General features: G+C 62.1%; 54 protein-coding genes (2 of these 54 cut by a window edge). 21 read left to right on the top strand and 33 right to left on the bottom strand.

Annotated elements, in window-relative coordinates:
• Nucleotides 1-957 carry the 5' portion of a UDP-N-acetylmuramate:L-alanyl-gamma-D-glutamyl-meso-diaminopimelate ligase gene (mpl, locus tag HAQ05_RS17810; protein ID WP_190422958.1) on the bottom strand. Its footprint begins 393 nt before the window's first position, so 957 of the gene's 1350 nt are visible here — the first part of the coding sequence; its start codon is at nucleotides 955-957; its stop codon lies off the left edge, out of view.
• Between the two features lie 61 nt (nucleotides 958-1018).
• The gene (locus HAQ05_RS17805) at nucleotides 1019-2908 is read right to left on the bottom strand and encodes a sigma-54-dependent Fis family transcriptional regulator (RefSeq protein WP_190422979.1); all 1890 of its coding nucleotides are present in this window, start codon (nucleotides 2906-2908) and stop codon (nucleotides 1019-1021) included.
• Nucleotides 2909-3179: 271 nt separating this feature from the next.
• Between HAQ05_RS17805 and exaC the strand changes: the two genes are divergently transcribed.
• From exaC to ppa, 4 genes are all read left to right on the top strand, one after another.
• On the top strand, nucleotides 3180-4700 hold the full coding sequence (exaC, locus tag HAQ05_RS17800) for an acetaldehyde dehydrogenase ExaC (RefSeq protein ID WP_190422956.1): 1521 nt from the start codon (nucleotides 3180-3182) through the stop codon (nucleotides 4698-4700).
• Between the two features lie 176 nt (nucleotides 4701-4876).
• Nucleotides 4877-5524, top strand: coding sequence for a DedA family protein (locus tag HAQ05_RS17795; RefSeq protein ID WP_190422955.1), 648 nt, complete (start codon nucleotides 4877-4879; stop codon nucleotides 5522-5524).
• The gene (locus tag HAQ05_RS17790) at nucleotides 5524-6336 is read left to right on the top strand and encodes a M90 family metallopeptidase (RefSeq protein WP_190422954.1); all 813 of its coding nucleotides are present in this window, start codon (nucleotides 5524-5526) and stop codon (nucleotides 6334-6336) included. Before HAQ05_RS17795 ends, HAQ05_RS17790 begins: the two co-directional genes overlap by 1 nt.
• A 113-nt stretch (nucleotides 6337-6449) precedes the next feature.
• Complete coding sequence (ppa, locus tag HAQ05_RS17785; RefSeq protein WP_190422953.1) at nucleotides 6450-6977, top strand: inorganic diphosphatase; 528 nt, start codon at nucleotides 6450-6452, stop codon at nucleotides 6975-6977.
• A gap of 452 nt (nucleotides 6978-7429) precedes the next feature.
• Here ppa and HAQ05_RS17780 read toward each other — a convergent pair whose 3' ends face one another.
• The 10 genes from HAQ05_RS17780 to gtdA form a co-directional block, all read right to left on the bottom strand.
• Nucleotides 7430-8383, bottom strand: a complete 954-nt coding sequence (locus HAQ05_RS17780) for a VOC family protein (RefSeq protein ID WP_190422952.1) — start codon at nucleotides 8381-8383, stop codon at nucleotides 7430-7432.
• A complete protein-coding gene (locus tag HAQ05_RS17775) occupies nucleotides 8383-9681 on the bottom strand; it encodes an MFS transporter (RefSeq protein WP_190422951.1) in 1299 nt (432 codons plus the stop codon). The genes HAQ05_RS17780 and HAQ05_RS17775 overlap by 1 nt, the downstream gene beginning before the upstream one ends.
• Nucleotides 9682-9727: 46 nt before the next feature.
• Nucleotides 9728-10486, bottom strand: coding sequence for an SDR family NAD(P)-dependent oxidoreductase (locus HAQ05_RS17770; RefSeq protein ID WP_190422950.1), 759 nt, complete (start codon nucleotides 10484-10486; stop codon nucleotides 9728-9730).
• Between the two features lie 62 nt (nucleotides 10487-10548).
• Entirely contained in the window at nucleotides 10549-11529 is a 981-nt protein-coding gene (locus HAQ05_RS17765) for a VOC family protein (RefSeq protein WP_190422949.1), read from the bottom strand.
• Nucleotides 11530-11587: 58 nt separating this feature from the next.
• The gene (locus HAQ05_RS17760) at nucleotides 11588-12823 is read right to left on the bottom strand and encodes an OprD family outer membrane porin (protein ID WP_190422947.1); all 1236 of its coding nucleotides are present in this window, start codon (nucleotides 12821-12823) and stop codon (nucleotides 11588-11590) included.
• Nucleotides 12824-12952: 129 nt separating this feature from the next.
• On the bottom strand, nucleotides 12953-14707 hold the full coding sequence (locus tag HAQ05_RS17755; protein ID WP_190422945.1) for an FAD-dependent oxidoreductase: 1755 nt from the start codon (nucleotides 14705-14707) through the stop codon (nucleotides 12953-12955).
• Between the two features lie 23 nt (nucleotides 14708-14730).
• On the bottom strand, nucleotides 14731-15936 hold the full coding sequence (locus HAQ05_RS17750; RefSeq protein WP_190422943.1) for a 3-hydroxybenzoate 6-monooxygenase: 1206 nt from the start codon (nucleotides 15934-15936) through the stop codon (nucleotides 14731-14733).
• A gap of 28 nt (nucleotides 15937-15964) precedes the next feature.
• Nucleotides 15965-16606, bottom strand: coding sequence for a maleylacetoacetate isomerase (maiA, locus tag HAQ05_RS17745; RefSeq protein WP_190422941.1), 642 nt, complete (start codon nucleotides 16604-16606; stop codon nucleotides 15965-15967).
• Between the two features lie 51 nt (nucleotides 16607-16657).
• Nucleotides 16658-17365 carry a fumarylacetoacetate hydrolase family protein gene (locus tag HAQ05_RS17740; RefSeq protein ID WP_190422939.1) on the bottom strand — a complete coding sequence of 236 codons (708 nt, stop codon included), beginning with the start codon at nucleotides 17363-17365 and terminating at the stop codon, nucleotides 16658-16660.
• 25 nt (nucleotides 17366-17390) lie between these two features.
• The gene (gtdA, locus tag HAQ05_RS17735) at nucleotides 17391-18440 is read right to left on the bottom strand and encodes a gentisate 1,2-dioxygenase (RefSeq protein WP_190422937.1); all 1050 of its coding nucleotides are present in this window, start codon (nucleotides 18438-18440) and stop codon (nucleotides 17391-17393) included.
• 184 nt (nucleotides 18441-18624) lie between these two features.
• Between gtdA and HAQ05_RS17730 the strand changes: the two genes are divergently transcribed.
• Nucleotides 18625-19560: a LysR substrate-binding domain-containing protein gene (locus HAQ05_RS17730; RefSeq protein ID WP_190422935.1), complete on the top strand. Its 936-nt coding sequence runs from the start codon at nucleotides 18625-18627 to the stop codon at nucleotides 19558-19560.
• 242 nt (nucleotides 19561-19802) lie between these two features.
• Here the strand turns inward: HAQ05_RS17730 and HAQ05_RS17725 are convergent, their stop codons facing one another.
• The 5 genes from HAQ05_RS17725 to HAQ05_RS17705 all read right to left on the bottom strand — a co-directional run bounded on the left by HAQ05_RS17725 (nucleotide 19803) and on the right by HAQ05_RS17705 (nucleotide 25275).
• Complete coding sequence (locus HAQ05_RS17725) at nucleotides 19803-20840, bottom strand: tartrate dehydrogenase (RefSeq protein WP_190422933.1); 1038 nt, start codon at nucleotides 20838-20840, stop codon at nucleotides 19803-19805.
• The gene (locus HAQ05_RS17720; protein WP_190422931.1) at nucleotides 20837-21262 is read right to left on the bottom strand and encodes a RidA family protein; all 426 of its coding nucleotides are present in this window, start codon (nucleotides 21260-21262) and stop codon (nucleotides 20837-20839) included. Before HAQ05_RS17720 ends, HAQ05_RS17725 begins: the two co-directional genes overlap by 4 nt.
• A gap of 9 nt (nucleotides 21263-21271) precedes the next feature.
• Nucleotides 21272-22486 carry a M20 aminoacylase family protein gene (locus HAQ05_RS17715; protein WP_420825779.1) on the bottom strand — a complete coding sequence of 405 codons (1215 nt, stop codon included), beginning with the start codon at nucleotides 22484-22486 and terminating at the stop codon, nucleotides 21272-21274.
• 28 nt (nucleotides 22487-22514) lie between these two features.
• On the bottom strand, nucleotides 22515-23927 hold the full coding sequence (locus HAQ05_RS17710) for a YfcC family protein (RefSeq protein WP_190422929.1): 1413 nt from the start codon (nucleotides 23925-23927) through the stop codon (nucleotides 22515-22517).
• A gap of 214 nt (nucleotides 23928-24141) precedes the next feature.
• Nucleotides 24142-25275 carry a DSD1 family PLP-dependent enzyme gene (locus HAQ05_RS17705; protein ID WP_190422974.1) on the bottom strand — a complete coding sequence of 378 codons (1134 nt, stop codon included), beginning with the start codon at nucleotides 25273-25275 and terminating at the stop codon, nucleotides 24142-24144.
• Nucleotides 25276-25373: 98 nt separating this feature from the next.
• Between HAQ05_RS17705 and HAQ05_RS17700 the strand changes: the two genes are divergently transcribed.
• Nucleotides 25374-26306 carry a LysR substrate-binding domain-containing protein gene (locus tag HAQ05_RS17700; protein WP_190422927.1) on the top strand — a complete coding sequence of 311 codons (933 nt, stop codon included), beginning with the start codon at nucleotides 25374-25376 and terminating at the stop codon, nucleotides 26304-26306.
• A gap of 392 nt (nucleotides 26307-26698) precedes the next feature.
• Here the strand turns inward: HAQ05_RS17700 and HAQ05_RS17695 are convergent, their stop codons facing one another.
• The 3 genes from HAQ05_RS17695 to HAQ05_RS17685 form a co-directional block, all read right to left on the bottom strand.
• Nucleotides 26699-28051, bottom strand: a complete 1353-nt coding sequence (locus HAQ05_RS17695) for an MFS transporter (RefSeq protein ID WP_190422925.1) — start codon at nucleotides 28049-28051, stop codon at nucleotides 26699-26701.
• Between the two features lie 144 nt (nucleotides 28052-28195).
• The gene (locus HAQ05_RS17690; RefSeq protein ID WP_190422922.1) at nucleotides 28196-29356 is read right to left on the bottom strand and encodes an L-talarate/galactarate dehydratase; all 1161 of its coding nucleotides are present in this window, start codon (nucleotides 29354-29356) and stop codon (nucleotides 28196-28198) included.
• Nucleotides 29357-29732: 376 nt separating this feature from the next.
• On the bottom strand, nucleotides 29733-31061 hold the full coding sequence (locus tag HAQ05_RS17685; RefSeq protein ID WP_190422920.1) for a hypothetical protein: 1329 nt from the start codon (nucleotides 31059-31061) through the stop codon (nucleotides 29733-29735).
• 340 nt (nucleotides 31062-31401) lie between these two features.
• Between HAQ05_RS17685 and HAQ05_RS17680 the strand changes: the two genes are divergently transcribed.
• From HAQ05_RS17680 to dxs, 3 genes are all read left to right on the top strand, one after another.
• On the top strand, nucleotides 31402-31644 hold the full coding sequence (locus HAQ05_RS17680; protein ID WP_190422918.1) for an exodeoxyribonuclease VII small subunit: 243 nt from the start codon (nucleotides 31402-31404) through the stop codon (nucleotides 31642-31644).
• Nucleotides 31641-32528, top strand: coding sequence for a (2E,6E)-farnesyl diphosphate synthase (gene ispA / locus HAQ05_RS17675; protein WP_190422916.1), 888 nt, complete (start codon nucleotides 31641-31643; stop codon nucleotides 32526-32528). Before HAQ05_RS17680 ends, ispA begins: the two co-directional genes overlap by 4 nt.
• Before the next feature lie 115 nt (nucleotides 32529-32643).
• Entirely contained in the window at nucleotides 32644-34530 is a 1887-nt protein-coding gene (dxs, locus tag HAQ05_RS17670; protein ID WP_190422914.1) for a 1-deoxy-D-xylulose-5-phosphate synthase, read from the top strand.
• A 69-nt stretch (nucleotides 34531-34599) separates the two neighbouring features.
• Here dxs and ribA read toward each other — a convergent pair whose 3' ends face one another.
• The 9 genes from ribA to nrdR all read right to left on the bottom strand — a co-directional run bounded on the left by ribA (nucleotide 34600) and on the right by nrdR (nucleotide 41226).
• On the bottom strand, nucleotides 34600-35193 hold the full coding sequence (gene ribA, locus HAQ05_RS17665) for a GTP cyclohydrolase II (RefSeq protein WP_190422912.1): 594 nt from the start codon (nucleotides 35191-35193) through the stop codon (nucleotides 34600-34602).
• A gap of 102 nt (nucleotides 35194-35295) precedes the next feature.
• Nucleotides 35296-35799 (bottom strand): phosphatidylglycerophosphatase A, encoded by a 504-nt coding sequence (locus HAQ05_RS17660; protein WP_190422910.1) that lies wholly within the window; start codon nucleotides 35797-35799, stop codon nucleotides 35296-35298.
• The gene (thiL, locus tag HAQ05_RS17655; RefSeq protein WP_190422908.1) at nucleotides 35796-36770 is read right to left on the bottom strand and encodes a thiamine-phosphate kinase; all 975 of its coding nucleotides are present in this window, start codon (nucleotides 36768-36770) and stop codon (nucleotides 35796-35798) included. The genes HAQ05_RS17660 and thiL overlap by 4 nt, the downstream gene beginning before the upstream one ends.
• A gap of 10 nt (nucleotides 36771-36780) precedes the next feature.
• Nucleotides 36781-37278 (bottom strand): transcription antitermination factor NusB, encoded by a 498-nt coding sequence (nusB, locus tag HAQ05_RS17650; protein ID WP_190422906.1) that lies wholly within the window; start codon nucleotides 37276-37278, stop codon nucleotides 36781-36783.
• Nucleotides 37275-37751, bottom strand: a complete 477-nt coding sequence (ribH, locus tag HAQ05_RS17645; RefSeq protein WP_190422903.1) for a 6,7-dimethyl-8-ribityllumazine synthase — start codon at nucleotides 37749-37751, stop codon at nucleotides 37275-37277. Before ribH ends, nusB begins: the two co-directional genes overlap by 4 nt.
• Nucleotides 37752-37830: 79 nt before the next feature.
• Nucleotides 37831-38922 (bottom strand): bifunctional 3,4-dihydroxy-2-butanone-4-phosphate synthase/GTP cyclohydrolase II, encoded by a 1092-nt coding sequence (gene ribBA, locus HAQ05_RS17640; RefSeq protein ID WP_190422901.1) that lies wholly within the window; start codon nucleotides 38920-38922, stop codon nucleotides 37831-37833.
• 16 nt (nucleotides 38923-38938) lie between these two features.
• Complete coding sequence (locus HAQ05_RS17635) at nucleotides 38939-39604, bottom strand: riboflavin synthase (protein WP_190422899.1); 666 nt, start codon at nucleotides 39602-39604, stop codon at nucleotides 38939-38941.
• Nucleotides 39605-39628: 24 nt separating this feature from the next.
• On the bottom strand, nucleotides 39629-40765 hold the full coding sequence (gene ribD / locus HAQ05_RS17630; RefSeq protein ID WP_190422897.1) for a bifunctional diaminohydroxyphosphoribosylaminopyrimidine deaminase/5-amino-6-(5-phosphoribosylamino)uracil reductase RibD: 1137 nt from the start codon (nucleotides 40763-40765) through the stop codon (nucleotides 39629-39631).
• Entirely contained in the window at nucleotides 40762-41226 is a 465-nt protein-coding gene (gene nrdR, locus HAQ05_RS17625) for a transcriptional regulator NrdR (RefSeq protein WP_190422894.1), read from the bottom strand. Before nrdR ends, ribD begins: the two co-directional genes overlap by 4 nt.
• Nucleotides 41227-41338: 112 nt before the next feature.
• Here nrdR and HAQ05_RS17620 point away from each other — a divergent pair, with 112 nt between their 5' ends.
• The 3 genes from HAQ05_RS17620 to HAQ05_RS17610 all read left to right on the top strand — a co-directional run bounded on the left by HAQ05_RS17620 (nucleotide 41339) and on the right by HAQ05_RS17610 (nucleotide 43701).
• Nucleotides 41339-41803 carry a hypothetical protein gene (locus HAQ05_RS17620; protein ID WP_190422893.1) on the top strand — a complete coding sequence of 155 codons (465 nt, stop codon included), beginning with the start codon at nucleotides 41339-41341 and terminating at the stop codon, nucleotides 41801-41803.
• 124 nt (nucleotides 41804-41927) lie between these two features.
• Nucleotides 41928-42800, top strand: coding sequence for a thioredoxin (trxA, locus tag HAQ05_RS17615; protein WP_190422892.1), 873 nt, complete (start codon nucleotides 41928-41930; stop codon nucleotides 42798-42800).
• A gap of 76 nt (nucleotides 42801-42876) precedes the next feature.
• Nucleotides 42877-43701, top strand: a complete 825-nt coding sequence (locus tag HAQ05_RS17610; protein WP_190422891.1) for an aldo/keto reductase — start codon at nucleotides 42877-42879, stop codon at nucleotides 43699-43701.
• A gap of 285 nt (nucleotides 43702-43986) precedes the next feature.
• Here the strand turns inward: HAQ05_RS17610 and HAQ05_RS17605 are convergent, their stop codons facing one another.
• The gene (locus HAQ05_RS17605) at nucleotides 43987-44328 is read right to left on the bottom strand and encodes a hypothetical protein (protein WP_190422890.1); all 342 of its coding nucleotides are present in this window, start codon (nucleotides 44326-44328) and stop codon (nucleotides 43987-43989) included.
• Between the two features lie 276 nt (nucleotides 44329-44604).
• On the opposite strand from HAQ05_RS17605, the gene HAQ05_RS17600 reads away from it, so the two are divergent.
• Nucleotides 44605-45285: an OmpW/AlkL family protein gene (locus HAQ05_RS17600; protein ID WP_190422889.1), complete on the top strand. Its 681-nt coding sequence runs from the start codon at nucleotides 44605-44607 to the stop codon at nucleotides 45283-45285.
• Between the two features lie 176 nt (nucleotides 45286-45461).
• Here HAQ05_RS17600 and HAQ05_RS17595 read toward each other — a convergent pair whose 3' ends face one another.
• Nucleotides 45462-46391 (bottom strand): NAD-dependent epimerase/dehydratase family protein, encoded by a 930-nt coding sequence (locus tag HAQ05_RS17595; protein WP_190422888.1) that lies wholly within the window; start codon nucleotides 46389-46391, stop codon nucleotides 45462-45464.
• Nucleotides 46384-47274: a sugar nucleotide-binding protein gene (locus HAQ05_RS17590; RefSeq protein ID WP_190422887.1), complete on the bottom strand. Its 891-nt coding sequence runs from the start codon at nucleotides 47272-47274 to the stop codon at nucleotides 46384-46386. Before HAQ05_RS17590 ends, HAQ05_RS17595 begins: the two co-directional genes overlap by 8 nt.
• A gap of 192 nt (nucleotides 47275-47466) precedes the next feature.
• Between HAQ05_RS17590 and HAQ05_RS17585 the strand changes: the two genes are divergently transcribed.
• Complete coding sequence (locus HAQ05_RS17585; RefSeq protein WP_190422885.1) at nucleotides 47467-48117, top strand: ribonuclease T2 family protein; 651 nt, start codon at nucleotides 47467-47469, stop codon at nucleotides 48115-48117.
• Between the two features lie 8 nt (nucleotides 48118-48125).
• Here HAQ05_RS17585 and HAQ05_RS17580 read toward each other — a convergent pair whose 3' ends face one another.
• Nucleotides 48126-49139 carry a zinc-dependent alcohol dehydrogenase family protein gene (locus HAQ05_RS17580; RefSeq protein ID WP_190422883.1) on the bottom strand — a complete coding sequence of 338 codons (1014 nt, stop codon included), beginning with the start codon at nucleotides 49137-49139 and terminating at the stop codon, nucleotides 48126-48128.
• 251 nt (nucleotides 49140-49390) lie between these two features.
• On the opposite strand from HAQ05_RS17580, the gene HAQ05_RS17575 reads away from it, so the two are divergent.
• The 7 genes from HAQ05_RS17575 to HAQ05_RS17545 all read left to right on the top strand — a co-directional run.
• Nucleotides 49391-50140, top strand: a complete 750-nt coding sequence (locus tag HAQ05_RS17575) for a GntR family transcriptional regulator (protein ID WP_190422881.1) — start codon at nucleotides 49391-49393, stop codon at nucleotides 50138-50140.
• Nucleotides 50137-51873 (top strand): fumarate reductase/succinate dehydrogenase flavoprotein subunit, encoded by a 1737-nt coding sequence (locus HAQ05_RS17570; protein ID WP_190422879.1) that lies wholly within the window; start codon nucleotides 50137-50139, stop codon nucleotides 51871-51873. Before HAQ05_RS17575 ends, HAQ05_RS17570 begins: the two co-directional genes overlap by 4 nt.
• Nucleotides 51874-51884: 11 nt before the next feature.
• On the top strand, nucleotides 51885-52130 hold the full coding sequence (locus HAQ05_RS17565; protein ID WP_190422877.1) for a 4Fe-4S dicluster domain-containing protein: 246 nt from the start codon (nucleotides 51885-51887) through the stop codon (nucleotides 52128-52130).
• A gap of 134 nt (nucleotides 52131-52264) precedes the next feature.
• Complete coding sequence (locus HAQ05_RS17560; protein ID WP_190422875.1) at nucleotides 52265-53668, top strand: ABC transporter substrate-binding protein; 1404 nt, start codon at nucleotides 52265-52267, stop codon at nucleotides 53666-53668.
• A gap of 3 nt (nucleotides 53669-53671) precedes the next feature.
• Nucleotides 53672-54457: an ABC transporter permease gene (locus HAQ05_RS17555; RefSeq protein WP_190422873.1), complete on the top strand. Its 786-nt coding sequence runs from the start codon at nucleotides 53672-53674 to the stop codon at nucleotides 54455-54457.
• Nucleotides 54454-55284 (top strand): ABC transporter ATP-binding protein, encoded by an 831-nt coding sequence (locus tag HAQ05_RS17550; protein ID WP_190422871.1) that lies wholly within the window; start codon nucleotides 54454-54456, stop codon nucleotides 55282-55284. The genes HAQ05_RS17555 and HAQ05_RS17550 overlap by 4 nt, the downstream gene beginning before the upstream one ends.
• Nucleotides 55281-55963: the 5' portion of a HEAT repeat domain-containing protein gene (locus HAQ05_RS17545; protein WP_190422869.1), read on the top strand. The gene runs 274 nt beyond the window's last position; 683 of the gene's 957 nt are visible here — the first part of the coding sequence; it begins with the start codon at nucleotides 55281-55283; its stop codon lies beyond the right edge, outside the window. Before HAQ05_RS17550 ends, HAQ05_RS17545 begins: the two co-directional genes overlap by 4 nt.

Genomic DNA, 55963 nt, shown 5'->3' with positions numbered 1-55963 from the left:
GGCGATTTTTTCCATGCGCCGCTTCACGCTCTTGAAGGCGTTCAGCGCTTCGATCGCCACAGCGGGTAGCACGCCCACATGGCGTGCCGCGGCTAAGGTGGCCAAGGCATTGGCGACATTATGCTGGCCGGCCAGCGCCCACGCCACGGTGCCCTGCGGCGCGCCGCCTAACAGCACCTCGAAACGCGAACCGTCGGCCTGTAACAACCGCGCCTGCCATTGGCCCCCCTCTCCGGTGGTTTGCACCGGCGTCCAGCAGCCCATCTCCAGCACCCGCGCCAGCGCAGGTTCGGTAGTAGGGTGCACGATCAGCCCTTCGCTGGGCACGGTGCGCACCAAATGGTGAAACTGCCGCTCGATGGCCGCAAGGTCGGGGAAGATGTCCGCATGGTCGAACTCAAGGTTGTTCAGGATCACTGTGCGCGGGCGGTAATGGACGAACTTCGACCGCTTGTCGAAAAACGCGCTGTCGTATTCGTCGGCCTCGACCACGAAAAACGGCGTGCCCCCCAAGCGCGCCGACACGGCGAAATTCTGCGGCACACCGCCAATCAGAAAGCCCGGCGCCATGCCGGCGTGTTCCAACACCCACGCCAACATGCTGCTGGTGGTGGTTTTGCCGTGGGTGCCAGCCACTGCCAGCACCCAGCGCCCTTGCAGCACGTGGTCGGCCAGCCACTGCGGGCCAGAAACATAAGGCAAGCCGCTGTTCAGCACATATTCCACTGCCGGGTTGCCACGCGAGAGCGCATTGCCGATAACCACGAGGTCGGGTGCCGGGGCTAGGTGCTCCGGCGCATAGCCCTGCATCAGCTCGATCCCCTGGGCCTGCAACTGGGTGCTCATTGGCGGGTAAACGTTAGCGTCGGAGCCGGTGACGCGATGCCCCTGCGCCTTGGCCAACACGGCCAGCGACCCCATGAAGGTGCCGCAGATACCAAGAATGTGAATATGCATGTTCGACCTCGGAAAACCTTGCCGCAGGGTAGCCCAAGCGGCAAGAAATCTCACGCGGGGTTTACCGCGCCAGGCCGTGGCGATGCAGTTTTCGGTACAAGGTATTGCGGCTGATACCCAGGCGCTGCGCCACCCGGGTCATATGCCAACGTTCTTGGTCCAGCACCTTGACCAGCGCCGTGCGCTCGGCATCCGCCAACGGCGCTGGGGCGCATACCTGTGCCTGCTGCTCGCGCACGTGCGCCGGCACATCCTGCAGGCGAATAACCCCACCCTCGCACAGCGCCGCGAGGGTGCGCAGCACCGTCTTGAGCTGGCGCACATTACCGGGCCAGGCATAGGCCAGCAGCGCTTCGCGCGCCGGGCCGGCTAGGCGCAGGCCTGTGCCGGGGGCCAACTGGCCGAGCAGGTGCTCGATCAATTCGGCTTTATCGCTACGCTCGCGCAGTGGCGGCAGCTCGATGGCCAGGCCATTGAGGCGATAGTAGAGGTCTTCGCGAAACTCGCCATTGGCCACCCGCTCGCCCAAGTCCTGGTGGGTCGCGCTGATAATGCGCACATCCAGCGGCTGCGGCGTGCCGCCGATGGGCACCACTTGGCGGTCTTCCAGCACCCGCAACAGCCGTGTTTGCAGGGCCAGCGGCATGTCGCCGATTTCATCGAGCAGCAGGGTGCCCCCGTCGGCCTCCAGCAGCTTGCCCCGCATGCCGTGTTTATGCGCACCGGTAAAGCTACCGGGCCGGTAGCCGAACAACTCACTTTCAATCAGGTTTTCCGGGATCGCCGCGCAATTGAGCGCCACGAACGGCTCGGCCACGCGCCGGCTGGCCCCGTGCAAGGCGCGGGCGAAGGCCTCTTTGCCCGAACCGGTTTCACCCTGGATCAGCAACGGCACATCGTGTTCGTACACTTTAAGGGCCCGGCGCAACTGCTCGGCCACCCGCCCATCAGCCAGGCACCAAGCGCCGGCAGCCGGCGCCACCTGCGAGCTTGGGCGCGCCAAAGGGATGCGCTGGGCCAGCGGCGGCGCCCCTCGCACGCAGCCATACAGGGTACGCACACCGTGTTGGTATAACGGCCAACGCGCCGTGGGCTGTTGGCAGGCCCTGGCGAATAGCTCGCCCAGGCGGCAATCGAACAGTGCCTCCACGCTGTGCCCGAGCACTGCACTACGCGGCAAGCGCAACAGGTTCAGCCCACTGGGGTTGGCCGCCAGCACCCGGCCCGCTTCGTCGAAGGCCAGCAGCCCCTCGCTGAACGACCCGGGCGGCTCTGCCTGGAGGTGAAAGCGCAACAGCCAGTGCTGCTCAAAGTGGCGCAAGAAATAGGCATTTTCGATGGTCTTCGCCGCCAGGTTCACCAGGGTCATGGTGTGGAACTGGTGTTGCCGCGATACCTGCTCGCGGGCAGAGGACACATCGAGCACCGCCAACAGCTCGCCGGCCGGGTCGAACACCGGGCTCGCCGAGCACGTGAGGCCGGTGTGCCGGCCACGAAAATGCTCAGCCTGGTGAATGCTCACGGCTTGGCGCTCGACCAAGCAGGTGCCGATACCGTTGGTGCCTTCACTCGCTTCGCTCCAGTCTGCGCCCAACCATAGCCCTGCCTGTTCGAACACCCGCCGCTCACTGGCGGCGGTGATGCAATTGAGGATCACACCGCGGGTGTCAGTGAGCAGCACCGCATGGCCAGCACCGCAAAGCTGCTGGTGCAACTGGTTCATTTCGCCGTCGGCCACCTGCAGCACGTGGCGCAGGCGCTCGCGCGCCTCTAGCACACGGCCGTGCTCAAGTACGCTTGGAGCAAGCGCCTGGGTCGGGTCCAAGCGGTAATCGAGCAGGCAACGCCGCCATGAGCGGGCGATGGAGGGGTCGCTGGCCGGGTCCGGCGCCTGGCCGTGGGCCACGGTGAGAACGTGCCGCGCGTGGCGGCTCAGGTGGTCGCTGTGCATAGGCTTATGGCTTCGCTCGAGCGGATAGAAGGCAGCATGGCCCAGCCACGCCGTGATGCCAGTGTGCATGGCACCCATGAGCTAAAGCCATGCTTCGAAAGTAGTACATTTTGTAACCCAACGCTGGTGCGTTTATGCCACAACCACCCGCCGGAATTACCCTGGCACACCCGGCTGCCGCGCCTAGCGGCGCTGGCCCAACCTTTGCTCTAGACTAATAACACCACAGCGCGTGTTCTCGTTAATAAGAAAAAGCCAGGAGACATCTACCATGCGTTACGCACATCCAGGTACAGAAGGTGCCAAGGTTTCCTTCAAAAGCCGTTACGGAAACTACATCAACGGCGAATTCGTAGCCCCAGCCGAGGGGCTGTATTTCACCACCACCTCGCCGATTAACGGCAAGCCTATCGCCGAATTCCCTCGCTCCACTGGCAAAGACATCGACGCCGCACTGGATGCCGCCCATGCTGCCGCCGAAGCCTGGGGTGGCACCTCGGCCCAGGCGCGCTCGCTGGTGCTGCTGAAAATCGCCGACCGCATCGAGCAACACCTTGAAACCTTAGCCATCACCGAAACCTGGGACAACGGCAAGGCCATCCGCGAAACCCTGAATGCCGACATCCCCTTGGCCGCCGACCACTTCCGCTACTTTGCCGGGGCCTTGCGCGCCCAGGAAGGCACGGCCTCGGAAATCGACGGCAACACCGTGGCCTACCACATTCATGAACCGCTCGGCGTGGTGGGGCAGATCATCCCGTGGAACTTCCCGATCCTGATGGCCGCCTGGAAATTGGCCCCAGCGCTGGCAGCGGGCAACTGCGTGGTGCTCAAGCCCGCCGAGCAAACCCCGCTGGGCATCACCGTACTGTTGGAGCTGATCGGTGATCTGCTGCCGCCGGGGGTGCTCAACGTGGTGCAAGGCTTCGGCAAAGAGGCCGGCGAAGCACTGGCCACCAGCAAGCGCATCGCCAAGATCGCCTTTACCGGCTCGACCCCGGTCGGCTCGCACATCCTTAAATGCGCGGCGGAAAATATCATCCCCAGCACGGTTGAACTGGGCGGCAAGTCGCCAAACATCTTCTTCGAAGACATCATGCAGGCCGAGCCCAGCTTCATTGAAAAAGCCGCCGAAGGGGTGGTGCTGGCCTTCTTCAACCAGGGCGAGGTATGCACCTGCCCATCGCGGGTGCTGGTGCAAGAGTCGATCTACCCGGCCTTCATGAAGGAAGTGATGAAGAAGGTCGAGCAGATCAAGCGCGGCGACCCCTTGGACACCGACACCATGGTCGGCGCCCAAGCCTCGCAGCAGCAGTTCGACAAGATCCTGTCGTACCTGGAAATCGCCAAGCAAGAAGGCGCCGAACTGCTCGCAGGCGGGCAGGTGCAGAAGCTTGAAGGCGACCTTTCGACCGGCTATTACATCCAGCCGACGTTGCTGAAGGGCAACAACAAAATGCGCGTGTTCCAAGAAGAGATCTTCGGCCCGGTGGTAAGCGTCACCACCTTCAAGGATGAAGCCGAAGCGCTGGCCATTGCCAACGACACCGAGTTTGGCCTGGGTGCCGGTTTATGGACCCGCGACATCAACCGCGCTTACCGCATGGGCCGCGCCATCAAGGCTGGCCGCGTGTGGACCAACTGCTACCACCTGTACCCGGCCCACGCCGCCTTCGGCGGCTACAAGAAGTCCGGCATCGGCCGTGAAACCCATAAAATGATGCTCGATCACTACCAGCAAACCAAAAACCTGCTGGTCAGTTACGACATCAACCCGATGGGTTTCTTTTAAAGGCCAGGCAGGGCCAGTTACAAGCCGCAAGGCCTCCTGGCGGCTTGTAACTTATCGGTGGCCACGCTGCCGTTACCCCTCTTACTTGCCCCAAGCCTGCGACATGGGCGCCACCTGGCCCTATAATGCGCGCTCTGCGCCCGCGCTGTAGCGGGCGCGGCACACAGGTGACGCACATGGATTTCAACCCCCTGGACCTTATCCTGCATCTCGACGTTTACCTCGATATGCTGGTCAACCAGTATGGCGCCTGGATCTACGCCATCCTGTTCGCCGTTATTTTTTGCGAAACGGGCCTGGTGGTGACCCCATTTTTGCCAGGCGATTCGCTGTTGTTCATCGGCGGCGCCGTGGCCGCCAGTGGCGGCATGGACCCAGTGCTACTGGCTGCGCTATTGACAGCCGCCGCGGTGTTGGGCGACAGCACCAACTACGTAATCGGTCGCACTGTAGGCGAGAAGCTGTTCAGCAACCCGCGTTCGAAGGTCTTTCGCCGTGATTACCTGGACCAAACCCAAGCCTTCTACGCCCGCCATGGCGGCAAAACGGTCACCCTGGCGCGGTTTCTGCCGATCGTGCGCACCTTTGCACCGTTCGTGGCCGGCATCGGCAAAATGCCCTACCCGCGCTTTCTGGCCTTCAGCGTGCTGGGCACGGTGTTCTGGGTGGGTGGGCTGGTCGCGCTGGGCTATTTCTTCGCCAACGTACCGTTCATCAAGCAGCACCTGACCGTGCTGATCCTGGCGATTATCGCGCTGTCGCTGCTGCCCATGATCATCGGCCTGGTGCGCTCGCGTATGGGCCGCGCGGCACAACCTCGCTGATGTGGCCTTTCAGCGCCTGGCGCCGGCGCCGCGCACTGGCACGCTACGCCATCTCCGACATGCTGTGGGCGCAAGCGCGCGAGCGCCTGCCGATACTCGACGGCCTGACCGCCGAGCAATACACACGCCTGCGTGAGCGGGCCGCGTTGTTCCTCAACGACAAAACCCTCACCACCCTGCCCGGCGTCGACCTGGACGACGCCGGGCGGGTGCACCTGGCCGCCCTGGCGCAACTGCCACTGTTGCAGTTGGGGGAATTGAACTGGTACCAGGGCTTTCATGAAATCGTGTTGTACCCCGACGATTTCGTAAGCCCCCAGCGCTACCGCGACGCCGCCGGCATCGAGCATGAGGGGAACGCCGAGCACAGCGGCGAGGCGTGGCAACAGGGGCCGGTGATCATGGCCTGGTCGGGCGTGCTGGCCAGTGGTAAGTGGGAGGACTACAACCTGGTGGTGCATGAGCTAGCGCATAAGCTCGACATGCTCAACGGCAGCGCCAATGGCCTGCCGCCGCTGCATGCCGGCATGCATGTGGAGGATTGGGCCGAAGCCATGCAGCACGCCTTCGACGACCTTAACCACCGGTTAGACGCACACCCCCATGCAAAAACGCCGATGGACCCCTACGCGGCAGAAAACCCGGCGGAATTCTTCGCCGTGACCAGCGAATACTTCTTCAGCGCGCCCGACCTGCTGGAGCGGGCCTACCCAAAGGTGTACGCCCAACTGCGGCTTTTTTACCGGCAAGACCCATTGGCGCGGCTGCGCCAACTCAACACCGCCTCGGCCGCCACCCACCCGCAGCACTAACCTGGCGCGGGGCGGTCCGATGCGTGGCGCACGCAGGCGTATCGGCCTATAATCGCCGCCACTTTCGCCGGTAACGGCCAAAACGATCCGACTGATTAACGGGGGCAATACCCATGAGCTACAGCAAGATCCCAGCGGGCAAGGACCTGCCGAACGACATCTACGTCGCCATCGAGATCCCCGCCAACCACGCGCCGATCAAATACGAAATCGACAAAGACAGCGACACCCTGTTCGTCGACCGCTTCATGGCCACCCCGATGTTCTACCCGGCCAACTACGGCTACATCCCCAACACCCTGGCCGATGACGGCGACCCGCTCGATGTGCTGGTGGTCACCCCGTACCCGGTTACGCCGGGTGCAGTGATCCGCGCCCGCCCAGTGGGCGTGCTGCACATGGACGACGAAAGCGGCGGCGACGCCAAGATCCTGGCCGTACCCCACGACAAGCTCAGCCAACTGTACGTTGACGTGAAGGAATACACCGACCTGCCCGCCCTGCTGCTGGAGCAGATCAAGCACTTCTTCGAAAACTACAAAGACCTGGAAAAAGGCAAGTGGGTCAAGGTCAAGGGCTGGGCCGACGCCGACGCCGCCCGCGCCGAGATCACCAAGGCCGTGGCCGCCTACAAGGGCTGAGTCGTCCGCCGCGGGAGTGCATTGAGGGCAGTTGCGCTGGCAACGCCCCGCCCAGGTAGGTATCATCACGCCCCACATCACGGCCCCATGCCGTCGGCAGCCCGCCTACCACAGCGGTGCTGTTTCCCTCATCGGCCCTGGCGGCCGAGCACCTGTTAACGGCGGGTAAGGGTTATCACGAATAACCCAAGCCCGTCCGCGAGAAGCCGGCCACAAGCCGGCTTTTCAATGCTCCACTGAATGACACCCTGGTCTTTGGGCAGCTTCTGCGGCGTGGCTGGTTTCAGCCTATTGACTCGGTCTGACCATAACCTCGGCCCATCGGCAGCCTGAATGGCGAATTCCGCCTTGCCATTTCACCCCACTCCAACAATGAAGTGGGGGTAGCGAACACGATCAGGCCCGCCCGCGACAGCGGATACCGCTGGCTTGCATCAGAAGGCTGGCAGTTGTCACGCTTGCGCCGGGTAGGGTAACGACTGAACGAACCGCCACTGCACTCCGAACCCCGCAGCGGGCGGGATGATGACTTCTCCGTCGCGCCCGGTGTCGTATTGCACCCCTACGCTATCTAGGTGAGCGCCGACCGCTTGGGTGTCGTTGACCAGATAGGTCAGCCCCAGATAATAATCCTCGCCTTGGGCCACCCGGGCCCACAGCGCAGTGTCGGCCACCGGCGTCAAAAACTCGAGGAGGGTATCGGCCAAACGGATATAGGTGCTCTGCGCCCCGGTCACCGGGTCGACGCTGGTGGCGATCGGTTCGCCTTCGAGGATTTCGGTATAGAGCCTGGCTGCGCGTGGCAGGTCGGCCGTCACGATCGTGTGGTGGGAAGTCAGCAGTAGCCCCAGCGGGTCATCGGCCTCCAGCACCGGGCCGCGCCAGTCCGAGCGCAAACGCAAATCGGCCTTCTCGGAGTACTTGGCCCAGTGCCTTTGCCCGGTCTGCTGGAACTCGTAGCGGATACCGGTATCTTCAGGCTCCGTGAAACCGGTAAAGACGTCGGGAAGGAACGAAGACGTCGGCGGCTTTTGCGACGTAATACGCTCGCCCCGCTGATCATGGGAGCGAATGCCGTGTTCGGCCAACCTGGCGAACATCCCCACCGCATCATCGGTATACCAGCCAAGCCCGATCATGCCCTCGGGTTTGTCCTGGTAGCGCGTTTGGCCTTTCAACGCGCCTTGCGCATGCAAGGAGGGACAAAGGAAAACCCAATGCACGTCGCAGATGAACGCGAAGAAGGAATAATTAACCGGGTAGTCCGGATTAAGTGCCGCGAGGTCGAGGGTTTCTTCCCAACGCAGCGGCGCACGGTTGAACACTCGGCGAAACCAGTCGCGAGCGGCGTCCAGGTCATGGACGCCGACGGTGGGATGATAAAGGGCTGCGACTCGGGCAGGCATCAGTGATCTCCTAACGGATTATTGTGGGGTAACGCAGGGTGGTGCGAAGTCACCTTTGCGCCGGTGACGTCATATCGATAGGGGCCGAGGAACAGCAGCGAAAACGCGGAAAGTACGGTAAGAACGAAGATCAAGGCGCCAGCCACTGTGTAACTGGAGGTAATTGAATAGGTGTAACTCAACAGGCCAACGCCTAAAGCCCCGCCTTGGGCAAAAAGGAAAATGACGATTCCCAGTGCCTTTGCGTATGAATTTTTATCGATGTACCGGCTGATGATGTATGCCGCAATATCGCCTTCCGCACCCAGGCCCAAGCCCAGCAAAACCGCACCGCCGTACAGTACGGGTACCTGCGCCGTCTGAGTCAACACGACGACGCCCGCGGCACACAGTAGAAATATGGAGCACGCCAGGAAGGGGGCGAACAAGCGATCGAGCAGGTACCCAACCACGAGCCGCGAGGCAATCGAGCTGATACTTGCCGTCGACAAGATCGAAAGCGCTGTAACGCGCGCTATGTGATGGTCGGTGCAGATAGCCACGATCTGCGAGAGCATCCCGTAGGTCGCCGCCGACACCAGCAAGATGGAAATACTGATGAGCCAAAGCGAGCGCTGCTTGAGCAATGCCCCTAAGGGCTCGCCGATGCCCTTGCCGCTGGACCGGGCCGTGACACGCGCGGTGTCCCATGCCCGCGGCATTCTCAGCACGGCGCCATAGGCCACCACCGGAATCAGACCGCAGAGCAGCCCCACGACTGCGAATGTCCAACGCCAGCCGTAAGCGCCGAACAGGCCATTGATCAGGAACGGCATCAGGGTGCCGCACAGCCCGAGCCCTACGTTAATGATGCCCAACGCCAGGCCACGTTTGTCGTCGAACCAGGCCCCGACCACCACCGAGTAGACCGACGGCCCAACGGCCCCTGCCCCTACCCCGGAGATTGCACAGCAAGCATAGAAGAACCTCAGGTCGTTGGGCGATAGCCCGATCAGCCCGATGCCGAGGCCGAACATCGCTGCCGCAGGAATCGCGACCTTCCGGATCCCGTATCTACTGACCAGAAAACCGATCAGCAGCACGCTGATACCATCGACCACGGTAAAGAGGGTCAAACCCGACACCAATTCCAGACGGCTCCAGCCAAACCCGGCGGTCAACGCCGACCCCAGCACATTGAATAGAATGTTCACGGTGTTGACGCCTACCATCAGCGCCACGAAACAGGAAACTACATACCACCACTTGTTAATGGGATCCGGGGAAACCTGCACGCCCATTGTCTTGGTCGTCGCCATATCGATCGCTCTTATTATTGTTGGGAATCAGGGAGGTAGGCGGCCCTCACGAAGGCATGAAGGCGCCACCATTGATATCCATCACTGCACCCGTGGTGAACCCGGCCGCGTCAGAAAGCAGGTAAGCCACAGCGCCGGTGATTTCTGCGGGCTGGCCATAGCGCTGCGCGGGAATCTTCGCTTGGCTCAGCAGCGCTGGATCGACCTTGCCGCTTTGCGGGGTGATGATCACCCCCGGCGCGATGACGTTAGAGGTGATACCAAAGCGCGCGGACTCCCCGGCAATACTGCGGCTCAGCCCGATCAGCCCGGACTTGGAAGCAGAAAAACTGGACGGAAAGACTTCCGAGAATGTCCGGCCACCGCGCGAGGCGATATGGATGAGGCGCCCCCAACCCCGTTCACGCATGTGCGGCAAGGCCGCGCGGGATAACAGAAACGGCGCAATCAGATTGATAGCCAGCACATTCTGCAAATGGTTTCGGTCAATTTCATCGATCGACAAACGTTGCCCATCGCGACCATACGAAGAAATCCCGGCATTGTTGATCAGTGCATCGCAGCGCAAGGTGCCTTCGCTGACTTCTTTGCACAATGCGTCCAACTGCGCCTCGTCGGCGAGGTCGCATTGGCGGGTCTGGGCCTGGTACGACGCCAGCCCCAGCAGCTCGGGCAGTTGGCCAATGGTGCTGCTGCGGTCAACCAGAATCAGCGACCAACCCGCCTCGGCCAGGCACGCCGCCATGTCGCGACCCAGCCCGCCGTCAGCACCAGTGATCAGCACAGTCTTGCCGTTGGTTGTCATGATGTATCTCCAATAGTTGAAGTAAAAAACCTTGCCGCCAGCGGGCCGAGCAAGCCCACGCCTCAACGCGTTAGGGCGGCCCAAGCCGGCATCGTGACCCTTGGGTCCGCCGGTGCCAGCCGCCGAGTGAAACCCCAGGTCACGCCCATGCAATCACGCGGGTCGGTGCGGATGATGTCGGCCTCGTCCAGCGTGGTGCGGATGTCACAAGCGTTCAGATGCGCCCGCACTTTATCCAGGTCTTGCACCAGCAAGGTGATGGAGTCAAAGGTGTCTGCCGCGGCGGCATCGACAGGCGCGGTGCCCCGTGGCCCCACCAGTTCGATGACGGTATGTGCGCAGAAGACGCAATGAGCATCTCCCGCGCCAGCAGCGTCCCGCGCTTGCCCGAGATACTGGCCATCGAGTACCTCGGTGAACAGCCACTTCGCGCGCTCGATGTCGACGGTGGAAAGGGTTTGCCAGGCGCACCCTATGATGCCCAGCGGGTCTTGTGGCGAAGCCGACGCAAGATGCCAGCCGTCACCCAGGCGATGGTCAACGTGGGCGAAACGATCCTTGGAGGCGCCCAGTATCTCGGAGAACGTATGTGGAAAGCCGGCTTCATCGGCTTTCATCGACATCAGGGTGAACTCATCGGTCAGCAGTGAACGGGCGAACCGCCCGCCTCTGACCGGCTGGCCCGCCTGGTCGATCAGCGTCAGGCCCTTTGCTTCGATAGCAGCGGCGAACGCACTGGAGTTTTTCACCCACCAACTGATCCCCGACAGGCCCGAATGCTCGCCCCACGGCACGGCGTCACCGTCGACCTTGTACAGCGCCGGGCAGATAACGTCATGCACCACTTCACCGATCATGATCCAGAAGGAATAGTCCACCGGGTACTCGGGCGACAGCTGGCTCAAGTCCCAGCGCTCGGCCCAGGTCACGCGATGGCGGCCGAAAACCCGTTGGAACCACTCCCCTGCTTGTTCGAGATCATCGACCAACTGAGTCGGGTGGAACATCCATGGCAGCTCATAGCCTGGCCGCGAATTGTGCATAGCAGATACCCTCGAATGGAAATAAGTGGATAGAACAACCGCACCCTGCGATTGCCGCCTATTTGAAGCTGTAGGTGTATTGAATAATCAGGCGATGCTCATCCAGCCCGACGACGGCGTCCGAGCGCACCGATGCATGACGCCACCGTACCGTGAGGCTCCTCAACGGGCCGCTCTGCACGGTGTAACTGAGGTCGAGATTACGCTCCCACTCTTTGCCGTTCCGGCCGTTGACCCGGAAACCATCGCCGTGCAGGTAGCGCGCGAACATACGCAGCCCGGGGACGCCGTAAGCCGCGAAATCCAGGTCGTAACGGGCTTGCCAGGACTGCTCGTGAGCGCGATTGAAGCCCAGCACCATCACCCCATTAGCCATCGCTACGTCTGTCTGTACGATTTGCGGGAAATCGGTTGCTCCCCGGCTTTCCTGATAACCGAGGCGAAACGTGTGCCCTTGCGAGGAGGCGCTGAACATGTGGGTCGCCAACTGGTTATCGATGTTGCCAGCGCGTTGCGACCCGGCGTCACGGTTGTTGAACCACCCTAGGCTTGCCCCCCATTGCCACCCTTTAAAAGAGGTTTGGGCGATCACATTATAAAATTCCTGGCTATAGATGTTTTCAAGTTCATCGTGCCAAACCTCCAACTGCAAAGAAGGACTGACCTTGTATTGCACGGCGGCGTAACGAAAGTCATCACTCTGTGCCGTCGACGTATAAATGTGCAGCTTTTCATTAGCGTTGGTAGAGGCACGATAGCTGGTGCCCGAGAAATGCCCCAACTGCAGGGTCACCGGTTCGAAGTCCTTCACCACCAGCATGTACCCGCTGAATGTCTGGGGCAGCAAACGCAAGTCGCTGGAGGTCAGGATGGGCAACTGCGGCCGTAGTTCGCCGGCCTGTAATTGTGTGCCCGCATAACGCACCTTGGCGATGCCGCTCAGTTGCGAATATTCGCCTGGCCCCGTATTGCCAAAGACATTGGGTAACAGGCCGGTATTGGAGCGCGAGCGGCCCGTGTCGAGTTTCACACCCAGGGAAGCATTGGCTTCCAGCGCAAAACCCACGGCGCCTTCGGTCCACCCCGACTGAGCGGTAAAGAGGAACCCCTGGGCCCACTCTTCTTTCTTGGACTGTGCGACACCGCGCGAGCGATAATCACCATTGATGTAGAAATTCCTCATTTGCAACGTGTATTGAGCATCGTCCACAAAGGCGGCGTTCGCCACTGTAGACAGGCCACTGCATCCGAACCACATAGCTACAAACTGAACTTTATTGATTTTATAATTCACGAGGGCATCCGCGTTTTGCTTATTTTTGTATCGCGTTTGTCGCGTCTGGTGCGCACGGCGGCGCACCTTTTATTTACCGGCCATGATCGAGCGTTGCTTGCTAATTAACGGTAACTGCAGCCACTGGCGTTAACTGAGTTGAGCCTGTGGTACCGCAAGCGGAGCCGATTGCTCGCCTGCCCCCGAGCCGCTGGCATGGCGGGCGATGATGTAACCGAAGGTCAGGGCCGGGCCCAAGGTAGTACCAGGCCCTGGGTAAGTACCCTTCATAACCGACTCCATGTCGTTGCCGCAGGCGTAAAGCCCTGGCATCACGGTGCCCTGCGCAGTGAGTACCTGGCCGTGCTCGTTCACTGCCAGCCCAGTGCTGCCGGCGATTTCTGCCGGCCATACCGCCAAGGCGCAAACAGGCCCTGGCAATAGCGGCGCTAGGCATGGGTTCGGGGTCACGGCGGGGTCGCCATTGAACCGGTTGAGCTCGGTGCTGCCCTTACCGAAATCCGGATCGACCCCCTTCGCCGCGTTATCGTTATAACGCTTGACGGTGCGTGCCAACGCGTCGGGGCTCAAGCCGATCAGCGCCGCCAGTGAACGCAGGTCGTCGGCCAGCTTCAGGTAGCCTTGCTCGGCAAACTTCTTGACCTGATGCTCGCTGGCACCCGGCGGGACCAAGCCCAAGCCGTAGTGCTTGATGAAGGCTATGGTGCAGATCAGATACGCCGGTACAGCGTCACCACCGCAGGCAAGCATGGCGGTGACGAAGTCATGGTATGAGTTCGCCTCGTTGACGAAGCGCTCGGCCTTGGCGTTAACGGCAATCAACCCCGGTTTGGCACGGTCGAGCGACAGATGCGGGAACACGCCCTTGCTACCATCCTTGCGCGTCGTATCGGATACCGGCGTCCAGAACCCTCCTGGGCTATGCTCGGCTACATTGACATGCGCGCCAACCCGCATGGCCGCTTCAATACCTTCTCCCTGGTTGGTTTCGCAAGCTACCGAGCGCGGGACTGCATAGGGGATGAAGGCTTTGCGCAGTGCCGAGTTACGCGCGAAACCGCCGGTGGCCAGCACCACGCCATGGGTGGCGCGAACACGACACAGCTGACCTGCGGCGCTTTCCAACACGGCGCCGAGCACCTGGCCGTTGTCTTGCACCAGTTCCTTTAGGCCGGTGTCGAACTGCACTGGGGTCTGTGCGTCCAGGAGGCTGGCATACAGCCTGGCGACCAAGGCATTACCCATGGTCAGGCGCGTGCCGCGTGGATAGCGAAGCCGATCAAACAGGAAGCGCGCGAACAGTTTCCCCGAATAGACGAAATTGGACAGCGACTTGAAGCGGCCCACCAAGCGCGGGATATCGTCCTTGCCCACCATCATGCCGCCGAAGATCAGGAATTCCGGAATGGGCGCACGCACGTTCTTGAACTGGCTGCCCAGTTGGCGACCGTCGAACGGCTGAGGCACCAGTGCGCGCCCGAATACCGCCGACCCGGGGCGGTCCATGTAGTCGGGATGTTTGCCGCAACTCACCAGTTGCACTTGCGTATTGGCCATGTAGAAATCGATCGCATCCGGCCCTGCGCTCAAAAACGCTTCGCGCGCGGCCCAACCGTAGTCATTGCCTACCAGTTCACGCAAGTAGCGCCGGCCGTCTTCGACGCAGTCGTGGTAGCCCGCGGCGATGCCCTGCCTGTTGCCGGGGATCCACAGCGTACCGGCCGAGGTCGATGCAGTACCGCCTACTTGAGCGGACTTTTCCACCAAGCGAACGTTCAGCCCCTGGAGGGTGGCAACCAGCGCCGTCGCCATACCGGCGGCGCCCGCGCCGATAACCAGAAGGTCGACTTCGTCATCCCACTGCGGTGATGCTTTCATAGTCATGGTGCTCTCTCGGACAGGGCGGCTTATTGCTGCTTGAGGCATTCAAGGACGTTCCAGTCATACAACCAGCCGATCGCCGAATAGAACTCTTCCTGAGTCCGCCCGACCCACAGGGAGTTGCGCACGGTGCGCTCTACCCCCTTGGCGTGATAAAGCCGGCCCATCTCGCGCGTCGACCACACCACGCGCGCGGTGCGGGGGATGCGCACCGACTCATAGGCGCGAAAGGCCGCCTCTAGATCGTGATTGCAGGCTTTGACCGCCTCGCCCAGGGTGACCGCGTCTTCCAGCGCCATGCAGGCACCTTGGGCCAGGTACTGGCTCATCGGGTGCGCGGCATCGCCGAGCAGGGTCGCGCAGCCCTCGCCCCAACGCTCCAGCGGCTCCCGGTCAGCGGTGGCCCAACGGCGCCACGAAGTCGGGGTGTCGAGGAGTTTCGCCGGGGTGGGATGGATACCGTCGAAATAGGACATGACTTCTTCCTTACTGCCGTCGCGCACGCCCCATTGTTCTTGCTCACGGCTGTGGAAGGTCACCACCAGGTTATATTGCTCACCGCCGCGCAACGGATAATGCACGAGGTGACAGTGGGGGCCGGCCCAGAGTACCGGGGCATTGATACGCAATTCCTCGGGCATGTTGGCTTTGTCGACCACAGCCCGGTACACCACATGGCCGGTGACCCGGTGGGTATCGCCAAGCAGTTTTTCCCGCACCACGGACTTCACCCCGTCGCAGCCGACGACCGCATCGGCTGCGTAATGGCGGCCATTCTGGTCAACCAGCGCAACGCCAGTGTCGTTCGTTTCCATGCTGACGATGCGCGTAGACGTCTGAAAACTGATCAATGGATCCTTCTCCACCGCCTCCAGGATGGTGCGGTGGATATCGGCGCGATGAATCACGCCGTAGGCATTGCCGAAGCGCTGGCGGAAGGCTTCGCCGACCTCGATGCGCACCACTTCGGTGGCATCCACGGCGTCCATCATGATGATATGGTCGGTGAACACCGAACGCTGGCGAGCGGTATCACCTACGCCGAGGGCGTCCAATGCCGCGTAGGCGTTCGGGCCCAGTTGGATGCCAGCGCCAATCTCGGCGATTTCGTCGGCCTGCTCCAACAACTCGACGAAGATGCCTTGGCGGGTCAGCGCTAGCGCAGCGGCCAAGCCACCTATACCGCCGCCGACAATGATGACTTTCTGGCTTTCTATGTTGTTATTGTTCACTTCATCAGTCTCCAGAAAAACAAAGCGCTTACTTGACGTAATCTGGTTGGTTTTCAGGCGCCGCTGCCTGGAATGCCGGATGGGCCATGCAGTGCCGATAGATCGCTAGCGTCAGCTCGAAACGTTTCAGGTCACACCCCATGCGCAACGCATTCGCCACTTGGGGTACCAGGCAGCAATCGGCCAATGTCGGCGCATCGCCGAAGCAATAGGCGCCGTGCCCATGGCGCGCCAGCAATGTTTCCAGCGCTTGCATCCCTTGCTCGATCCAATGCTGATACCACTGCGACTTCTGCTCGGCGCTGACGCCCAGGGTCTTTTCCAGATAGGCCAGCACCCTCAGGTTGTTAAGCGGATGAATGTCGCAGCTGATCAAGTACGCGACCTCCAAGACCCGCGCTTTTTCTTCCACCGCCTGCGGAATCAGTGGCACACCGCCGCAGTGACTGTCGAGGTACTCGATGATCGCCAACGACTGGCGCAGCAGCAGGCCCTCATCGGTCTGCAACATGGGTACGCTGCCGGCCGGGTTGACCTCCAGATACCCCGGCGTGCGCTGCTCCCCGGCCCGAAGGTTGACCGGTAGGTACTCATAGCCTTGGCCTTTGAGCGCCAGCGCAATGCGCGTGCGATAGGAAGTCGAGCTGTTGAAAAAACTATAAAGTTGCATAGCAGGTCCCCGCGGTATGCGTGTGAAGCGCCTCGCCCAGCGGCTGCCCGTTCACAGCGGCGGGACCACCTGCACGCTGAGGGTGTCCAGCGAACCGACACCGCCCGTCATCAACTGGCCAGCCACTACCGGGCCTACGCCTTCGGGGGTACCGGTCATGATCAGGTCACCTGGGCACAACTCGAAGAATCTCGACAGATAGGCGATGGTTTCAGGTACTGACCAGATCAAATGCTGCAGCGAGCTGCGCTGCTTGTCCTGGCCATCCACCTGCAGCCAGATCGGCGCGGTAGCGGCTTCGCTGAAGTCGTCGCGGCGGGTCAACGGGGCGATCGGTGCCGAGCGGTCGAAAGCTTTGCCAAGCTCCCACGGGCGGCCCATCTCGCGAGCACCCACTTGCAGGTCGCGGCGCGTCATGTCCAGGCCCACGGCGTAACCCCAAATATGCTCGTTGGCTTGCGCCAAGGGGATATCGCGCCCGCCTTTGCCCAGTGCTACCACCAGTTCGATCTCGTAGTGATAGTTATTGGTTTCGCTCGGATAAGGCAGCTCCAGTGTTTGCCCCGCCTGTACGGGGACGACGGCGTCCGCGGGCTTGCAGAAAAAAAAGGGCGGCTCACGATCCGGATCGAAACCCATCTCCCGTGCGTGGGCGGCGTAGTTACGGCCCACGCAATAAACACGGCGTACAGGGAAGGTATCGTCACTGCCACTGATGGCCAGGGCCGTCACCGCAGGGGGGGGCAAAATGTATGTCATCGTGTACTCCTTATTTTATTGGCGGTCAGGCGAGATCGCGCGATTCACGCCAGATACCCGCTGCTTGTTGTACCGGCCGATCGGAAAAACTGAACAGCACACACGCTTCTTGGGCTTCGAAGTTGATCGGGCTCCAACTCGGCGCAATGAAGGTGTCTTTGGGGCCAAACGCCAAGCGTTGCCCGGCGATAACCGCCACACCACTGCCCTCTACCACCGAGAACACGGTGGCATCAGTGCTGCGATAGGCCGCACCGTGGAAACCGCGCGGCAGCAACTGCATGAAGGTGGCCATGGTGGGCATCGGCGCCCCCCCCGTTTCCGGGTTGACATAGCGCAACTTGACGCCGTCGCAGGGGTCGACCTGCTCATGCTGGAGCAAGGTATCCAACGCTTCGCGAGTGCGGGTGTAGGGGTAATTGAAGATGGGCGAAGACCGCGAGCCGGGGGCGTGGTTGACAGGCAACATGTTGTGGCCGAAGCGCGCGAGGCTGGTGCCTTCAGGCCGGCTCAACGGCTGGGCGTCGACGTCGTGATTCTGCGCAAACCCGGCGTCGAAGAAACGCACCAGGGGAATGTCCAGGCCGTCCAGCCAGATAACCGGCTCGCCGCCGTCGGCCTCCGGCGGGTTACCGTGGTCATGCCAGGCCCAAGAAGGCGTGATGATGAAATCGCCTGGCGACATAGTGGTTCGCTCGCCGTTGACCGCGGTGTAGGCCCCCTGCCCCTCGACCACGAAGCGTAAGGCCGACTGGCTATGGCGATGGCTCGGTGCGATTTCACCGGGCAGGATCAACTGCAACCCGGCATAGAGGCTCGAGGTGATCGACGCCTGCCCCCGTAGCGCGGGGTTTTCCAGGACCAATACCCGCCGCACGGCTTCTTGCGCACTGATCAGTTCCCCTGCCTCCATCAGGTACGGACGCACATCGCCATAGCGCCACAGTGCCGGTACACAGGCGCCGGCGGGCTCTCGAGGAACGAGGTTGTGCAATTGTTCCCATAACGGAAAGAGGTTGATTTTATCGATGCGCTGGTAGAAGGCCTCGCGCACCCCATTGCTGTTGTTATTCATGGGCACCTCTTGCGGTTGTATCGCGGCCAGTGCATGCCTGCACCATTGCGCGATTGAAGTAGGCCGATTATCTGCGCCCAACCCATGCCCGAATAATGGTATTTTCTGATACACCCATATAGTTTTTAATATGCCGCGGGCCATACCCACGCAGTACCCTTTCCGACCATCACAAGGTGTGAACATGAGCCATGACTGGACTCGCCGAATTCGCCTGCAACACCTGCAACTGCTGGTCAGCCTGGTAGAAACGGGCAGTATCAGCGAGGCCGCGCGCACAAGCTTCAGCACCCAGCCGGCGATGTCCAAATGGCTCAAGGAGCTGGAAGACGACGTTGGCGCGCCGCTGTTCGAGCGCCATGCGCGCGGCCTCAAACCGACGCAACAGGGCAACCTGCTGCTGGTGCATGCGCGCCGAGTGCTTAGCGAGATGGATCGCGCGCAACGCAATCTATTGGCCGTCCAAGCGGGCAACGCGTGCCAGATAGTGGTCGGTACAACCCCTGCATCAGCGCCGAATCTGGTCCCGGCAGCGATCATGCAGTTGCTGACCAAATACCCTCAGGCGCGTGTCGAACTGCAGGAAGGCAGCATGGCGCAGCTACTGGCCAAGCTTGAACTCGGGCAAGTCGACCTGGTGATCGGGCGTATGGACAGCGTTGCGCCACGGGCCAACTTGCGCAGTGAGCTGCTCTACGACGAGGCCATGAAAATCGTCTGCCGGCCGGGCCACCCGCTGGTGCGCGAGCGCGAATTGACCTGGGAAAAACTCTATGGCTATGAATGGATCGTGTGGGCCGAGGGCACACCCATCCGCAGCAAGCTAGACCTGGGGCTGGTACGGGCTGGCATGGGGCCGCTACCTATCCGCGTCGAGTCGTCATCCATGATCGGCAACCTCTGGCTGTTGCAATACAGCGATATGCTATCGGTCGCTTCGGAGCGCGTGGCAACCCATTTCACGGGGCAGAAGCTGATGGTGTCGCTTGATTTTCCCCTAGACGCCATGGGATGGCTTGGCATGTGCTGGCGCGATGAGCCTGAAGCCGACCAGGCGCTATCCATCCTCATGGACGAGTTGCGCGCTTTGGCCAACCCGGCGCAATGGCGTACTGAGTGACCCAGCCAGATGTGCATAGCCAAGCTAACCAGAAGCTGGCTTTCATGGCTTTTAACCGGCACGCATCCAGCCAGGCCACTGCAGCCTAATGTGGCGCTTCAGAAGCTCGCACGGGCGTTCAAGCGGCGAAAACGTACAGCCGACTTTTGCAACACCGCACTGCTACATCGCGGGCTTCAGCTATTCCAATAGCAGGTGCTGTTCGATATGATTCGAATGCCCCCGCCAATGAAGTGAAGGGATCACTCAATGAAACCAAGCACCGACTGAGTCATTTCTTCCGTCGTAGGCATGTTTTCCCGGGTAAAGGTTGCCGTCGCCTTTTCCAGTGCATTCAAGACGGTGTTCGCGCCCTCTTTCTCACCGAGATGCTCAAGCATCATCGCCGTCGACCAAATAGCCGCGACGGGGCTTGCGATGCCTTGCCCCGCGATATCGGGTGCGGACCCATGTACTGGCTCGAACATCGATGGCCCTGCCGAGTCCGGGTTGAGATTGGCGGACGCAGCGTAGCCCAGGCCGCCTTGAATGGCAGCGCCCAAGTCAGTAAGGATGTCGCCGAAAAGGTTTGAGGCAACCACAACATCCAGGCTTTCCGGATTCATAACGAAGCGCGCCGCGATAGCGTCAATGTGATACCGGCTGACCACCACATCGGGATATTCTTGGGCCAGTTCGTCAGTTACCTCGTCCCACATCACCATCGTGTATTTTTGCGCATTGGATTTGGTCACCGATGCCAATTTTCCACTGCGCTTACGCGCGGCTTCAAAGGCATAGCGCAAGATTCGCTCAACACCATGGCGGGTGAAAATCGACGTCTCTACCGCCACTTCTTGGTCGGTCCCTTGATGGATCCGGCCGCCGGCCCCGCTGTATTCCCCTTCGGTATTCTCTCTAATGCAGAGGATGTCGAAACCTTCTTTGCGTAATGGCCCCGCCACACCCGGGAGCAAGCGATGTGGCCGCACATTGACGTACAGATCGAACTGTTTGCGAATCGGCAAAAGAAGCCCATGCAAAGAGACGCTATCAGGCACCTTTTCCGGCCAACCCACCGCGCCCAGCAGAATGGAATCAAAACCGCGTAGGGTCTCGATACCGTCAGCAGGCATCATGTAACCGTGTTCAAGATAGTACTCACATGACCAAGGCAGCCATTCGCCCACCAACTCGAACCGGTGAAGCCGGGCTACTTTTTGCAACACTCGCCACGCCGATTCGGTGACATCGACACCAATACCGTCCCCGGCGATCAAGGCAATCTTGTAACTGTTCATCGGGTACTCTCTGGACGATCAAAACTGGCAAGTGTCGCCGCCGTCAGTTGAATTTCTACCAAATAGCCATGATGAAGCTCTGGAACGGGGACAATAACGCGCGCGGGTTTATGCGCCTGCAGATACTGCGCGTAGATTTCATTGAACGCCGGCCAGTACTTCACCCCGGCGATATACACGGTACTTTGCGCAACCTGCGCCCAGGTGCAACCTGCCGCTTGCAGGATTTTTTCGCACAACACCATCGCCGCGTGCGCCTGCGCTACAAAATCCGCCTCGGGCGCGACTGTCACCGGGAGCACCCCGGACACATAGACAAGGTCGCCAACCTTCACGGCATGAGAGTAGTGACCCGCCGGGGCCGGCACGCCGGCGGCGGTAATGCACTGGAGGGAAGCGCTTTTGCCTTCAGGGGTTGTCATATTCGTTCCTTACTGCACCGCGGCGGTTGAAAAGAATCGCTCGACCAGCCGTGCCCAAAAGGCAGCGCCTGTGACCAGATTTTCGTCGTTGAAGTCGTAACCGGGGTTATGCAACATTTTGTTCAACTGCGCAGCGCCATTGCCAATGCGAACCAGGCAGCCAGGGCGCGCTTGCAGCATATAGCCGAAATCCTCGCTGCCCGTTTGCACGTCCATGTTCCCGTCAACCTGGTCATCGCCGACCAATTCCGCAGCAACCTGCAAAGCGAACCTCGTTTCCCACTCGCTATTTTTGACGACCGGGTAACCCTCGACATAATCAATCTCGGCACTGAGGCCCAGGCTAGCTGCCTGAAGTTGCACGATGTCGGTGATACGGTTGCGCAACAGGGCACGAACGGTCGGATCGAAGCTGCGCACGCTCAGGCCCAGCGTGACTTCGGAAGGAATCACGTTCAGCGCCTTGCCGCCCTGAATGGTACCAATGGTCACAACCGCGGTCTGGTCAGGCGGCACGTTGCGCGCCACCACGGTTTGCAGGGCCATGACGATGCTTGCGGCGCCCACTACGGGATCCTGCGCCAAATGCGGCCGGGCGGCGTGGCCACCCACGCCCTTGATGGTGATGAACACCCGGTCACCGGCAGCCATGAACTCACCGCTGCGGCTCATGAACTGCCCGGCCGGCCTTCCCGGATGGTTGTGCATGGCAAATACAGCATCGCACGGGAACCGGTCGAACAACCCGCCCTCCACCATTCGCTTGGCGCCGCTGTCGAACCCGCGCTCTTCCGCCGGTTGGAAAATCAGTTGCAAAGTGCCATCGAAGCGCCGGGTAGCTGCGAGAAACTGCGCCGCTCCGAGCAACATCACCATGTGACCATCATGGCCGCAAGCATGCATCTTGCCGGGGTGCAGGCTGGCATGGCCGAAAGCGTTTTCTTCCGTGATGGGCAGCGCATCCATGTCCGCCCGCAAGCCGAGGGTGCGCTGCGAATGCCCCAGCTTCAATGTGCCGACAACACCCGTGCCGGCCACGCCCGTCGTTACTTCAAAGCCCCATTGCGTCAACAATGCAGCAACGGAAGAGGCCGTATCAAACTCCTCGAATGCCAACTCCGGGTGCTGGTGAAACTGCCGGCGCAAGGCAGTCAGCTCGGCACGCCGCGGTTCCAGATCAGCCAATGTTACATATTTGTCGTTCGCGTTCATGTAGTCGCTCATACCTTATTCCCGGTGCCGGCTTAGCCGATCAGAATGGGCCCCATTGGATGGTTACACCGATGATCAACACCACGATGGATATCGCCGTCCAGACCAATGTGAGGGGAAGAACAAACCGCAACCATTGGCCATAGCCGATCCGACCAATGGCGAGCACCGCCATCATTACCCCCGAGCTAGGATTGATCGAGTTGATCACCCCCTCACCGAGCAAAATGGTTTCTACCGTTACCTGGCGGGTGATATGCAGCGCATCGCCGACCGGAACATAGAGCGGCACCAGTGCAGCAGACTCACCGGAGCCGGAAGAGATGACGATATGCAACAACGCAGCGCTTGCGAACATTCCCAGTGCGGCAAATATTTCATCGAGCGGCGCCAACACGTTGGCAATCGCATTCACGATGGTGTCCAGAATGTGCCCGTGGCCGAGAACCAGTGCAATTGCGCTCGCCAGGCCCACGATCAGAGCACCGGGAATCAACTGAGAGCACCCCTTGAGGAAGGCATCGGCGATGGCGCCTGCGGACATCCGGGCGAGAAAACCTACGCCAATAGCGATGATGATGAACATCGCCGACATTTCATTTTCCGACCAGTGAAAATTGATCGCCCCGTAAATGAACGTGACCAGCGCCACGACCGTGAATGCGAGTATCAGCCAGTGCGCCGTAGTGACCTGTATCTGGGTGGATTGCCCGGCGTCGGCGTCTTCATGGGCCAGGCCCTCGCGGCGGCAACGACGAGCGTAGAGCGCGAGAAAAACCACTGAAGCTATCGCGAAGGCAATGTATATCGCGACGCGAAACCCCATGCCTGAAAACAGCGGCAACTCTGCCAAGCGTTGCGCGAGCCCGGTAGTCCCTGGGTTGATGATCGCCGAGTTAAAACCCGAGTAAGTGCCCAGGTAGATCAGGCCAACGCCAAAAATGCGTGGCAGGTTCATGGAACGTGCCAGCAACATTCCCAGCGGTATGAAAGCGACCACCGAATTGATGACTACGCCCGTGGTCCCCAGCAACGAGAACACGACACAGACGCTGACAATGATTAGCGTATCGCTGCTGCCTTTCCTGTGCACCAACGCATTGAGCGCATTGGTCAAGGCCCCTGATTGCTCAAGCAGATTAACGGCGCCGCCGGTAAACAGAATCAGAAAAATAATGGGCGCGGATTTGACCATCCCTTCAGCGATGAACACGAACACATGGCCAATGCCCACACCGGCACGAGCAACCTCATGCAGGCTACCCGGCACGGCGAATTTCACGCCTTCACGCAAGACCCGATCAAACTCGCCAGCGGGCACAACCCACGTGGCCGCCGCGGTAATCAGCAGCATGATGAAGAGCAGCACGTAAGGGTTGATGGTACCGGCCTTTTTAGTGCTCTGCCCTTCCGGGATATCGTGCGCTGGAACTGAGGCAATATTCTGCTGCATGTATAGGCACCCCGATCATAGTGGTCACTATTGATGAAATCGCAATCTCGCTACTCGGCAGTCAGTTTTGACACTGGAATGCCTGACTGCGGCGGGTGCCAACACACAGGCGTTTTTGTAATTAGCCAGATCTACGTTCTGGTCTCATACCTTGCGCAAGCAAGTTAGGTAGAGTCAGCGCTCGGGGGCACTTCGATCCCGCCGAGCGGGTCGGTTACCAACCGCGGAATCTTTTCCAAGGCGTCGTATTGCCGCCGGCTTCGCAGGCGTTCAACCACTCATGTTGCGCGCCGGTGGCGCACGCGTGGTTGGGCAAAATGCGTAGTTTGCTGCCCACCGGAAAGGCTTTGATTAAATCGATGGAGTGTGTGGAATCATCGGCTGCCAGGATGCCATGCTCCTGGTTGGCACTAATCATTTTAAAGCCAACAACAGGGGCGCCATTCAGCAAGCAGGGTTGGCCGTATCCGAAATCCCGGTGCTGGTTGGCGGTGCCGCGGTCACGACTCATTGCCATCCAGCCGGCGTCCACGAGAACCCAGCCCTTTTCCGGCTGATGGCCGATTACAGTGGTCAGGACGCTCAAGGCGATGTCATCCATTTCGCACACGCCAACGTTATGCATGACCAAGTCGAAGAACACATAGACCCCAGCACGTACCTCACTGACACCTTCCAAGTGTTCGGCGGCGAAAGCCGTAGGGGTTGAGCCCACACTGACGTTAGCGCAGCGGATACCCGCTTGTTCGAGCCGGGCGGCAGCCAGCACACAACCGGCCCGCTCTTGCTCAGCGAGGGCAACGAGTTTTTCCTGCGTGTGCAATTCATAGCTGGAACCGGCATGGGTCAATACCCCGCCAACTTTTGCCCCGCCCTGCTGAAGCACGGTACCGACCCTGATCAACTCGTCACCTGCGGGATCGATTCCACCCCGATGACCGTCGGTGTCCACTTCAATCCACACGTCGAACTGTTGATCATGGGCGCGGCCAAACTCGCATACCTGATGAGCGGCCTGCTCGTTGTCAACCAGGATCTTCAAATCACAGCCCTGACGAAGCAACGCCAATGCCCGGGGCAGCTTGCCGGCGGAAATACACACTGCGTACACGATGTCCTGGATGCCTGCGGCGAAAAACTCTTCAGCCTCTTTCATAGTGGAAACAGTGATGCCCTGCGCACCTTCCGCCAACTGCGCCAACACCACTTCCGTGCATTTGGATGTTTTGACATGAGGCCGGAATTTCACGCCGAGCCGATTCATCTTTTCTTGCATGCGCTGAATGTTGCGCTGTACCCGCGCCAGGTCCAACAACGCGGCGGGGGTGTCAAGTTCTTGGAATTGCATGGCTGTGCCCTGATCCGAAGCAGTGATAAGACCTGCATCGATACTACTGGCCTGCAAACGCCATTGATATTTAGCCAAGCTGATTCTATGATTCAGCCATGCTTAACTCAGCCGATATCCAGTTTCTCTTGGCCATACGTAAAAGCGCCAGCTTGCTTGCAACGGCGCACACCCTCGGCCTTACGCCCTCTGCGGTCACCCAGCGGTTACAACAACTGGAAAAGAAGCTTGGCATTCAACTGATAGATCGCTCGGCGCGGCAATTGCGCTTCACTGATGAAGGCGAGCTGCTGTGTCGGCGAGGCGCGGGCATCATCGACCAGTTCGACGATTTGCTTGAAGAGCTTCACGCGTTACGCCATGGCATGGTCGGCAAGATCGCCATCAACGCCCCGTTCGGCTTCGGGCGCCGTTATGTCGCTTCAGTGGTCGCAGCGTTTCGCCAGCGCCACCCGGATGTCGAGATACGCATGACGCTCTCCGATCAACCATTGGTGGCCAGCAGCGACCGATTCGATTTGGTGGTCCATATCGGTGAGTTGCGTGATTCAAGTTTGATCAGCCATCACATCGCGCCTAACCGGCGGATGCTCTGCGCTTCCCCAGCGTTCATCCAAAGCCACGGTTTGCCGGGCCACCCTGAAGACCTAGCGAAGTTGCCCACCATCGCGCTGCATGAAAACAATGAAGACGTCAGCTTGTGGCAATTCCGCCAACGGCGAACCACTGTCAATATTCGTACGCAACCGGCCCTGATCAGCAATGACGGCGACGTCATTCGAGAGTGGGCAACTGAAGGCCTGGGGATCATCCTGCGCTCGGAATGGGACGTCGCCGAGTCGCTTGCGCGGGGGACGCTGGTTCAACTGCTGCCGGACTGGAAACCGCCTGATGCAAACGTGGTTGCGCTCACCCACCAAAGCGCAGGCTTGCCCGAAAGAATCCGAACGTTCATGCGCATGATGCAAGAGCAATTTCGGCCTCATTGCCCCTGGCGGCTGTCCAAAGTAGAGCGGACTCAGCGTGATTGAGATCTAAGCACGCCTTGGCAATTCAACAAACGCGGTCACAGGCGAACCGCAATGAAAGGGTGCATTCATCTTAGGGCGATAGCCGTATCAAGCGCGCTTCAGTTCAACTCAAGTCGATGGATGCGCAGGGTAAAAAGCTGAATCGCCCTCCATGGCCGTCATATCACCTCAGGCGCACGAGCCCACGCGTGAACACCCCTATTTTCAGCCATGTACTTTGATGCATTGGCTGCCGAAGGGCCGCTCACAGACTCAAAAAACCGGCGCAGGATGGTCGGATTTCGCCCTAATGTAGGCAATAGCAACCCGATACAGCCTCCAGAAAGGGGTTGTAGTCAATCACCCGAGTACCGCCGGATCCGGTCCCCGGAAGCACGTCGCCTGGCACACACTCAATACGCCCGCGCCAGCTCAAGCTTGCGCAGGGTGCCCATGCTCAAAAATGCCAGCGCCCCGATTAACGCATGGCCGGCGACCACGTATAGCGCGCCTTCAAAAGAGCCCGTGGCTTGCACGATGTAGCCGATGATGATGGGCGTGAAGATGCCTGAGATGTTGCCGAACATATTGAACAGCCCACCCGCCATGCCGGTGATCTGCTTGGGTGCGGTGTCGGACACCAAGGTCCAGTCCACGGCAACGATGCCCTTGCCAAAAATGGCCAGGGACATCAGCAAAGTGACGACCCACACCGACGCGGTGAAGTTACACAGCACCAGGGTGGCGCCCATGCTCATGCCGCACACCAGCGGGATTTTGCGTGCCACGGTTAGGGAGAAGCCCTTGCGCAACAGGAAGTCGCAAATGGCGCCGCCAAAAAGCGCACCCAGCAAGCCGCAGATACCTGGAACAGCCGCGATGGCCCCGGCTTCCATGATGTTCAGGCCGCGGCCCTTGACCAGGTAGATAGGGAACCAAGTGAGGAAGAAATACTGCAGGGAGGTGTCGCAGTACTTGCCCAGGTAAATCGACCACATCATCGGGCTTTTCAGCAGCACCTTGAGGTCAGTGAGTTTTGGCCGGAACGCGCCCTTCTCCTTGGGTTTGTCCATATCCACTTCGGCGCCACCGCTACGGATATGTTCCAACTCAGCGGCATTGACCAGCGGATGTTCCGTGGGTGCTTTGACCAGTTTGAACCAGATGAGGCTGACCAGAACACCCAGGCCGCCCATGAACCAATACACGTGTTCCCAGCCATACGCATGAGCGATAAAACCCATTAACGGCGCGAGGATCACCACGGACAAGTACATGGAAGAGTTGTAGATCACCGTGGCCAGCCCACGCTCTTGCAGGGGAAACCATGCGGCCACGATCCGGTTGTTGGCCGGGTAAACCGGCGATTCGATCAGGCCCAGCAAAAAGCGTAGAGCAAACAACGTCGCGACGGCCAACGGGATCGACAGGAAACCGATCAGGCCTTGGGCAATGGTGATCGTCGACCAGAGAAATAGCGATGTTCCATACACCCGCGCCGAGCCAAACTTATCCAGCAACCAGCCCCCGGGAAGCTGGCCGATGACATAGGCCCAGGCGAACGCCGAGAAGATGTAACCCAGCGTAATGGAGTTGATGCCAAGTACCTGGGTGAGCGCGGCGCCGGTGATCGAAAGTGTCGCCCGGTCGCCGACGTTGATCGCAGTAACGATGAATAACATCGCCAGAACGTAATAGCGTACTTTGCTGCGTACCACGGTGGCGACTGCAGGTTCGGCTGAACCGGCTAGGTTTGGATGATCCATATGAAAGTCCTCATCTTGTCTTTTTTATCGATAGGGCTATATCGGGCGTTGGGTGTTCAGCCCCAAGGCGCTGCTGTGGGCCTTGGTGCAGGTGCAACGAAAACGGCCGCTTGGTGCGCGCGGCACACAAACGGCCAAAGGGCGTTATGGGCGGGTGCCGGCTTCGGCCACCTGTGCTGTCCAAGGCTTGACCTGCTCGCTCAGCGACAGGCCCAGGCCAGGGCGAGTCGGCACCAACATGCGGCCATCGCGGGTTTCCAGGCGTTCATTGAACAGCGGCTCAAGCCATTCGAAGTGCTCCACCCATGGCTCGGTCGGATAAGCCGCCGCCAGGTGCACATGCAGTTCCATTGCAAAGTGTGGTGCCAACATCACCCCGGCTTGCTCGGCCATCGCAGCGACCTTCAGATAAGGCGTGATACCGCCGACCCGCGGGGCATCCGGCATCAGGAAATCGGCGCCGCGTAGCTTGATGAATTCAGCGTGCTCGGCAACGCTGGTGAGCATCTCGCCGGTGGCGATCGGGGTGTCGAATTGCTGGGCCAGGGCGGCGTGACCTTCAGCGTCGTAACAGTCCAACGGCTCTTCGATCCAGATCAAGTTGAAGGCTTCGAAACGGCGGCACATACGCTGGGCGGTCGGGCGGTCCCACTGCTGGTTGGCGTCGACCATCAGCGGGAAGTTGTCCCCCAGGTGTTGGCGCACGGTACTGACCCGGTTGATGTCGATGGCGCAGTCCGGCTGGCCGACTTTCAGCTTGATGCCGCCGATACCCTTCTCGCGCGACAGATCGGTGTTTTTCAGCAATTGGTCCAGCGGGGTGTGCAGAAAGCCACCGGAGGTGTTGTAGCAGCGCACCGAGTCACGCTGTGCACCGAGCAAACGGGCCAGGGACAGGTTGGCACGCTTGGCTTTCAGATCCCATAGGGCCACATCGAAGGCCCCGATGGCCTGGGTCGACAGGCCGCTGCGGCCGACGGACGCGCCCGCCCAACACAGTTTGGTCCAGAGCCTGGCGATGTCGCTAGGGTTTTCGCCAATCAGGGCCGGGGCGATTTCTTTCGCATGGGCAAACTGGCCGGGCCCACCGGCACGTTTCGAGTAGCTGAACCCCAGGCCGCGATGGCCATCGACTGTTTCGATTTCGGCAAACAGGATGGCGATCTCGGTCATCGGCTTTTGCCTCCCCGTTAATACCTTGGCGTCGCTGATGGGGTTGGCCAAGGGCAGGAATACCGAGGACACCTTAACGTAGGCAATGCGATCATCATCGGCAGACTTGAGGTTTTGTTGTTGTGTGAGCATGGGGCTCTCCTGGGATACCAAATGAGATGTGGAGCGCTAACGGGCAGCCTGGATAGCGGCTTATGATTGCGCAATCATATCGATCTAAAAAAAAGGCGATGCTTGAATTACCAGACTATCTTTGCGGCAATACTACACTGATTGCGCAATCATTCAACTGTCGTTTGTCGATTGTCGCTAAATGCACAGTGGGCGAGATTACTGATGGCTGACGCACCATAGCCACCAGGCTGGAGGCAACCAAAAAGTGGAGTAAGCGGGCCAGGCAGCGTTCGATCGGGCCGCATTCCGGTTGTTGCCTATGACTGAGCCCTCAGGGAGAGCATCCCTTGCGGTTCAACGCCGTATCATCAACCCGTGGTATTTCGCGCAGCGCCTATGCACCGGCCGCGGGCAACCGCGCCAGCACCTCATCGATCGCCGCCTCCAGCGCTACCCCCGCCTTCAGCGTTTGCGCAAACCGTTCAAGCGTCGCGAACGGCATATCGCTTTGCAACGCGCGCACCATCAGGCGCCGCGCGGCCATCCAACTGGTAGGCTCGCCCGTGGCCATCCATTCTTCGCTGCGGTGGGCGAAAGTCGCCCAGACCATGGTGCCAGTGGTGTTTTCGTCGATGCCGAACAGGTCTTGGAAGACCATGCCCAGCGCACCCGGCGGCTGCACCTCCGGGCGGGTGCAGCCCTTGAGCTCGAACGCTTCGCGCCGGGCGCGCTCAAGGTAGCGGCGTAGCTTGCCGGGCAGGGTGGCGCTGGCCTTGGCGCGGTCGTAATACGTACGATTGGCCAGGCTGGCGGCATCACGAACCACACGGCAAATCGCCGACCACATCTGCGCCACACAGTAATGTTCAAGCCCCCCACGCAGGGCGCTACGCACCTCGGCGTGCTCATCGTCATACAACTGATGGGCGTAGAGGATGCACTGCGCTTCGAAGTAGGCCATGCAATCGGCTTCGGCGTAGTCGAGCCAGAGGTCGAATAGCCTCGGGGCGTCATTGAAGCTGCGCTGGTGGTAGGCGGCGAGCACAGCCCGCAGTTGCCCCGGCGGGATACCCGGCATCAGGGCGTATACCCGCTGGCTGTCTTTTACCCGCAGTTGCCCGTCTTTGAGAAAATACGTGCCGCGCTGGGCCTGGGAAGGTTCTTCGAGCAATACCCCGGCTTGGTAAAGCCTGCGGATGAAATGGCCTACGTGCTTGGGCGCCAGCGCCCTGCATTCCGCGCTGCCGAAGGTGCCCTGGGCCATAGCGGGTTCGAGGGCTTCATGGAGTGCGATCAATAACAAGGCGATGTCGTCTGTGACGGCGGCATAATCCACGGTGCCGCTGGGGCGGGCTTTCATGTATGCCTGCAGGCTGTCGGCCAATGTTTTTTCCGCCTGGGCGCGGGCCTCGCGCATGGCTTGCTCGATTTTTCCGGCGCAGCGCTCGCACGGCCGGCTGCTGCGCTGCGGGCTGGGCCTGGCCGCTGAGCGCGACGTGATCCGCACCGGCTCGCCGCAGCGGGGGCACGCTTGGTTGAGGTCGAATACCCGGCATTGCTCGCGCACATATTGGGTGATTTGTGCAGGCCTGGTGAACGCGCGAAACGGCAACAAGTCGCTCACCTTTTCGCGATATTGCCCGGCCGCGTCGACCGCCCAGTAGCGTTGGACCAGCGCGACGGCCTCTGGCGCGTCGCAGAGCAATTGCAGTTTGAGGTTCATGGGTGCCCCGGGCTCCGGCGTGCAGGTAAAGTTGACCAACCCGACCTTATCCGTGGGCACCAGGGCTGCGCTATCAGCCGATTCTGCGCTTTCTGTAGGAATAATTACTTTTGGCGTTCAATCCCGTTCAATCCCATTCGATGGCATCAGCCAGCAGCTAGGCGGGCTATGGGTTGGAAACATCCAATAGGGGCACCCTTAGGCGGGTTTGCTGTACGCTCGGCTGACGATGCACCGCCGGGCGCCGTAATGGGCGCGCGCGTTGCCGGCGTTATTTGCCCGGCGGGCCCCGCTCTGCTAACGTCGCGACCGTTCCAATTGGTTATCGAGACCCCGCACCATGGCCCGAAAAAAAGCTTCCGTGGACTTCGAACAGTCCCTGGCCGACCTGCAAGTGCTGGTTGAGCGCCTTGAGAACGGCGAACTGTCCCTGGAAGATTCCCTCACTGCGTTCGAGCAGGGCATCCGCCTGACCCGTGATTGCCAAGAGGCGTTGACCCAAGCCGAGCAGAAAGTGCAGCAATTGCTCGAGCGCGACGGCGAGTTGGTCGAAGTGCCGCTGGATGTGGACCCCACTGAATGATCGCCAGTTACCAGGCCTTGTGCCAGGCCCGTGTCGACCATGCCTTGGCAACCTTGTTCGAAGCGCCATTGGCGGACCTCGGCCGCCTTTATGAGGCCATGCGCTATAGCGTGATGAACGGCGGTAAGCGCGTGAGGCCGCTGTTGGCCTATGCGGCCTGCGAAGCGTTGGGTGCCCTGCCGGAAAACGCCAATGGCGCCGCGTGCGCCGTGGAGTTGATCCATGCCTATTCGCTGGTGCACGACGACCTGCCGGCCATGGACGACGACGACCTGCGCCGCGGCCAACCGACCACCCACAAGGCCTTCGACGAAGCCTGTGCGATCCTCGCCGGTGACGGCCTGCAGAGCCTGGCCTTCAGCGCCTTGGTGGACCCACGGTTGAGCGAACTGGCCGATGGCACCCGCCTGCAGATGGTCCGCACGCTGGCCATGGCCGCCGGGCCTGCCGGTATGGTCGGCGGGCAGGCGATCGACCTTGGGTCTGTGGGCAAGCGCCTGGGCCAACCGGCCCTGGAGCGTATGCACCGGCATAAAACCGGTGCCCTGATCGAGGCCAGCGTGCACTTGGGCGCCCTGGCCAGCGAACGCGCCGAGCGTGCCGACCTCGCTGCGCTGCAAACCTATGCGCAGGCCGTGGGCCTGGCGTTCCAAGTGCAGGATGACATCCTCGACGTGGAGGGCGATACCGCCACCTTGGGCAAGCGCCAAGGGGCCGACATCGCCCGCGACAAACCTACCTACCCCGCGCTGCTGGGCCTGGGCGCGGCCAAGGCCTATGCGGTAGAGCTGCGTGACCAGGCGCTGCACTCGTTGCGGCCTTTTGGCGCGGGGGCGGAGCCATTGCGGGCGTTGGCGCGCTATATCATCGAGCGGCGCAACTGAACGCACGCCGCGCCCGGCGAGTCCGATGATAGCGAACCGATGCGCCTACTAGCTGTTCCCTGGCACCCGTTGGGGTAAACTGCCGCCTTTTATACCTTCGAAAACGACACGCCTGATGCCTACGACGTTTCAACAGATTCCCCGCGAACGCCCGCCGACGCCCCTGCTGGACCGCGCCGCGACGCCGGCAGGCCTACGCCGCTTGGGCGAGGCCGAGCTGGAAACCCTGGCCGACGAACTGCGCCTGGAGCTGCTTTATTCGGTAGGCCAAACGGGCGGCCATTTCGGCGCGGGGCTGGGTGTTATCGAACTGACCATTGCCCTGCACTATGTTTTCGACACCCCCGATGACCGCCTGATCTGGGACGTGGGCCACCAGGCCTACCCCCACAAGATTCTCACCGGCCGCCGTGAGCGCATGGCTTCGCTGCGCCAGAAAGACGGCCTGGCGGCATTTCCGCGACGCAGCGAAAGCGAGTACGACACCTTTGGCGTCGGCCACTCCAGCACGTCGATCAGCGCCGCCTTGGGAATGGCCATTGCCGCGCGCTTGCAGGGCAGTTCGCGCAAGTCCATCGCCGTGATCGGTGACGGCGCGCTGACCGCCGGCATGGCCTTCGAGGCGCTCAACCATGCGCCGGAAGTGGGCGCCGACATGCTGGTGATCCTCAACGACAACGACATGTCGATTTCACGTAACGTGGGCGGCTTGTCGAACTACTTGGCCAAGATCCTTTCCAGCCGCACCTACGCCAGCATGCGCGAAGGCAGCAAAAAGGTGCTGTCGCGCCTGCCTGGGGCTTGGGAAATCGCCCGGCGTACCGAAGAGTATGCCAAGGGCATGCTGGTGCCCGGTACGTTGTTCGAGGAGCTAGGCTGGAACTACATCGGCCCCATCGACGGCCACGACCTGCCGACCCTGATCGCCACCCTGCGCAACATGCGCGACCTGAAGGGGCCACAGTTCCTGCATGTGGTGACTAAAAAGGGCAAGGGCTTCGCGCCGGCGGAGGTCGACCCGATTGGCTACCACGCCATCACCAAGCTCGAGCCATTGAACGTGCCGGCGGCGCCGAAGCAAGCCACCGGCCCGAAGTACTCCAGCGTGTTCGGCGAATGGCTGTGCGACATGGCCGAAGCCGACGCGCGATTGGTGGGTATTACCCCGGCCATGAAGGAAGGCTCAGACCTGGTCGCCTTTAGCGAACGCTTCCCCGAGCGCTATTTCGACGTGGCCATCGCCGAGCAGCATGCCGTTACTCTGGCCGCAGGCCTGGCCTGCGAGGGGGCCAAGCCAGTGGTGGCGATCTACTCGACCTTCTTGCAGCGTGCTTACGATCAGTTGATCCACGACGTGGCCGTGCAGCACTTGGACGTGCTATTCGCCATCGACCGCGCCGGGCTGGTAGGCGAAGACGGCCCCACCCATGCCGGCAGTTTCGACCTCTCTTACCTGCGCTGCATCCCCGGTTTAGTGGTGATGGCGCCCAGCGACGAGAACGAGCTGCGGCTGATGCTCAGCACCGGTTACCACTACCCAGGCCCAGCGGCCGTGCGTTACCCCCGTGGCACCGGCCCGAACGCGGTGATCGAGGCCGGCTTGCCAACCCTTGAAATCGGCAAGGGCGTGGTGCGCCGCAACGGCCAAAAAATCGCCCTGCTGGTGTTCGGCGTGCAATTGGCCGAGGCCCTGCAGGTGGCGGATACACTGGACGCCACGGTGGTCGACATGCGCTTCGTCAAACCCCTGGACGAAGCCCTGGTACAGCAAATGGCCGATAACCACGACTTGCTGGTTACCCTCGAAGAAAACGCCGTGATGGGCGGTGCCGGTAGCGCGGTGGGCGAATACCTCGCCCGTGAGGGGGTACTCAAGCCACTATTGCAGCTCGGGCTACCGGATACCTACGTGGAGCACGCCAAGCCCGCGCAGATGCTGGCCCAATGCGGGCTGGATGCGGCGGGGATCGAAGCGGCGATTCGCAAGCGCTTGGCGGGTTAACGGGCTGGATGCTGCCCCTGCCCCGCTGGGCAGCCAGTGCCTGGGTGACGCCGCCCCGCGCTCGGCGCCTCAGGCGCCGCCCATCATATGCCCAAGCTTCCCGGCCTTGGTGGCCAGGTAATACTTGTTGTGCGGGTTGTGCCCGGTGTGCAGCGGTACGCGCTCGGCCACCTGGATGCCCATGTCGGCCAGCGCCTTGACCTTGCGCGGGTTGTTGGTCATCAAGCGAAGGGCCTTTACACCCAAGTGTTCGAGCATCGGTAAGCAAATGCGATAGTCACGCTGGTCCGCGGCAAAGCCGAGGCGTTCATTGGCTTCGACCGTGTCGGCGCCTTGGTCTTGCAGTTCATAGGCGCGGATCTTGTTCAACAGGCCGATGCCGCGGCCTTCTTGGCGCAGGTACAACAACACGCCACGGCCTTCACGGGCAATCGCCTGCAGCGCTGCCTCAAGCTGCGAGCCGCAGTCGCAGCGTTGGCTAAACAGGGCATCACCGGTGAGGCACTCTGAATGTAGGCGGCCCAATACCGGCTCGCCATTGGCGACGTCGCCCAGGGTGAGGGCAACGTGTTCGCGACCGGTGGCCTCCTCGCGAAAACCGTGCATGGTGAAAGTGGCGAAGGGCGTAGGCAGTTTAGACGCAGCAACGAACGCGACGGGCACCTTGTGCTCCTGATGGGTCGAAAAAAGTGTGACATTGTAACATCGGTGCAGGCGCCCGGCTTATTCCAATTTGCCGGGCTCACCTGCCGAAACGATCGAGCCTCAGGCGGCCACCCACACGATTACCTGCATGGCCACCCAGGCGAACACCCCGGCCAACACGTCATCGAGCATGATCCCCGCGCCGCCATGCACATGGCGGTCGATCCAGCGAATCGGCCACGGCTTGAGAATGTCGAAAAAGCGGAACACGGCAAACCCCACCAGTAGCCAATACCAGCCCGGTGGCACCAGCCATAGGGTAATCCACATGCCAACGATTTCATCCCACACGATGCCCTCATGGTCGTGCACGCGCAGGTCGTCGGCGACCTTGCCGCATAACCAAAAGCCGAACAGCATCGACACCCCGAGCATCAGCCAGTAACCCCAGCTTGGCAGCAACTGCCACAGCGGGATAAACGGCAACGCCACCAGCGAGCCCCAGGTGCCCGGCGCCTTGGGCAGGGTGCCGGCACCGAAGCCAAAGGCAATGAAATGCCAAGGGTTGCGCCATACCGACGGCGGTACGAAGGTTGCCGGTACCTCGTTGGGATGTTCGCTCACATAGGCCCCCGGAAGTGTTGATAGCCGCGCTTGGCCGGGGTGATATCCCGGCCGTCGTCGCTGAGCAGGGTTACACCGTGCCCGGCATGCACTTGCCCGATCACATGCACGGGCTGCCCCGCCAACTGCAGTGCCTGCACATGCTGCGCCGGCAAGCTGAAGGCCAGTACGTAGTCGTCTCCGCCGGCGAGCGCCGCATCGAAGGCGCCTTGCTCGCCGGCAAAGGCCACCAAGGCATCTGACAGCGGCAGGCGCGAACGTTCGATATGAACAGCCACCCCCGAGGCCTCGGCGATATGCCCTGCATCGGCGAGCAGCCCATCGGAGATGTCTATCGCCGCGCTGGCACGCCCGCGCAGGGCTTGGCCGAGCGCCAGTTGCGGCTGCGGCGCCCAGTAGTGCGCCAGTAGCGGCCCAGCCACGCCCGGCGCGGCGCTGCGCTCGCTCCGCTCGCCGAGCACAAACGGCAGCGCGCCGGCAGCCTCGCCAAGCACACCACCCACGCAAAACAGCTCGCCTGGGCGCGCGCCACCGCGGGTCAGCGCCTGGCCCCCGGGCACCTTGCCCAATACGGTGAGGGTCAGGCTCAGCGGGCCCCGCGTGGTGTCGCCACCGACCAGGCGAATGGCACACCGTTGCGCCATCTGTTGCAGGCCCTCGGCGTAACGCCCAAGCCACTGCGCGGAAAAATCAGGCAGGGTCAGTGCCAGGGTGAAACCCAACGGCTGCGCGCCCATCGCTGCCAAGTCGCTTACCGCGACCGCCAAGGAACGCTGGCCGAGTAGGAAAGGGTCTGGCACGGCAGGGAAATGCACACCACTGACCAGGGTGTCGGTGGACACCGCCAGTTGCTCGCCGGGGGCCAACGCCAGCAACGCACAATCGTCGCCGATGCCCAGTGCAACGCCGTCGCCCGCCTGCGCACAGGGCGCTGCGGCGAAATAGCGGCTGATCAGTTCGAATTCACCCATGGGCGCACGCTCAGCGCTTATGCGCCTTCACCTCTGGCCCACGCAATGTCGGGGCGAGTTTGTCGAGCACGCCATTGACGAACTTATGGCCGTCGGTGGAACCGAACACCTTCGCCAACTCGATACCCTCGTTAATGACCACGCGGTACGGCACGTCGACGCGCTTGAGCATCTCGTAGGTAGATAAGCGCAGCACCGCCAGTTCGACCGGGTCGAGCTCGTCGAGCGCGAGGTCTAGGCAGGGCACGAGGGCCGCGTCGATTTCATCTTTGCTGGTGGGCACGCCGCGAAGAAGCTCACGAAAGTAGGCGTTGTCTACATCGGAAAAATCGTTGTCTACACGAAACTGCGCTTCGATCTCGTTCAGCGAATGCCCGGCCATATGCCACTGGTACAGGGCCTGGGTCGCCAGCTTGCGCGCTTCGTGGCGCTTGGCCGATTTGCCCTTGGCCGCGGCGGGGTCTTTCGGCTCGCGCGGGTTGAAGCGTTGGTTATCGTCGCTGCTCACTTGGCCTCCAACTGCGCCAGCAGGCTGACCATTTCAAGGGCCGACAGCGCGGCTTCAGCGCCCTTGTTGCCGGCCTTGGTGCCGGAGCGTTCGATGGCCTGTTCGATAGAGTCGACGGTCAACACGCCAAATGCGACCGGCAGGCCGAACTCCATGGACACCTGGGCCAAGCCCTTGGTGCATTCGCCTGCGACGTACTCGAAGTGCGGGGTGCCGCCACGAATGACCGCGCCGAGGGCGATGATGGCGTCGTATTCGCCTTGCTGGGCGACCTTTTGCGCTACCAGGGGGATTTCGAAGGCGCCGGGGGCACGGATAATGATGATGTCGTTTTCGCTTACGCCATGGCGTACCAGGGCGTCGAGGGCGCCACTGACCAGGCTTTCGACGACGAAGCTGTTAAAGCGGCCGACCACCAGGGCGAAGCGACCTTTGGGGGCGATGAAAGTACCTTCGAGGGTCTTCACGGTCATTGCGGGTCTCGTATTTAAAGAGCCGGGCCGCTTCAGTGCGGCCCGTAAGCGAATAATAGCGGGCGCCGGCCACGGCCGGTCACTCGGAGGGTACGTATTCTACAACTTCCAGGTCGAATCCGGATATCGCATTGAACTTCATGGGCGAACTCATCAGGCGCATTTTGCGCACACCCAAGTCGCGCAGAATCTGCGAGCCGGCACCGACGATGCTATAGGTCGTTGGTTTTTTTACCGCCACATGCTCGGTGGCTTCACGAATCTGTGCCAACAGCGCATCGCCATCCGGTGCGTGCCCCAGCAGCAATACCACGCCACTGCCCGCCTCGGCCACCGCGCTCATCGCCGCGCGCAGGCTCCAGCGGCCCGGCTGGCGCACCATCAACAGGTCGCGCAGCGGGTCCATGTTGTGCACGCGCACCAAGGTGGCGTGGTCGGCGTGGATCTGCCCGAGGGTCAGTGCCATGTGCACGTCGCCCTCAACCGAATCGCGGTAGGTCACCAGGTTGAACTGCCCCAGTTCGCTGTCCAATGGCCGCTCAGACACCCGCTGAACGGTGCGCTCATGGATCATCCGGTAGTGGATCAGGTCGGCAATGGTGCCGATCTTGATGCCATGCTCGGCGGCGAAGGCTTCGAGCTCGGTACGCCGAGACATGGTGCCGTCGTCGTTCATGATTTCGCAAATCACCCCCGCCGGCTCGTAGCCCGCCATGCGCGCCAGGTCGCAGGCAGCCTCGGTGTGGCCGGCACGGGCCAAGGTGCCACCGGGCTGCGCCATCAACGGGAAGATGTGCCCGGGGCTGACGATGTCTTCGGCCACCGCGTCGCGGGCGGCGGCCGCTTGCACGGTGCGCGCACGGTCGGCGGCAGAGATGCCAGTGGTCACGCCTTCGGCCGCTTCGATCGAAACGGTGAACTTGGTGCCGAAGCCTGAGCCATTGCGCGGAGCCATCAGCGGCAGCCGTAGGGTTTCGCAACGTTCACGGGCCATCGGCATGCAGATCAGGCCGCGGGCAAAGCGCGCCATGAAATTGATGTGTTCCGCCTGGCAGCATTCGGCTGCCATGATCAAGTCGCCTTCATTTTCGCGGTCTTCGTCATCCATCAGGATGACCATCTTGCCTTGCCGTATATCGTCGACCAGTTCTTCGATCGTATTGAGCGCCACGCGGCACCCCCTTGCATTAGGATTTCAAATAGCCATTGGCGGCCAGGAAGCTTTCACTGATACCGGCGCCCTGGGTAGGTTCGGCGGCCTTGTCACCCAGCAGCAGGCGCTCCAGGTAGCGTGCCAGCAGGTCGACCTCGAGATTGACCCGGCGGCCGGGGCGATAATCGCCCATGATGGTTTCGGCCAGTGTATGCGGCACGATGGTCAATTCGAACTCCGCGCCGTCCACGGCGTTGACGGTAAGGCTGGTACCGTCGACGGTGATCGACCCCTTATGGGCGATGTACTTGGCCAAGGCGTGGGGCGCGCGCAGTCGGAACGCGATGGCACGGGCGTTATCGGCACGGGCCACCACCTCGCCTACCCCGTCGACATGGCCGCTGACCAAATGGCCGCCCAGGCGGCTGGTCGGGGTCAGGGCTTTTTCGAGGTTCACCCGGCTGCCGGCCTTGAGCTCGTTGAACGCGGTTACGTCGAGGGTTTCGCGGCTAACGTCGGCCCAGAAACCGTCGCCGGGCAATTCCACGGCGGTCAGGCACACGCCGTTGACGGCGATGCTGTCGCCGAGCTTGACGTCGGCCAGGTCGAGCTTGCCGGTGGCCACGTACACGCGCACGTCACCCCCTTTGGGGGTAAGGCTGCGGATGCTGCCAATCGATTCGATGATGCCGGTGAACATGGGGGCCTCCAAGAAAGCCGGGGATTATACGGGGGCCGCGGGCACGGCGCTGATCAACCAGTCGCTGCCCACCGCGCGCAGGCCGGTGATGTTCAGCCGCGGCGCCTCGGCCATATGCGCCAGCGGCCAATCGAGCAGGGGCCGGGCGCTGGAGCCGAGCAGGCAGGCGGCCATGAAAATCTGGTATTCATCGACTAAGCCCTGCTGGGCGAAAGCACCGGCCAAGCGCGCACCGGCTTCCACCAGCAACTCTTGCACACCCCGCGCAGCCAACTCGCGCAGCAGTGCCGGCAGGTCGACCCGGCCGCCCACCCCTGGCACCGCGAGCAATTCGGCGCCAGCACGGGCATAAGCACCGGCGTGCTCCGGCAACTGCTGGCACACTACCAGCGAAGGGCCAGCCGAAAAGAATGGCGCCGCCAATGGCACACGTAACCGGCCGTCGATCAGAATGCGCAGCGGCGGGCGCACCAGCGCCAGTTCGGCTTGCTCGCCCTCAAGGCCCAGCTCGGCCGCCCGCACCGTCAAGCGCGCGGCATCGGCCAGCACGCTGTCGGCACCGCTGAGTACCGCGCTCGATTGCGCGCGCAGGCGCTGCACGGCGCGGCGCGCCTCGGCGCCGGTGATCCATTGGCTTTCGCCGCTGGCCATGGCGGTGCGGCCATCCAGGCTCATGGCAAGCTTTACCCGCACGAACGGCAGCCCGGTTTCCATGCGTTTGATAAAACCCGGGTTCAGCGCCCTCGCCTCGGCTTCGAGCACCCCGGCGCGCACGCTGATACCCGCCTCGGCCAGCCGTGCCAAGCCGCTGCCAGCCACCTGCGGATTGGGGTCGCGCATGGCCGCCACCACCCTGGAAACCCGCGCGGCGATCAACCCATCAGCGCACGGAGGGGTTCGCCCAAAGTGGCTACACGGCTCGAGTGTCACGTAGGCGGTGGCGCCCACGGCGCGTTCACCAGCCTGGCGCAGGGCATGGACTTCTGCGTGGGGCTCGCCGGCCCGGCGGTGCCAGCCTTCGCCCACCACCTCAGCGCCGCTTACGATCACGCAACCCACCCTAGGGTTAGGGTGGGTGGAATAACGGCCCAGCTCGGCCAATTGCAATGCACGGGCCATGAACTGGCGGTCGGCGGCGTCTTGCGTAGGGCTTATGTTCATCGCCCAGCGGGCTCCCGAGACAAGCGGTCGATTTCTTCGCGGAACTCGTCGAGGTCTTGGAAGCGCCGGTACACCGAGGCGAAACGGATGTACGCCACCTCGTCGAGTTGGCGCAACTCGGCCATGACCAGTTCACCCACCACCAAGGATTTAACCTCGCGCTCGCCGGTGGCGCGTAGCCTGTGCTTGATGTGGCTCAGCGCAGCTTCCAGCCGCTCGACGCTCACCGGGCGCTTCTCGAGCGCGCGCTGCATGCCGGCACGAAGTTTGTCTTCATCGAACGGCTGGCGTGTGCCGTCTTGCTTGATCAGGCGCGGCAACACCAACTCGGCGGTTTCGAAAGTGGTGAAACGCTCACCGCATGCCACGCATTCACGGCGGCGGCGAACCTGTTCGCCTTCGGCAACCAGCCGTGAGTCGATGACTTTGGTGTCGTTGGCACCGCAGAACGGACAGTGCATGGTGGCAGGCCACAGAAAAGGGGACGGCCATGGTAGCGCATCCACCCGGCAAGACAAGACCGGGGCTTTGCGGTATACCTGTGCGCCGGCATACGCAAGGATTTAGGCCCCTATGAAAGTACGTTCACTGGCATTGCTCGGCTTGCTCGGCCTGCTCAGCGCCTGCGCGGGCGAAGCGCCCAGCCCTCCAGCAGCCACCGCGGCCCCGCCCGCCGGCGCGCCGGCTCCCGACATCACAGCACCAGAGCCCCTGGGCCCATTGCCGGCCTGGCAGCGTGAACTCAGCGGCACCCTGACCAACGTGCCGGTTGGGGCGCAGGTAGAGCTGGCCATGCTGGTGGTCGACGACAGCGGCCGCCCCCAGCGCCTGCTGGCCAGCACCACCCTGGCGGGCAACGGCCGTGCCCTGCCGTTTCAGTTGCGCTTCGCCCCCGAGGCGTTCCCCCAGGGCGCACGGGTCGAGCTGCGCGGCCGGGCCAGCCAGGCCGGGATGCTCAGCCTGAAGCTGACGCCACGCGGCATTGCCCAAGCCACCACGCAGAACCTCGGCCAGTTGCAGATGGACAAAGCCCCCTGAGTGAGCGCCCAACATCGGCCAGCACGTTGGCAGGCGGTGTTGGGCGATGCGCGGCCCGCTTCCGGCGCCGCCGCGCACCCTTTATAGTGGCGCCTATGCCGCATGTTCCTTTTCGAGAACCACGATGAGCCACGACACCCCCTATATCTTCGACGCCACCGATGCCGACTTCCAACAGTTGGTGATCGAAAACTCGTTCAACCAACCCGTACTGGTGGACTTCTGGGCCGACTGGTGCGCCCCCTGCAAGGTGTTGATGCCAATGCTCGAGCAGATCGCCCAGAGCTATCAGGGCCAATTGTTGCTGGCCAAGGTGAACTGCGACGTGGAGCAGCAGGTGGTGGCCATGTTCGGCATCCGCAGCTTGCCGACCGTGGTGCTGTTCAAAGACGGCCAACCGGTAGATGGTTTTGCCGGTGCACAGCCGGAGTCAGCCGTGCGCGCCATGCTCGAGCCACACGTTGCGCTGCCGGCGCCGCCCGCCGACGACCCGTTCGAGGCGGCCCAGGCGGCGTTCGCGCAAGGCCAGTATGCCCAGGCCGAAGCCACCCTCAAGGCGCTGCTCAGCGAAGATAACAGCCACACCGCGGCGCTGATTCTCTACGCCCGCTGCCTGGCCGAGCGCGGCGAATTGGGCGAGGCGCAAACCATTCTGGACGCCATCAAAAGCGATGAGCACAAGGCCGAGCTTGCCGGCGCCAAGGCGCAACTGACGTTTCTCAGCCAGGCCGGGGACCTGCCCGATGCCGCCGAACTCAAGGCCCGCCTGGCGCAGAATCCAAGTGACGACGAAGCCGCCTATCAACTGGCCGTGCGCCAGTTGGCCCGGCAGCAGTACGAGGCCGCATTGGAAGGCCTGCTCAAGCTGTTCGTGCGTAACCGCGCCTGGAACGAAGGGGTGGCGCATAAAACCCTGTTGCAGGTATTCGACCTGCTGGGCAACGAACACCCGCTGGTCACCGCCTACCGGCGCAAGCTGTTCGCCGCCCTGTACTAACTGCGCCTAGGCTTTTTGCCGGGAACGGCCCGCACACGGTGCGGGTCGAAGCCTCTTTGAAGCCGAGGAGACCGTGATGAGCACTGAGCACCCACGCATACAACTGAACGACACCATCGTGATGCCCCAATTCGGGCTAGGCGTGTGGCAAGCCAGCGACAGCGAGGCGACCGTCGCCGTGCGCGAAGCCATTGCCGCCGGCTACCTGGCCATCGACACTGCTGCGATCTACAAGAACGAAGCCGCGGTGGGCGAAGGTGTACGCCAAGCCGGCAAGCCGCGAGACCAGGTGTTCATCACCACCAAGGTGTGGAACGATGACCAGGGCTACGATACGGCGATCAAAGCCCTTCAGAGCAGCCTCAAACGGCTGCGAATGGACTATGTCGACCTGCTGCTGATCCACTGGGCGCAGCCGGCCAAGGACCTTTACCTGGAAACCTGGCAGGCGTTGATCGAGCTAAAAAAGCGCGGCCTCACCCGTTCAATCGGGGTGTCGAACTTCCACGCCCCACACTTGCGCAGGATCATCGACGAAACGGGCGAAACGCCTTCGGTGAACCAAATCGAGCTGCACCCGTACCTGCAACAGCACCCGTTGCGTGAAGTGCACCAGCAGTTGGGCATCCACACCGAAGCCTGGAGCCCATTGGCACAGGGCAAGGCCATGGACGACCCGGTGCTCAAACAGATAGCCGCCAAGCACGGCAAGGACGTTGCCCAGGTGATCATTCGTTGGCACCTGGACAGCGGGCTGATCGTGATCCCCAAATCGGTAACCCCGTCGCGCATTCGCAGCAACGCCCAGGTGTTCGATTTCCGCCTGGATGCTGAGGAAATGGCCGCCATCGCCGAACTCGACCGCGGCCAACGGCTGGGGCCCAACCCCGATACGTATTAGCGTGGCGTCTAAACACACCACTCGGTAAATTCAGCCTCGCCTGTGGTGGTTCGTATGGGCGCTTTTGTTACATGGCACCCTGTCCTTGCCACGGTTGGGGTTCCGCATAGGTGGAAGGTGATCGGCAGCCGCTGCATTATTTAATTCTGGTTATTCGCGAGCCCCCGGCGGGTGTTTCAGAAGGTGACCGTCCCCTTTTTGACGGTGCCTTTTGTTTGCTGGCCGTGTTGCCAGGCAGCCAAAGGCATAGGTTGGTTGTTGTACACACTTATCAAAAAAGCCGCGCTAGCCCTGCCAGCAATATAACGGCGCGTCTGCTTGCGTGAGCACGCGCACTTGGGGGCAATGGCGCAGGCGAACCAGCAGGCGCTTGGCCGCCGTGGCGTTGCCAGCCAGGCTTTCGAGCTGTTCCATCAGCGCCGGCCCATTGATGCGCCCGGCCTGCTCGACCAAGCGCAGGGCATTGGCCCATAAGGCATCATCCTGCCCGGCACGCGGCGTACTGGCCGCCGGCGCTTCAGCCACCGCCGGCGTAACCTGCGCGGCCAAACGTTGCCAATCCACGCTCTCCAACTCAACACTGAGGTCGACGGGCCATTGCCCAATGGTGCCACGTATTCGGATCATGGTGCTCGCCCTGGTTATCGGGTTAACGACCTTAACCCAGGCCGTGCTGGCCCGCCAACGATAGTGGTTATAACATCGCGCCAGCGCGTACGGGGTTGTACCTACTACCGTCACGCTAACGCCTTGCGCGGTGTGGGTTAGCCAATACCCGCAGGCGTACTAAGATATCCGCCGCCCGCGCTGTAACCGCCTGTTTCATTGAGTTAGATCAAGGGAAGGTTTGACAGGGCACCTACCATGGCACTTATAGATTTTCGCATTGTCATTGGAGCCCCCATGAAAACCGTATTGCTCGGCGCCACGCTCACCGCCCTCGCGCTAGCTGCCTCCCCTGCTGCCCAGGCCCACCAAGCGGGCGACTTCATCATCCGCGCAGGGGCTGCCACCACCGCCCCCAATGAAGACAGCGGCGCGCTGCGCACCGACGGCGCCAGGGTCAGCGGCACCAAAGCCACCTTGGACAGCGACACCCAGCTAGGCCTGGCCTTTGCCTACATGCTCACCGACCACGTGGGTATCGAACTGCTGGCCGCCACGCCCTTCCAGCACACCGTAGGGGTTAAAGGCGCTGGCCTGGACGGCAAACTGGCCGACATCAAGCAACTGCCCCCTACGTTGTCGCTGCAGTACTACCCGCTGGCGCCTACCTCGAAATTCCAGCCCTATGGCGGCGTCGGCATCAACTACACGCTGTTCTATGACGAAGACCTCAGCAGCCAGCGCAAGCAACAGGGCTTCAGTAACCTGAAGCTGCAAGATTCCGTAGGCCTGGCCGGGCAACTGGGGTTCGACTACCAACTGACCGACCACCTGCTGTTCAACGCCGCGGTGTGGTACGTAGACATCAACACCAAGGCCACCGTAGACGGCCCAACGGCCCTGGCCGTGAGCCAGACCAAGGTAAATGTGGAAGTAGACCCTTGGGTGTATATGGTCGGGCTTGGGTATAAGTTCTAGTGGGGTGCCTTAGACGTTCGCACGAGCATTGACCCGGGAAGGTTGTTGTCGGGCATGGCGCGGTGCCGCCCGGCAACAAAACGGACCGTCCAAAGGGCGCAGCCAAGGCCTGAGACGCTATGGGGTAGCGGCAAGCGGCAGTTAACAGGCCAATGCTTGCCGCTTCTGGCACCTTTTTATCCCCCGATCAAACGCCGCAGCCCTTCGGTCAGCGGCGTTGGCGTTTTCAAGGTATAACCTTCGCGCAACCTCTGGTTGTTGGCCCGCGAATGGCGGATGTCACCGCCCCGGGGGGCTTCGTGGTTCAGCGCTGGCAGGCTGCCGACCACGGTTTCCAAGGCCGCCAGCAGGTCGTTGAGCGATGTGGCGTGGCCCAGGCCCACATTCACCGCCCCCTGGACCACTTCAGGCCGCTCGATGGCTTGTACCAACACGTCAGTCAAATCTTCTACGTAGAAAAAATCCCGGGTTTGCTCGCCATCGCCATACACGGTGATGGGCCTGTTGGTCAGCGCGCGCTCGGCGAAAATACTGATAACCCCGGAATACGGCGACGAAGGGTCTTGGCGCGGGCCATAGATGTTGAAGAAACGGAAGATCGCCGGTTCCAGCCCATGCTCGCGAGCGTAGAATTCGAAATAGTATTCGCTGGCGAGCTTATCCGATGCGTAGGGCGTTAACGGGGCCTTCGGTGTGCTCTCGCGCACCGCCACGCCCTCACCGTTATTGCCATATACGGCGGCGCTGGAGGCGTACACCACTCGGCGCACACCGGCCTTGCGCATGGCCTCACACACATTGAGGCTGCCGATGAAGTTGCTCTGGTGGGTTTTCACCGGGTCATCCACCGAGGCCTGCACCGATGCCACGGCAGCCAGGTGCACTACCGCGCTGCAGCCCTCTATGGCGCGCTCCACCAGTGCCGCATCGGCTACGTTACCTGGGAATAGCGAAAGGCCCGGGTGGGCCAAGTCTAGGTTTTCACGCTTACCGCTGGAAAAGTCGTCCAGCACGCGTACCGCATACCCTTTGGCGAGCAGTGTGTCGGCTAGGTGCGAGCCGATGAAGCCCGCCCCGCCAGTGATCAGGACGGTAGCCTCAGCCATGGCGGAAATAACGCTCCAATAATGCCGGCAACCCCGCACGCCAGGCGCGCGGTTTGATACCGAAGGTATGTAAGATTTTTTTGCAGGCAAGCACCGCGTGCTGCGGTTCCTCCAGGGCATCATCGCAGGCGGCGTGGGCTCGGGCGCTCAGTTGTTCGGCGTTGAACCGGCGCACACCCGCCGCCTCGGCCTCGGCCAGAATGGCCTGGCCCAACGCTAGCGCAGTAGTGGCCTCGTTGCCCGCGTAATGGTAGGTGCCCCACAGCGGCGCATCGCAATCGAGCTGTTTAAGCACCGAAAGGATCACCCGCGCGGCATCGTCCACCGGGGTCGGGTTACCGCGGCGGTCATCGGCCAGCCACAGCGGTTGGGGCTGTTCGGCCCTTGCCAGGAAGCGCCCCAGGTTGCCGTCACTGCTTTCATCGAGCAACCAGCCGAAACGCAGCATCACATGCTGCGGGCAAACCGCTTGCACCTGTTGCTCAATGTGCCACAGCGCCTGGCCACGCTCGCCCAACGGCAGTGGTTCGTCCTTTTCGCTGTAGGCGGTGGCCCGGGCGCCATCGAATACTCGGTAGCTCGAAGGCTGCACCAGCACCACGCCATGCTGCTCGCACAGTTGCGCCAGGCGTTCCATGCCTTGCTGCTGGGCCTTGAGGCGCGCCGGCGGCACGGCCTCGGCCTGGAACCAGTCGTAATAGTAGGCCAGGTTGATCAGCGCGTCGGGGCGCGTATCGTCGAGCAATTGAGCAAGGCTTGCAGCGTCCCAGCCCGCCTCGGGTGGGCGCGGGGCGAGAAAACTGATGTCTTCTTCGGCCCCCAGGCGGATCAGCGCTTGGCCCAGCGCGCTGCCGCCGCCTAGCAGCATCAGGCGCATTAGCATAGGGGCGGCGGGTCCAATCTCGATGGCATGGGGAGAAACTCGGCAATGGTCAAAGCGAGCTATTTTGCGGCTTTGCGCGGCATTCGTCACCCTGTCTCGGTGGCCGCGCCGGTAATACCATGCAATTGTGCTGGCTGGGCCGCCTGCGCGGCGCTATGGTGCGGCCTCCGACGCCGCGCAGCACCCCCGCCCATGCCCACACGCTTATCACTTGCCCTGCCGCTGATTGGCCTGCTCGCCGCCGCTGCCCAGGCGCGTGGCCCCTCGCCCGCGCCACTGGATGCCGCTGGGGTGTTCGATTTCTATGTATTGAGTTTGTCCTGGTCGCCCAGTTACTGCTTGGCCAAGCCCCAGGATGCGCAATGCAGCGGCAAGGGTTACGGCTTTGTGCTGCATGGCCTATGGCCGCAGTTCGCCAACAACCGCTGGCCGCAGTTTTGCGCACCCATCACGGCGCTGACCGCCGATGAGCGCGCCCAGGGCATGGCAATGTACCCTTCCCCGGAGCTGCTGGAACACGAGTGGAAAAAGCACGGCACCTGCAGCGGGCTCGGCGCGCGCGGCTATTTCGACGCGGCCGACCGGGCGCTGGCCAAGGTCACGATACCGCCCGAGCTGCAACCGGCACCGAACGCGCGGCGGTTATCGGCGCAAGCGGTCAAGGCCCTGTTTCAACAACACAACCCTGGCATTCCAGCAGGGGGGATCGCGGTGTATTGCACACGTAACCAGTTGCGCGAAGTGCGCGTGTGCCTGAACAAGGCCCTGGCGCCCACCGATTGCGGGCAGGCGCTAAAGGGCCAGTGCAAGCAGCCGGACCTGCTGGTGCCAGGGGTGCGCTGAAAGCCGGCTTACCACTGCACGCAGATTTTACCGAAATGCTCACCGCTGGCCTGCAGGGCGAATGCATCGGCCAGTTGCTCCAGGGCGAAAGTTCGGTCGATTACGGGCCGCACGCCCGCTTGCTCCAGCGCAGCCACGTACGCCTGCTGCTGGCGGCGGTTGCCCACGATCAAGCCCTGCAAGCGCACCTGCTTGGCCATCAGCAATGCCGTGGGCACTTCACCCTGGCGCCCGGTCAGTACACCGATCAGCGAGATGTGCCCGCCCACCCGCACGGCCTTGATCGACTGCGCCAGCGTACCGGGCCCGCCCAATTCGATCACGTGGTCCACACCCCGGCCACCGGTCAACGCTTGCACCTGCTCGGCCCACTGCGGCTGGCTACGGTAGTTGATGGTTTCATCGGCGCCGAGCTGCCGGGCGCGCTCGAGTTTAGCGTCTGAAGAAGAACTGATGATCACGCGCGCCCCCATCATCTTGGCGATTTGCAGCGCGGCGATAGACACCCCGCCAGTACCAAGGGTCAGTACTGTATCGCCCGCCTTGAGCCGGCCGTCGCCTACCAGCGCGCGCCACGCGGTAAGGCCGGCGGTGGTGATGGTGGCGGCTTCGGCATGGCTCCAGCCCTTGGGTGCGTGGGTGAAGTCAGTGGCCGCGCGCACGGCGAATTCGCAGGCAAAGCCATCGATACCATCGCCCGGTGTGCCGCCGAAGTTGCCCACCTCGGTGAAGGCGGAGCCGGCCAGCCAGTGTGGAAAAAACCCCGAGACCACGTGGTCGCCGGGTTTGAATTCGGCCACACCAGGGCCCACCGCCTCGACCACCCCGGCACCATCGGCCATCAGCACGCGGCCATCCGCCGTTGGGCTACTGCCATTGGCGACAAGCAGGTCGTGAAAATTCAGCGAAGTGGCATGCAACGCCACGCGGATCTGCCCCGCCCCTGGTTGGCCCGGGTCCGGCAAGTCGCTTAGCGCCAGGTGGTCAAGCCCGCCTGGGGTGCGCACGGTAATGGCTTTCATGGTAGGTCTCCTCTGCCTCTGAATGGTCATCAGTGTAGAGGGCCAAGGCAGGGCGGACGTGCAAAAAAATCCCGTGGTTACTCGGCCGGTGCGTGTGGGTACAGCCTTTTGATTGATTACATGCCTGCCGACAACCGTATGGCCCCCGATGCAATAGCGCCATAACCTTATGGAAAAATAGTATTTAGCAATAAGTACGGGCACTACTAGATTTATCCCACAACCTGTTATGACAAGTTATGAGTGTTGCCATGCCCCAGCTTTTGCCCCTGTCCCCTGTGCCGCTGTTCACCCAGCTCAAGGACACCTTACGCCAGCGTATCCTGGAGGGCACCTACCCACCCATGAGCAAGGTACCGTCCGAGCACCAACTGTGCGCCTTGTTTTCGGTCAGCCGCATCACCGTGCGCCAGGCCTTGGGCGACCTGCAAAAAGAGGGGCTGATCTTCAAGATCCCGGGCAAGGGCACTTTCGTCGCCAAGCCCAAGGCGTTCCAGAACGTGACCACCCTGCAGGGGCTGGGCGAGTCGGTACAAGCCCAGGGGTTCGAGGTGTTCAACCGAGTGCGCAGCCTACGCTTGGTACCGGCCAGCGCCCAGGTTGCACAGCGCCTGCGGGTGAAGGAAGGGGCCTCGGTGCTGCAGATCAAACGGGTACGCTTGATCAACCGCGAGGCGGTTTCGCTGGAAGTCACCTACCTGCCAGCCTCGCTCAAGCCGCTGCTGGAGCGCGCCGACCTTGCCAGCCGCGACATTTTTCTAATCCTTGAAAACGACGCCGGCATTGCCCTGGGCCACGCCGACCTGGCAGTGGACGCCATCCTTGCCGACCCGGAGCTGGCCCAGGCCTTGGCGGTGGAGGACGGCGCACCGGTCATGCGTATCGAGCGTTTGACCCACGATACCCAGGGTGCGCCACTGGACTACGAGTTTCTTTACTACCGCGGCGATGCGTTCCAGTACCGCCTGCGCATCGACCGCCATAAGGGGGCCCCGCAATGACCGACTTTCCCACCCTGGAGCGCGAATACGACATCGTGGTGATCGGCGGCGGCACCGCCGGCCCCATGGCTGCGATCAAGGCCAAGGAGCATAACCGCGAGCTCAAGGTGCTGCTGCTCGACAAAGCCAACGTCAAGCGAAGCGGCGCCATCAGCATGGGCATGGACGGCCTGAATAACGCCGTAGTGCCCGGCCACGCCACGCCGGAGCAGTACACCCGTGAAATCACCGTGGCCAACGATGGAATCGTCAACCAGGCGGCGGTGATGGCCTACGCGCAAAACAGCTTTACCACCCTCGAGCAGCTTGACCGCTGGGGGGTGAAGTTTGAAAAAGACGAAACGGGCGACTATGCGGTGAAAAAGGTCCACCACATGGGCGCCTATGTGTTGCCGATGCCTGAGGGCCACGACATCAAGAAGGTGCTGTACCGGCAGTTGAAGCGGTCACGGATAGAGATCACCAACCGGGTGATCGCCACCCGGCTGTTGCTCGGGGCCGATGGCGCAGTCAGTGGCGTGATGGGCTTTGACTGCCGCACCGCGGCGTTTCATCTGATCAAGGCCAAAGCCGTGATCCTCTGCTGCGGCGCCGCCGGCCGCCTGGGCCTGCCCAGTTCAGGCTACCTGATGGGCACCTATGAGAACCCCACCAACGCCGGCGACGGCTACGCCATGGCCTATCACGCCGGTGCCGAGCTCGCCAACCTTGAGTGTTTTCAGATCAACCCGCTGATCAAAGACTACAACGGCCCGGCCTGCGCCTACGTGACCGGCCCGCTGGGCGGCTACACAGCCAATAACAAGGGCGAGCGGTTTATCGAATGTGATTACTGGAGCGGGCAAATGATGTGGGAGTTCCACCAGGAACTCGAAAGCGGCAATGGCCCGGTGTTTCTCAAGCTCAACCACTTGGCCGAAGAAACCATTCAAACCATCGAAACCATTCTGCACAGCAATGAGCGCCCCAGCCGTGGCCAGTTCCACGCTGGGCGCGGCACTGACTACCGCCAGCAGATGGTCGAGATGCATATCTCCGAGATTGGCTTTTGCAGTGGCCACAGCGCCTCGGGGGTGTGGGTGAACGAGCATGCCGAAACTTCCGTCAAGGGCCTGTATGCCGCCGGCGACATGGCCGCGGTGCCGCACAACTACATGCTCGGGGCGTTTACCTACGGCGCCTTTGCCGGGGCCAACGCGGCAGCTTTCGTGGCGGGCCGTGAACACGCCACGGTCGACGAACGCCAAGTGGCCGCCGAACGCGCGCGGGTGTACGCGCCCATGCTGCGCGAGCATGGCCTGCCAGCGGCGCAGGTGGAGTACAAATTGCGGCGGATGGTCAACGATTACCTGCAGCCGCCAAAGGTCACCCGCAAGATGGAAATCGGCCTGCAACGCTTCGGTGAAATCGCCACGGATATCGAGCACATCAAAGCGCACAACCCCCATGAGTTGATGCGGGCCCTGGAAGTGAGCGTGATCCGCGACTGCGCTGAAATGGCCGCGCGCGCTTCGCTGTTTCGTACCGAAAGCCGTTGGGGGCTGTACCACCACCGCGTGGATTACCCACAGCGCAACGATGCCGAATGGTTCTGCCATACCCACCTGTACAAGGCTGAGGACGGCACGATGGCCTCGCGCAAAGTGCCGGTGGAGCCCTACGTCGTGGCCTTGGCCGCCAATGAACTGACCGCCTATGACCGGTTGCGCGTGGCGCCCGGGCATGCCGCCTAGGAGCCCGCACCATGGCCTTCCAGCCCCAGGATATTTTCTTTCGTTCCAGCGCCCCGGTAACCGTGGACGCGGATAAATGCATCGCCGACAAAGGCTGCACCGTGTGCGTAGACGTATGCCCGATGGACCTGTTGGCCATTGACCCGGCCACGCAAAAGGCCTTCATGGCGTTCGACGAATGCTGGTACTGCATGCCGTGTGAAAAAGACTGCCCCACCGGCGCGGTGAAGGTCGAGATACCGTACCTGCTGCGCTGAGCACTGCCGTTTCATAAAAAACCAAAAAACGCCCACCGGCCAGCCACCGGAAGCCTGACTGCCGCACCCCTCGTTTCCCACCGCCTCGCCTGCGGCGGAGGCGATTCGCACCCATGACTCGAGGGCACCTTCCCATGCTACGCACCACTTTGGCCAGCCTAGCCCTGGCCGTATTCGCCGTGAGCGCCCATGCGCAAACCATCCGCATCGCAATAGGCACCCAGGACAGCACTATCAATTGCGCCGCCGGCGGGCTGATGATTCGTGAACTGGGTTTGTTGCAGAAGTACCTGCCGCACGACGGCCAATACAAGGGTGCCGATTACGACATCCAATGGAAGAACTTTACCAGCGGCGCACCGCTGACCAACGAAATGGTTGCCGGCAAGCTCGACTTCGGCGCCATGGCCGACTTCCCTGGCGCGCTCAACGGCGTGGCGCATGAAGCGGGAGGGCGCCACAGCCTGTTCATCAACGTGCTCAGTGGCAGCGTGCAGGGCAGCGGCAACGGCATCGTGGTGCCGAAGGATTCGCCCGTGCAGTCGCTGGCCGACCTCAAAGGCCAGACGATTTCCGTACCGTTCGCCTCCACGGCCCACGGCATGTTGCTGCGGGCCATTGCCGCGCAAGGCTGGGACCCACAAACCGATGTCAATATCATCGCCCAGCCGCCGGAAGTGGCAGGCTCTGCGCTGGAGGCGGGCAAGGTGGCGGCGCATGCTGACTTCGTGCCGTTCGCCGAATTGTTCGAGAGCAAGGGCTTCGCCCGCAAGATCTTCGACGGTTCCCAAGCCAACGCGCCGACCTTCCACGGCACGCTGGTAGAGGAAGACTTCGCCAAGCAGTACCCGGAATTGGTGGTGGCCTACCTGCGCGCCACCCTCGAAGCCAATCAATTGCTGGCTGAGCACCCCGAACAGTACAGCGAACTGATTGAGAAGGTCAGCGGTGTGGACGCCGGCGTGGTCTACCTTTACCACGGCCCGCTAGGCTTGCAGACCCGCGACTTGACCTGGAAGCCGGAATACCGCCAGGCCGTGGCCACTGCCATCGACACCTTGAAGCTGCTGAAAAAAGCCGACCGCGGGCTGAACATCGACACCTTCATCGACGACCGCTACATCCGCGAGGCCTTCAAGGCCCAGGGCCTGGATTACGATGCGGCGTTGGCCAACTATGCGCCGCAACCGCTGAAGGCCAACGACGCCGTAAGCGGCCAGCCGATCACCGACCTTAAACGTGTCGCCCAGGTGTGGGTGCAGGGTGAGCCTACCGTACGCAGCTATGCATCCGCCGAAGAAGCATTGGCCCAGGTCGCGAGCCTCAAGCAAGCGGGCAAGGCGGTGCGCGCGGTGTATACCCAGGCCAGCGACAGCGGCATCAAACTGCTGGCCAATCAGGCGTGGTACGTGCAAGCACAGGGCGGGCAACTGCATGCGTTTTTGCTTAAGGACCAGGCCACCGCATTCGCCCAAACCCAGGGCGGCACGGTCAAAGACTATGCCGGCGTCAGTGCTGCCGCCGTGGCAGCGCGCTGAGCCATGGCCAGTGTGCGCACCTACCGCTGGGCGCTGCGTGGGTTATCGTTACTGCTGTGCCTGGGGCTATGGCAGCTATTGGCACAACAACACGCAGACTTGGGCCTGGTGACGTTTCGCAATGTGCCGCCCCCGGGCGAGGTGCTGCAGGCGCTACTGGCCCTGTTCGGCTCCGGTGCGTGGGCGCGGCACTTGGTGGCCAGCCTGGAACGGGTGGCGGCGGGCTACCTGCTGGCGGCGCTGGTAGGCATTACGTTAGGTGTTGCCATTGGCCGTTCGCGCTGGGCGGCCGACACTTTGCTGCCGCCGCTGGAAGTACTGCGGCCGATCCCGGCGGTGGCCTGGATACCCCTGGCGATCTTAATGTTTCCGTCGTCGGAGCTGTCGATGGTGTTTATCACCTTCACCGGGGCGCTGTTTCCCATTTTGCTCAACACGGTACACGGCGTGGAGGCCGTCGACCCACGCTTGGTCGCCTCGGCCAAGGGCCTCGGCGCCGGGCGCTGGGCACTGCTGCGCGAGGTGGTGGTGCCAGGGGCGATGCCTAGCGTGGTCACGGGCCTGGCCATCGGCATGGGTACGTCCTGGTTTTGCCTGGTGACCGCGGAAATGATCTCCGGGCAGTGGGGCATCGGCTACTTCACCTGGGAGGCCTACACCTTGCAAAACTACCCCGATATCATCGTGGGCATGCTGTTGATCGGCGTGCTTGGCCTCGCCAGCAGTTGGCTGGTGAAACGCCTGGGCGCGTGGGCCATGCCTTGGTATCGGCCAGGAGGGCGCCCATGAGCCACAGCCATTTGCGTAGCGAACAGGTGAGCATTCGCCTAGGCGAGGGCGAACAAGCCTTTGATGCGGTATTGGGGCTGGACTTCAGCATCGAGCCGGGGCAGTTCGTGTGCATTCTCGGGCCATCCGGCTGCGGCAAGTCAACGCTGCTCGGGGCACTGGCGGGGCACCTGGCCCCCAGCCAAGGGGTGCTGTACCTCGATGGCGAACCCATCGTCGGGCCTTCGCCGCAACGCGGCATGGTGTTCCAGCACCATACCTTGCTGCCGTGGCGCAGGGTACTCGACAACGTGGCCTTCGGCCTGAAGATGCAAGGCCTGGGCCGCGCCGAACGGCAGGCGCAAGCGCGGGAGATGCTCGACTGGGTAGGCCTGGCCGAGTTCGCCCGGCACTGGCCGAGGCAGCTCTCCGGTGGCATGCAGCAGCGTGCGGAAATCGCCCGTGTGCTGGTCAACCGGCCACGGGTATTGCTGATGGACGAACCCTTTGGCGCGCTGGATGCGCTGACCCGGGCGCGTATGCAGCAGTTGCTACTGGGTATCTGGGCGCGAGTGCGCACCACCGTGGTATTCGTCACCCACGACATCGATGAGGCGCTGTTGCTGGGCGACCGGGTATTGGTAATGAGTACCCGGCCCGGCCGGCTGATCGCCGACCTGCCGGTGCCGCTCATGCGCAGCGAGCGCCAGCCAGGGCTTGAACACCCGGCCCTGGCTGCGCTCAAGCGCCAGTGCCTGGCGCTGCTGCACCCGGAACACCGCCCGTTGCCCCGGCTCACGCCCTTGGGGCTGCCGCCTGACTTTACCCCTTCGAAGATCGCCCTATGACTGTGAGCACCAATAACCCTGACATCCAACCGTTACTGCCGCGCTTGGCCGCCGCCGACCCCGGCGTGCGCCGCCTTGCCTTGATTGCACTGGCCGACCTTGGCGACCCCGACGGGTTGCCCTGGCTGTTAGAAGCGCTGGCGGGCGACCCTCACCCCACTGTACGGGGCCAAGCGGCGAGCCTGCTCGAAGGCTGGGACGAGGCACCGGTGGTGCAGGCCCTATGCGAAGCGCTGGCCGACGCGGAACCGGCGGTAGCCGAAGCCGCCGCGCAAAGCCTCAGCCAACTCAAAGATACCGCCTTGGGCGAAATCCTGTTGCCTTGGGCGGAGCACCCTCAACCCTTTGTGCGCGCCAGCGCCCTACGTGCGCTCAAGGAACTGCGCTTGCCGGCCAGCGCGCCACTGGCCCTGCGCGCCCTGCAAGACACCGAAGCCGGCATACGCCGGGAAGCCGTGGGTATCCTTGGCTGGCTCAAACACCGCCCTGCCCTGCCGGCGCTAGCCGACCGCCTACGCCAAGATGCGGACCCGCAGGTGCGCCGCAGTGCCGCCGGTGCACTGGGGTTTGCCCACGCACCGGAGGTCATGCAAGCACTGCAGGGCGCACTGGCTGACCCGCACTGGGCGGTGCGGGAAGAGGCCGCCACAACCTTGGGCAAGGTTGGCGATGCCAGCGC

The sequence above is a fragment of the Pseudomonas typographi genome (assembly GCF_014694385.1).
GTDB lineage: Bacteria > Pseudomonadota > Gammaproteobacteria > Pseudomonadales > Pseudomonadaceae > Aquipseudomonas > Aquipseudomonas typographi.
Note: the sequence above shows the minus strand (reverse complement) of the source record. Positions and strands in the feature narration are given on the sequence as shown.

Bases quoted from the DNA above. Each gene is read 5' to 3' on its own strand.
- HAQ05_RS17805 (WP_190422979.1), bottom strand. From the start codon at position 2,908: ATGCACAGCGACCACCTGAGCCGCCACGCGCGGCACGTTCTCACCGTG.
- exaC (WP_190422956.1), top strand. From the start codon at position 3,180: ATGCGTTACGCACATCCAGGTACAGAAGGTGCCAAGGTTTCCTTCAAA.
- HAQ05_RS17795 (WP_190422955.1), top strand. From the start codon at position 4,877: ATGGATTTCAACCCCCTGGACCTTATCCTGCATCTCGACGTTTACCTC.
- HAQ05_RS17790 (WP_190422954.1), top strand. From the start codon at position 5,524: ATGTGGCCTTTCAGCGCCTGGCGCCGGCGCCGCGCACTGGCACGCTAC.
- ppa (WP_190422953.1), top strand. From the start codon at position 6,450: ATGAGCTACAGCAAGATCCCAGCGGGCAAGGACCTGCCGAACGACATC.
- HAQ05_RS17780 (WP_190422952.1), bottom strand. From the start codon at position 8,383: ATGCCTGCCCGAGTCGCAGCCCTTTATCATCCCACCGTCGGCGTCCAT.
- HAQ05_RS17775 (WP_190422951.1), bottom strand. From the start codon at position 9,681: ATGGCGACGACCAAGACAATGGGCGTGCAGGTTTCCCCGGATCCCATT.
- HAQ05_RS17770 (WP_190422950.1), bottom strand. From the start codon at position 10,486: ATGACAACCAACGGCAAGACTGTGCTGATCACTGGTGCTGACGGCGGG.
- HAQ05_RS17765 (WP_190422949.1), bottom strand. From the start codon at position 11,529: ATGCACAATTCGCGGCCAGGCTATGAGCTGCCATGGATGTTCCACCCG.
- HAQ05_RS17755 (WP_190422945.1), bottom strand. From the start codon at position 14,707: ATGACTATGAAAGCATCACCGCAGTGGGATGACGAAGTCGACCTTCTG.
- maiA (WP_190422941.1), bottom strand. From the start codon at position 16,606: ATGCAACTTTATAGTTTTTTCAACAGCTCGACTTCCTATCGCACGCGC.
- HAQ05_RS17740 (WP_190422939.1), bottom strand. From the start codon at position 17,365: ATGACATACATTTTGCCCCCCCCTGCGGTGACGGCCCTGGCCATCAGT.
- gtdA (WP_190422937.1), bottom strand. From the start codon at position 18,440: ATGAATAACAACAGCAATGGGGTGCGCGAGGCCTTCTACCAGCGCATC.
- HAQ05_RS17730 (WP_190422935.1), top strand. From the start codon at position 18,625: ATGAGCCATGACTGGACTCGCCGAATTCGCCTGCAACACCTGCAACTG.
- HAQ05_RS17725 (WP_190422933.1), bottom strand. From the start codon at position 20,840: ATGAACAGTTACAAGATTGCCTTGATCGCCGGGGACGGTATTGGTGTC.
- HAQ05_RS17720 (WP_190422931.1), bottom strand. From the start codon at position 21,262: ATGACAACCCCTGAAGGCAAAAGCGCTTCCCTCCAGTGCATTACCGCC.
- HAQ05_RS17715 (WP_420825779.1), bottom strand. From the start codon at position 22,486: ATGAGCGACTACATGAACGCGAACGACAAATATGTAACATTGGCTGAT.
- HAQ05_RS17710 (WP_190422929.1), bottom strand. From the start codon at position 23,927: ATGCAGCAGAATATTGCCTCAGTTCCAGCGCACGATATCCCGGAAGGG.
- HAQ05_RS17705 (WP_190422974.1), bottom strand. From the start codon at position 25,275: ATGCAATTCCAAGAACTTGACACCCCCGCCGCGTTGTTGGACCTGGCG.
- HAQ05_RS17700 (WP_190422927.1), top strand. From the start codon at position 25,374: ATGCTTAACTCAGCCGATATCCAGTTTCTCTTGGCCATACGTAAAAGC.
- HAQ05_RS17695 (WP_190422925.1), bottom strand. From the start codon at position 28,051: ATGGATCATCCAAACCTAGCCGGTTCAGCCGAACCTGCAGTCGCCACC.
- HAQ05_RS17690 (WP_190422922.1), bottom strand. From the start codon at position 29,356: ATGCTCACACAACAACAAAACCTCAAGTCTGCCGATGATGATCGCATT.
- HAQ05_RS17685 (WP_190422920.1), bottom strand. From the start codon at position 31,061: ATGAACCTCAAACTGCAATTGCTCTGCGACGCGCCAGAGGCCGTCGCG.
- HAQ05_RS17680 (WP_190422918.1), top strand. From the start codon at position 31,402: ATGGCCCGAAAAAAAGCTTCCGTGGACTTCGAACAGTCCCTGGCCGAC.
- ispA (WP_190422916.1), top strand. From the start codon at position 31,641: ATGATCGCCAGTTACCAGGCCTTGTGCCAGGCCCGTGTCGACCATGCC.
- dxs (WP_190422914.1), top strand. From the start codon at position 32,644: ATGCCTACGACGTTTCAACAGATTCCCCGCGAACGCCCGCCGACGCCC.
- thiL (WP_190422908.1), bottom strand. From the start codon at position 36,770: ATGGGTGAATTCGAACTGATCAGCCGCTATTTCGCCGCAGCGCCCTGT.
- ribH (WP_190422903.1), bottom strand. From the start codon at position 37,751: ATGACCGTGAAGACCCTCGAAGGTACTTTCATCGCCCCCAAAGGTCGC.
- HAQ05_RS17635 (WP_190422899.1), bottom strand. From the start codon at position 39,604: ATGTTCACCGGCATCATCGAATCGATTGGCAGCATCCGCAGCCTTACC.
- ribD (WP_190422897.1), bottom strand. From the start codon at position 40,765: ATGAACATAAGCCCTACGCAAGACGCCGCCGACCGCCAGTTCATGGCC.
- nrdR (WP_190422894.1), bottom strand. From the start codon at position 41,226: ATGCACTGTCCGTTCTGCGGTGCCAACGACACCAAAGTCATCGACTCA.
- HAQ05_RS17620 (WP_190422893.1), top strand. From the start codon at position 41,339: ATGAAAGTACGTTCACTGGCATTGCTCGGCTTGCTCGGCCTGCTCAGC.
- trxA (WP_190422892.1), top strand. From the start codon at position 41,928: ATGAGCCACGACACCCCCTATATCTTCGACGCCACCGATGCCGACTTC.
- HAQ05_RS17610 (WP_190422891.1), top strand. From the start codon at position 42,877: ATGAGCACTGAGCACCCACGCATACAACTGAACGACACCATCGTGATG.
- HAQ05_RS17605 (WP_190422890.1), bottom strand. From the start codon at position 44,328: ATGATCCGAATACGTGGCACCATTGGGCAATGGCCCGTCGACCTCAGT.
- HAQ05_RS17600 (WP_190422889.1), top strand. From the start codon at position 44,605: ATGAAAACCGTATTGCTCGGCGCCACGCTCACCGCCCTCGCGCTAGCT.
- HAQ05_RS17595 (WP_190422888.1), bottom strand. From the start codon at position 46,391: ATGGCTGAGGCTACCGTCCTGATCACTGGCGGGGCGGGCTTCATCGGC.
- HAQ05_RS17590 (WP_190422887.1), bottom strand. From the start codon at position 47,274: ATGCTAATGCGCCTGATGCTGCTAGGCGGCGGCAGCGCGCTGGGCCAA.
- HAQ05_RS17585 (WP_190422885.1), top strand. From the start codon at position 47,467: ATGCCCACACGCTTATCACTTGCCCTGCCGCTGATTGGCCTGCTCGCC.
- HAQ05_RS17580 (WP_190422883.1), bottom strand. From the start codon at position 49,139: ATGAAAGCCATTACCGTGCGCACCCCAGGCGGGCTTGACCACCTGGCG.
- HAQ05_RS17575 (WP_190422881.1), top strand. From the start codon at position 49,391: ATGCCCCAGCTTTTGCCCCTGTCCCCTGTGCCGCTGTTCACCCAGCTC.
- HAQ05_RS17570 (WP_190422879.1), top strand. From the start codon at position 50,137: ATGACCGACTTTCCCACCCTGGAGCGCGAATACGACATCGTGGTGATC.
- HAQ05_RS17565 (WP_190422877.1), top strand. From the start codon at position 51,885: ATGGCCTTCCAGCCCCAGGATATTTTCTTTCGTTCCAGCGCCCCGGTA.
- HAQ05_RS17560 (WP_190422875.1), top strand. From the start codon at position 52,265: ATGCTACGCACCACTTTGGCCAGCCTAGCCCTGGCCGTATTCGCCGTG.
- HAQ05_RS17555 (WP_190422873.1), top strand. From the start codon at position 53,672: ATGGCCAGTGTGCGCACCTACCGCTGGGCGCTGCGTGGGTTATCGTTA.
- HAQ05_RS17550 (WP_190422871.1), top strand. From the start codon at position 54,454: ATGAGCCACAGCCATTTGCGTAGCGAACAGGTGAGCATTCGCCTAGGC.